Source organism: Humibacter antri, from assembly GCF_054777235.1.
Genome location: NZ_BAAHAW010000006.1, coordinates 1 through 57,671, shown reverse-complemented (window position 1 = coordinate 57,671; position 57,671 = coordinate 1). Strand labels below are relative to the sequence as shown.

Annotated in this window: 45 protein-coding genes, 1 tRNA gene, 1 other RNA gene and 2 pseudogenes (1 of these 49 running past the window's edge); 26 read left to right on the top strand and 23 right to left on the bottom strand. The window is 67.6% G+C overall.

Features of this window, described 5'->3' with window-relative positions; genetic code table 11:
- On the top strand, window positions 1–461 hold the 3' portion of the coding sequence (locus ACYVDK_RS03955; protein ID WP_460518265.1) for a hypothetical protein. Its footprint begins 169 nt before the window's first position; only the last 461 of its 630 coding nucleotides appear in the window; its start codon lies beyond the left edge, outside the window; it ends in the stop codon at window positions 459–461.
- A 132-nt stretch (window positions 462–593) separates the two neighbouring features.
- Here ACYVDK_RS03955 and ACYVDK_RS03950 read toward each other — a convergent pair whose 3' ends face one another.
- The 7 genes and pseudogenes from ACYVDK_RS03950 to ACYVDK_RS03920 all read right to left on the bottom strand — a co-directional run bounded on the left by ACYVDK_RS03950 (window position 594) and on the right by ACYVDK_RS03920 (window position 10,004).
- A complete protein-coding gene (locus ACYVDK_RS03950) occupies window positions 594–3,047 on the bottom strand; it encodes a glycoside hydrolase family 3 N-terminal domain-containing protein (protein ID WP_460518263.1) in 2,454 nt (817 codons plus the stop codon).
- A 151-nt stretch (window positions 3,048–3,198) separates the two neighbouring features.
- Window positions 3,199–3,591: pseudogene (locus tag ACYVDK_RS03945) on the bottom strand (GMC oxidoreductase); the annotation flags it as partial.
- Between the two features lie 288 nt (window positions 3,592–3,879).
- Window positions 3,880–4,893, bottom strand: a pseudogene (locus ACYVDK_RS03940) (GMC family oxidoreductase N-terminal domain-containing protein); the annotation flags it as partial.
- Window positions 4,894–5,413: 520 nt separating this feature from the next.
- Window positions 5,414–6,301, bottom strand: a complete 888-nt coding sequence (locus tag ACYVDK_RS03935; protein ID WP_460518260.1) for a carbohydrate ABC transporter permease — start codon at window positions 6,299–6,301, stop codon at window positions 5,414–5,416.
- Window positions 6,298–7,260, bottom strand: a complete 963-nt coding sequence (locus tag ACYVDK_RS03930) for a carbohydrate ABC transporter permease (protein ID WP_460518257.1) — start codon at window positions 7,258–7,260, stop codon at window positions 6,298–6,300. Before ACYVDK_RS03930 ends, ACYVDK_RS03935 begins: the two co-directional genes overlap by 4 nt.
- 80 nt (window positions 7,261–7,340) lie before the next feature.
- Window positions 7,341–8,663, bottom strand: coding sequence for an ABC transporter substrate-binding protein (locus tag ACYVDK_RS03925; protein ID WP_460518254.1), 1,323 nt, complete (start codon window positions 8,661–8,663; stop codon window positions 7,341–7,343).
- A gap of 252 nt (window positions 8,664–8,915) precedes the next feature.
- On the bottom strand, window positions 8,916–10,004 hold the full coding sequence (locus ACYVDK_RS03920; protein WP_460518251.1) for a LacI family DNA-binding transcriptional regulator: 1,089 nt from the start codon (window positions 10,002–10,004) through the stop codon (window positions 8,916–8,918).
- Window positions 10,005–10,245: 241 nt separating this feature from the next.
- Between ACYVDK_RS03920 and ACYVDK_RS03915 the strand changes: the two genes are divergently transcribed.
- From ACYVDK_RS03915 to ACYVDK_RS03875, 9 genes are all read left to right on the top strand, one after another.
- Window positions 10,246–11,427, top strand: a complete 1,182-nt coding sequence (locus tag ACYVDK_RS03915) for a Gfo/Idh/MocA family protein (protein WP_460518248.1) — start codon at window positions 10,246–10,248, stop codon at window positions 11,425–11,427.
- A gap of 99 nt (window positions 11,428–11,526) precedes the next feature.
- Entirely contained in the window at window positions 11,527–12,534 is a 1,008-nt protein-coding gene (locus tag ACYVDK_RS03910; RefSeq protein ID WP_460518245.1) for a sugar phosphate isomerase/epimerase family protein, read from the top strand.
- Window positions 12,535–12,642: 108 nt separating this feature from the next.
- Window positions 12,643–13,437: a ThuA domain-containing protein gene (locus ACYVDK_RS03905; protein ID WP_460518242.1), complete on the top strand. Its 795-nt coding sequence runs from the start codon at window positions 12,643–12,645 to the stop codon at window positions 13,435–13,437.
- On the top strand, window positions 13,430–14,551 hold the full coding sequence (locus tag ACYVDK_RS03900; protein ID WP_460518239.1) for a Gfo/Idh/MocA family protein: 1,122 nt from the start codon (window positions 13,430–13,432) through the stop codon (window positions 14,549–14,551). Before ACYVDK_RS03905 ends, ACYVDK_RS03900 begins: the two co-directional genes overlap by 8 nt.
- Window positions 14,552–14,802: 251 nt before the next feature.
- Window positions 14,803–16,245, top strand: coding sequence for a glycoside hydrolase family 1 protein (locus tag ACYVDK_RS03895; protein WP_460518236.1), 1,443 nt, complete (start codon window positions 14,803–14,805; stop codon window positions 16,243–16,245).
- A gap of 181 nt (window positions 16,246–16,426) precedes the next feature.
- Window positions 16,427–17,632, top strand: coding sequence for an ROK family protein (locus tag ACYVDK_RS03890; RefSeq protein WP_460518233.1), 1,206 nt, complete (start codon window positions 16,427–16,429; stop codon window positions 17,630–17,632).
- Between the two features lie 171 nt (window positions 17,633–17,803).
- Window positions 17,804–18,700 (top strand): 1-phosphofructokinase family hexose kinase, encoded by an 897-nt coding sequence (locus ACYVDK_RS03885; RefSeq protein WP_460518230.1) that lies wholly within the window; start codon window positions 17,804–17,806, stop codon window positions 18,698–18,700.
- Window positions 18,701–18,937: 237 nt separating this feature from the next.
- Window positions 18,938–20,359 (top strand): multidrug effflux MFS transporter, encoded by a 1,422-nt coding sequence (locus ACYVDK_RS03880; protein WP_460518227.1) that lies wholly within the window; start codon window positions 18,938–18,940, stop codon window positions 20,357–20,359.
- Between the two features lie 48 nt (window positions 20,360–20,407).
- Window positions 20,408–21,010 carry a GNAT family N-acetyltransferase gene (locus ACYVDK_RS03875; protein ID WP_460518224.1) on the top strand — a complete coding sequence of 201 codons (603 nt, stop codon included), beginning with the start codon at window positions 20,408–20,410 and terminating at the stop codon, window positions 21,008–21,010.
- A gap of 43 nt (window positions 21,011–21,053) precedes the next feature.
- Here the strand turns inward: ACYVDK_RS03875 and ACYVDK_RS03870 are convergent, their stop codons facing one another.
- Window positions 21,054–21,611 carry a YdbT family protein gene (locus ACYVDK_RS03870; RefSeq protein WP_460518221.1) on the bottom strand — a complete coding sequence of 186 codons (558 nt, stop codon included), beginning with the start codon at window positions 21,609–21,611 and terminating at the stop codon, window positions 21,054–21,056.
- A gap of 361 nt (window positions 21,612–21,972) precedes the next feature.
- Here ACYVDK_RS03870 and ACYVDK_RS03865 point away from each other — a divergent pair, with 361 nt between their 5' ends.
- Together ACYVDK_RS03865 and ACYVDK_RS03860 are read left to right on the top strand one after the other, a co-directional pair.
- On the top strand, window positions 21,973–22,143 hold the full coding sequence (locus ACYVDK_RS03865) for a hypothetical protein (protein ID WP_460518218.1): 171 nt from the start codon (window positions 21,973–21,975) through the stop codon (window positions 22,141–22,143).
- Window positions 22,144–22,223: 80 nt separating this feature from the next.
- Window positions 22,224–22,577 carry a YciI family protein gene (locus ACYVDK_RS03860; RefSeq protein WP_460518215.1) on the top strand — a complete coding sequence of 118 codons (354 nt, stop codon included), beginning with the start codon at window positions 22,224–22,226 and terminating at the stop codon, window positions 22,575–22,577.
- A 17-nt stretch (window positions 22,578–22,594) separates the two neighbouring features.
- Here ACYVDK_RS03860 and ACYVDK_RS03855 read toward each other — a convergent pair whose 3' ends face one another.
- Complete coding sequence (locus ACYVDK_RS03855) at window positions 22,595–23,953, bottom strand: 6-phospho-beta-glucosidase (protein ID WP_460518212.1); 1,359 nt, start codon at window positions 23,951–23,953, stop codon at window positions 22,595–22,597.
- Window positions 23,950–24,735: a DeoR/GlpR family DNA-binding transcription regulator gene (locus ACYVDK_RS03850; protein ID WP_460518210.1), complete on the bottom strand. Its 786-nt coding sequence runs from the start codon at window positions 24,733–24,735 to the stop codon at window positions 23,950–23,952. Before ACYVDK_RS03850 ends, ACYVDK_RS03855 begins: the two co-directional genes overlap by 4 nt.
- 242 nt (window positions 24,736–24,977) lie before the next feature.
- Between ACYVDK_RS03850 and ACYVDK_RS03845 the strand changes: the two genes are divergently transcribed.
- The 6 genes from ACYVDK_RS03845 to ACYVDK_RS03820 are packed head-to-tail and all read left to right on the top strand — an operon-like array spanning window position 24,978 to window position 31,786.
- Window positions 24,978–25,988 carry a carbohydrate kinase family protein gene (locus tag ACYVDK_RS03845; protein WP_460518207.1) on the top strand — a complete coding sequence of 337 codons (1,011 nt, stop codon included), beginning with the start codon at window positions 24,978–24,980 and terminating at the stop codon, window positions 25,986–25,988.
- Entirely contained in the window at window positions 25,985–27,142 is a 1,158-nt protein-coding gene (locus ACYVDK_RS03840) for an ABC transporter substrate-binding protein (protein ID WP_460518204.1), read from the top strand. Before ACYVDK_RS03845 ends, ACYVDK_RS03840 begins: the two co-directional genes overlap by 4 nt.
- Complete coding sequence (locus tag ACYVDK_RS03835) at window positions 27,139–28,089, top strand: ABC transporter permease (RefSeq protein WP_460518202.1); 951 nt, start codon at window positions 27,139–27,141, stop codon at window positions 28,087–28,089. The genes ACYVDK_RS03840 and ACYVDK_RS03835 overlap by 4 nt, the downstream gene beginning before the upstream one ends.
- The gene (locus tag ACYVDK_RS03830; RefSeq protein ID WP_460518199.1) at window positions 28,089–28,982 is read left to right on the top strand and encodes an ABC transporter permease; all 894 of its coding nucleotides are present in this window, start codon (window positions 28,089–28,091) and stop codon (window positions 28,980–28,982) included. The genes ACYVDK_RS03835 and ACYVDK_RS03830 overlap by 1 nt, the downstream gene beginning before the upstream one ends.
- Window positions 28,983–28,994: 12 nt before the next feature.
- The gene (locus ACYVDK_RS03825; protein WP_460518197.1) at window positions 28,995–30,167 is read left to right on the top strand and encodes an ABC transporter ATP-binding protein; all 1,173 of its coding nucleotides are present in this window, start codon (window positions 28,995–28,997) and stop codon (window positions 30,165–30,167) included.
- A complete protein-coding gene (locus ACYVDK_RS03820; protein WP_460518195.1) occupies window positions 30,164–31,786 on the top strand; it encodes an inositol monophosphatase family protein in 1,623 nt (540 codons plus the stop codon). Before ACYVDK_RS03825 ends, ACYVDK_RS03820 begins: the two co-directional genes overlap by 4 nt.
- A gap of 126 nt (window positions 31,787–31,912) precedes the next feature.
- Here the strand turns inward: ACYVDK_RS03820 and ACYVDK_RS03815 are convergent, their stop codons facing one another.
- Together ACYVDK_RS03815 and ACYVDK_RS03810 are read right to left on the bottom strand one after the other, a co-directional pair.
- Window positions 31,913–34,075 (bottom strand): glycoside hydrolase family 27 protein, encoded by a 2,163-nt coding sequence (locus tag ACYVDK_RS03815; protein WP_460518192.1) that lies wholly within the window; start codon window positions 34,073–34,075, stop codon window positions 31,913–31,915.
- A 135-nt stretch (window positions 34,076–34,210) separates the two neighbouring features.
- Window positions 34,211–34,819 (bottom strand): cadmium resistance transporter, encoded by a 609-nt coding sequence (locus ACYVDK_RS03810; RefSeq protein WP_460518189.1) that lies wholly within the window; start codon window positions 34,817–34,819, stop codon window positions 34,211–34,213.
- 213 nt (window positions 34,820–35,032) lie between these two features.
- On the opposite strand from ACYVDK_RS03810, the gene ACYVDK_RS03805 reads away from it, so the two are divergent.
- The 3 genes from ACYVDK_RS03805 (at window position 35,033) to ACYVDK_RS03795 (ending at window position 40,792) form a co-directional block, all read left to right on the top strand.
- On the top strand, window positions 35,033–35,998 hold the full coding sequence (locus ACYVDK_RS03805; RefSeq protein ID WP_460518186.1) for a DUF4862 family protein: 966 nt from the start codon (window positions 35,033–35,035) through the stop codon (window positions 35,996–35,998).
- Between the two features lie 105 nt (window positions 35,999–36,103).
- Entirely contained in the window at window positions 36,104–37,372 is a 1,269-nt protein-coding gene (locus ACYVDK_RS03800) for a serine/threonine-protein kinase (RefSeq protein ID WP_460518183.1), read from the top strand.
- 264 nt (window positions 37,373–37,636) lie between these two features.
- Window positions 37,637–40,792: a discoidin domain-containing protein gene (locus ACYVDK_RS03795; RefSeq protein ID WP_460518180.1), complete on the top strand. Its 3,156-nt coding sequence runs from the start codon at window positions 37,637–37,639 to the stop codon at window positions 40,790–40,792.
- Window positions 40,793–40,945: 153 nt separating this feature from the next.
- Here the strand turns inward: ACYVDK_RS03795 and ACYVDK_RS03790 are convergent, their stop codons facing one another.
- From ACYVDK_RS03790 to ACYVDK_RS03750, 9 genes are all read right to left on the bottom strand, one after another.
- Window positions 40,946–41,596 (bottom strand): NAD(P)-dependent oxidoreductase, encoded by a 651-nt coding sequence (locus ACYVDK_RS03790; protein WP_460518177.1) that lies wholly within the window; start codon window positions 41,594–41,596, stop codon window positions 40,946–40,948.
- Between the two features lie 46 nt (window positions 41,597–41,642).
- Window positions 41,643–42,233: a TetR/AcrR family transcriptional regulator gene (locus ACYVDK_RS03785; RefSeq protein WP_460518174.1), complete on the bottom strand. Its 591-nt coding sequence runs from the start codon at window positions 42,231–42,233 to the stop codon at window positions 41,643–41,645.
- A 199-nt stretch (window positions 42,234–42,432) separates the two neighbouring features.
- Window positions 42,433–43,461, bottom strand: coding sequence for an ROK family protein (locus ACYVDK_RS03780; RefSeq protein ID WP_460518172.1), 1,029 nt, complete (start codon window positions 43,459–43,461; stop codon window positions 42,433–42,435).
- Window positions 43,458–44,198 carry a copper homeostasis protein CutC gene (locus ACYVDK_RS03775; protein WP_460518169.1) on the bottom strand — a complete coding sequence of 247 codons (741 nt, stop codon included), beginning with the start codon at window positions 44,196–44,198 and terminating at the stop codon, window positions 43,458–43,460. Before ACYVDK_RS03775 ends, ACYVDK_RS03780 begins: the two co-directional genes overlap by 4 nt.
- Window positions 44,195–45,172: an asparaginase gene (locus tag ACYVDK_RS03770; protein ID WP_460518167.1), complete on the bottom strand. Its 978-nt coding sequence runs from the start codon at window positions 45,170–45,172 to the stop codon at window positions 44,195–44,197. Before ACYVDK_RS03770 ends, ACYVDK_RS03775 begins: the two co-directional genes overlap by 4 nt.
- A 17-nt stretch (window positions 45,173–45,189) precedes the next feature.
- Window positions 45,190–46,047 carry an amino acid ABC transporter permease gene (locus tag ACYVDK_RS03765; RefSeq protein ID WP_460518165.1) on the bottom strand — a complete coding sequence of 286 codons (858 nt, stop codon included), beginning with the start codon at window positions 46,045–46,047 and terminating at the stop codon, window positions 45,190–45,192.
- Window positions 46,044–46,676: an amino acid ABC transporter permease gene (locus ACYVDK_RS03760; protein WP_460518163.1), complete on the bottom strand. Its 633-nt coding sequence runs from the start codon at window positions 46,674–46,676 to the stop codon at window positions 46,044–46,046. The genes ACYVDK_RS03765 and ACYVDK_RS03760 overlap by 4 nt, the downstream gene beginning before the upstream one ends.
- Window positions 46,677–46,719: 43 nt before the next feature.
- Window positions 46,720–47,658 (bottom strand): glutamate ABC transporter substrate-binding protein, encoded by a 939-nt coding sequence (locus ACYVDK_RS03755; protein ID WP_460518160.1) that lies wholly within the window; start codon window positions 47,656–47,658, stop codon window positions 46,720–46,722.
- A 13-nt stretch (window positions 47,659–47,671) separates the two neighbouring features.
- On the bottom strand, window positions 47,672–48,400 hold the full coding sequence (locus tag ACYVDK_RS03750; RefSeq protein ID WP_460518485.1) for an amino acid ABC transporter ATP-binding protein: 729 nt from the start codon (window positions 48,398–48,400) through the stop codon (window positions 47,672–47,674).
- 170 nt (window positions 48,401–48,570) lie between these two features.
- Between ACYVDK_RS03750 and ACYVDK_RS03745 the strand changes: the two genes are divergently transcribed.
- Window positions 48,571–49,752 carry an ROK family protein gene (locus ACYVDK_RS03745; protein WP_460518157.1) on the top strand — a complete coding sequence of 394 codons (1,182 nt, stop codon included), beginning with the start codon at window positions 48,571–48,573 and terminating at the stop codon, window positions 49,750–49,752.
- Between the two features lie 64 nt (window positions 49,753–49,816).
- Here ACYVDK_RS03745 and ACYVDK_RS03740 read toward each other — a convergent pair.
- Together ACYVDK_RS03740 and ACYVDK_RS03735 are read right to left on the bottom strand one after the other, a co-directional pair.
- Window positions 49,817–49,904, bottom strand: a tRNA-Ser gene (locus ACYVDK_RS03740).
- Between the two features lie 98 nt (window positions 49,905–50,002).
- Window positions 50,003–50,452 (bottom strand): hotdog family protein, encoded by a 450-nt coding sequence (locus ACYVDK_RS03735; RefSeq protein ID WP_460518155.1) that lies wholly within the window; start codon window positions 50,450–50,452, stop codon window positions 50,003–50,005.
- Window positions 50,453–50,854: 402 nt separating this feature from the next.
- Between ACYVDK_RS03735 and ffs the strand changes: the two genes are divergently transcribed.
- The 4 genes from ffs (at window position 50,855) to ACYVDK_RS03715 (ending at window position 57,521) form a co-directional block, all read left to right on the top strand.
- Window positions 50,855–50,951: signal recognition particle sRNA small type (gene ffs / locus ACYVDK_RS03730), an RNA gene on the top strand.
- Window positions 50,952–51,477: 526 nt separating this feature from the next.
- Window positions 51,478–53,946 (top strand): phosphoketolase family protein, encoded by a 2,469-nt coding sequence (locus tag ACYVDK_RS03725; RefSeq protein WP_460518482.1) that lies wholly within the window; start codon window positions 51,478–51,480, stop codon window positions 53,944–53,946.
- Window positions 53,943–56,303 (top strand): phosphate acetyltransferase, encoded by a 2,361-nt coding sequence (gene pta, locus ACYVDK_RS03720; RefSeq protein WP_460518152.1) that lies wholly within the window; start codon window positions 53,943–53,945, stop codon window positions 56,301–56,303. Before ACYVDK_RS03725 ends, pta begins: the two co-directional genes overlap by 4 nt.
- Before the next feature lie 30 nt (window positions 56,304–56,333).
- Window positions 56,334–57,521 (top strand): acetate/propionate family kinase, encoded by a 1,188-nt coding sequence (locus tag ACYVDK_RS03715; RefSeq protein ID WP_460518149.1) that lies wholly within the window; start codon window positions 56,334–56,336, stop codon window positions 57,519–57,521.
- Window positions 57,522–57,671 lie beyond the last annotated feature (150 nt).

Genomic DNA, 57,671 nt, shown 5'->3' with positions numbered 1-57,671 from the left:
CCGCGCTGAAGGACCTCGGGCACGCGGGTGCCGACATCGGCCTGGCCGTGGCGCACGGCGTCACAGGCAGTCTGACCGACATGGGGCACGCCGTCGAGAACGTGGGTCGCGCGTTCGAGTCTGAAGAGACCCGCGCGCGTCACGACGTGCACCACAACGCGCGGATCGACCGCAAATACGACACCAAGATCGCGCACGACGAGTACGTCGACGAGCGCAAGGCGGAGCGCGAACAGCACCACGTCGACCACAAGGAGGCTCGGCGGGAGCACCACCTGGAGCGCCTCGAGAAGAAGGGCGCGGAGCAGTACCGCATCGCGAAGGCCGAGGCGGAGATCAGCAGAGACAACGCTCGCCTGGAAGAGAAGGCGGCGCACAAGGTCGCGGAGAAGCACTCGAAGGAGACACGCAAAGAGCACCGGGCCGAGGCGAAGAAGGAACGCAAGGAGCGCGACATTTAGCGTTCCGGCGGAGCTCCGGCGGGCGCTTCGGCATGTCGCGCCCGACACGCCGAAGCCCGAACCGAATCTCCGCAGGAGCGTCAGTAGGCAGGAGCGTCAGTGGGCAGGAGCGAAAGTGTCGGCTGCCCGACCTCAGCTGCTGACCCGGCTCACGGTGACCCTGCTTCGCAGCGTGCGGCTGTGGTCGACGGTGCGCACCGGCCCGGTGAGCGTCACCGGCAGTGCGAAGCGCAGGTCGCCACTGGATGCCCCGAGCCGAAGTTCGAGTTCGCCCGGCTCCACGATGCGCGAGTAGTCGCGCCCCGTGAACGCCGACAGATCCGCGTTCACCTCGAACGACACGCGCGCCTGAGACCCGGCCTCCAGTGGCACGGAGGCGTACCCGACGAGCCGGTTCACCGGACGCACCACCGACGCCACCGGATCGTGCAGATAGAGCTGCACGTTCTCGATTCCGTCGCGGTCGCCCGTATTGCTCACAGTGAGCGAGACCGTCACCGTTCCGGACGTCGTGAACTGCTCGACGTCGGTGCCGGCATCCGTCCACTCGAACGTCGTGTACGAGAGGCCGTGTCCGAACGGGAATCGCGGCGTCGGATCGATGTTCGACACCGCCGTCGCGCCGCCGAGGGGCGGTGCCAGATAGGTCGCCGGCTGCGCTCCCTCGTGATCGGGCATGCTCACCGGCAGCCGTCCGCTCGGGTTCACGCGTCCGCTGAGCACCCCCGCGATCGCGGGGCCGCCCTCCTCGCCCGGGAAGAACGCGGTGACGATGGCGGATGCCCGCTCCGCCGCGGATCCCAGCGCGTACGGCCGCCCTTCCACCAGGGCGGCGACGACGGGCGTGCCCGACCCGATCAGCGCATCCAGCAGATCCTGCTGCCTGCCGGGCAGGCGCATGCTGGTGGCGTCGCATCCTTCTCCGGATGTGCCGCGACCGAAGAGTCCGGCACGGTCGCCGAGCACCGCGATCACGAGGTCGGCGTCGCGTGCCGCCGCCACGGCGCGGTCGATGCCCGCGATGTCGGCGCTCGCCGCATCCGGAACGGCACCCGGCGTACCCGCGGCACTCACCGAGGGAGCTCCGGCAGCGTCCTCGCCCGAGGCTTTCCCGTCGACGCTCACGCCCGGCTCCACGGTGAACGTCGCGTCAGGAAACTCCGCCCGCAGGCTCTGCAGCACTGTCGGCAGCTCGATGCCGATCGGCACCTCGGGGTGCAGCGTGCCGACGTGGCTCGGGAACGAGTAGCAGCCGAGCATGGCGAACGGGTCGTCGGCAAGAGGGCCTATGACGGCGATGCGGATGCCCGTGTCTGCCGCAAGAGGCAACGTCCCGTCGTTGCACACCAGCACGATGGCGCGCTCTGCCACCTCCCGAGCGAGCGCGCGGTCCTCGGCGGTGTCAAGCTGCACGCGTCCGCGCGCCGCGTCGATGTCGTCGAGATCCGCATCGGTCCAGCCGTGGGGCAGCGGCGACCAGTCGGCGTCGAGCATGCCGAATTCGGCCTTCTGCAGCAGCACACGCCGCAACGCCCGTTCGACGAACGCCTCGTCGAGGTCGCCGCTCTCCACCGAGGCCACGAGCGGGTCGCCGTACGCCTTCACGGTGGGAAGTTCGATGTCGACGCCCGCCTTGAGGGCGGATGCCGCGGCGTCCTCCCACGTTGCGGCGACGCCGTGCAGGGCTTTCAGGAAGGCGATGCCGAAGTAGTCGGCGACCACGGTGCCGGTGAACCCCCAGGTGTCGCGGAGCAGACCGGTCAGGAGCGACTCGTCGGACGCCGACGGGATGCCGTCGACATCCGTGTACGCGTGCATGACGCTGCGCACTCCGCCGTCGCGCACGACCAGTTCGAACGGCGGCACCATGACGTCGTTGAACTCCCGGCGCCCCATCGACACGGGCGCGAGGTTGCGCGCCGCCTTCGACGCCGAGTATCCGATGAAGTGCTTGACGGTCGCCACGATGCCCGTCGACTCGAGCCCCCGCACGTATCCGAGCGCGATCGTGGCGACCAGGTACGGGTCTTCGCCGATCGTCTCCTCGGTGCGACCCCAGCGCGGGTCGCGGGTGACGTCGAGCACGGGTGCGAGACCCTGGTGCACGCCTACGGAGCGCATCCCGGCGCCGATGCGACGTGCGACCCGCTCGATCAGTGACGGGTCGAATGTGGCGCCCCACGACAACGGCACCGGATAGTTCGTCGCGCCCCACGCGGTGAACCCGGCGAGGCACTCCTCGTGCGCGATCGCCGGGATGCCGAAGCGGTTCGCGGCAGCGATCCGCCTCTGGCTGCGTGCCAGCGAGACCAGACCGATCGCCGGGTCGACCGGCGCCGAACCGAACGGCCGCGTCAGCTGTCCGAGGCCGTGCGGGAGCAGGTCGTCGAGTTCGACACCGCCCTCGCTCATGTCGTGCTGGAAGGGCGCGACGTCGTCACCGACCGGTGACGACGCGACCCAGACCCCGTACAACTGCGCCACTTTCTCGCGCAGCGTCATCTCGCCGATCAGCGCCTCGACGCGCTCTGACTGCGAGAGCCGTGTGTCGCGCCAGCGCCCGCCGGTCTCGTTGGTCTCACTCATCGAGCCCATTCCTCTCCTCACGCTCCCCGAACGTGCATTTCTCCGGACGATCGAGTGCGACCGACTCGCGCGCCGGCGAAATCACGCGCATTCGCGAGCGAACTGCCGGCTTCGGTCCTGAGAAACGAACGCCGCGGGCGCCGCTGCTCCGTCATCGGGGCCACTCAGCCACGAGATGCTCCGCCACTCTGAACGCATTCGCCACGATCGTCAGCGTCGGGTTGACCGAACCGTTCGTCGGGTGCAGCGAGGAGTCGCACGCCAGCACGCGGGCCGTGCCCCAGACGCGGCCGAACGGGTCGGTCGCCGAGTTCTCCGGCGACGTTCCCATGCGTGCTGTGCCGCACGAGTGTTCGCCCGCGGCGGATGCCGTCGCCTGTCCGCCCTGCCGCCTGATGCCCGTGATGCCCGCGGCCTCCAGCCACCTGGCACCCTGTACGGCCATGCCGTCCTCGACCTGCTGGCTCGTCCAGTGCACGTCTTTGCGCAGGGCGGCACCCGGCCGGCCCCAGCGGTCTTTCACCGATGCCAGCGTGACCCGGGATGTCGGCAGCGGCATCTCCTGCCCCATCGCGAACACGCCGAACAGGTTGGCGCGTCCGGTGCGCATCCACTCCTTGTGCGCGGCACCCCAGCCGGGTACACCCGGTGCCGGCTCGCCGGCCGAGGTCAGGGGCAGAAGCCCCATGAGGTCGACGATCACGCCGCCGCCCCAGGGAATGGTGTCGGCGTGCACGTGGTCGAGCGTCGCAACCGAGTGTCCAGGGCCGATGTACGGCTTGACCGGATGCGCCGACTCGCCCAGCACTGTCGCCGTGCGGTGGTCGTGCAGATAGCGCCCGACGTGGTCGTTGCCGAGACCGCTCGCCAGCAGCAGGCGCGCGGTCTCGACCGCGCCGGCGGAGACCACGACGACGTCGGCGCTCACGGTGAGCTCGACGGGCGCGGCGGAGGCATTCGCCATGATCGTCACGCCGGCGCCGCCCGTGCCGTCACGCACCTCGATCACCTCGGCGTCCGGCAGCAGGTCGCAGAGGCCCGTGGCGATCGCCCGCGGAATGAACGTGGACTGCGACCCGTTCTTCGCGTCTACGGGGCACGTGTTGCCGATGCACTGCGCGCAGCGCACGCAGGCGGCGCGGCCGCCCCACGGCACGGAGTTGATCGCCAGCGGAATCGGGCCCCAGCCCCAGCCGAGCCGGTCGGCGGCGGCGGCGCCGAGCAGTTCCCGCGACGGTTCTGTGCCCATCGCCGCCATGGGATAGCCGGCCGAGCGGGGCGTCCGCCGCGTCAGTCCGCCCTCTTCGCCCGCGACGCCGAGCTGCCACTCCGCCTTCGTGTAGTAGGGCTCCATCTCCTTATACGACACCGGCCAGTCCGCGAGGCTCGCACCGTCGGGATTGCCGTAGAGCGTGCGCATGCGGAAGTCCTCCGGCATGAATCGCCACGCCATGCCCTGCCAGATGCGCGTGCCGCCGCCCACGGCGTCGGCGTTGAGACCGTAGACCGATGCGTCGTCGATCCCGTCGAGCACGCGGTCGCCCTCGGGGAGCCGTGCGACCCGTGGATGCCCGGGCCCGGGTCCCACGGTCGGCCAGTACACCGCATTGCGCTTGCCGTGCAGGTGATCCCCGCGGATCTGCTCGTTCCGCAGATACGGTGCGCGCTCCACGAGCAGCACGTGCTTGCCGGCTGCCGTGAGCACCTGGGCGGCGACGCCGCCGCCCGGCCCGGATCCGATGATGATCGCGTCGTAATGCGCCTGCACTGCAGCAGCGGGGATCGTCTTCAGCGGCTCCGGCTCGATCGGTGTCACGCCCTCCGGCACGCCGCGGAACCCCACCATGTCGAGCCCGGCAGGATGTCTGCCGTCCGACGACGCGTAGTACCCCTCCCAGCACACCCGCCGTAGTGCGTCGAACGCGGCTGCACCGGAACCGGCCGCCACCACCGCCAGAATCGCGTCCTGTGCGGCCGGGGCGAGGTCGGCGAAGCCGGCCGTGGTGACCTCTGCCGTGCCGGAAGCTGTCGATGCGGACGCGTCTTCGAGCACGCGACGCGCCTCATCGTCGAGCCGGGCCGCCAACGAGATCAGTTCCGGCCACGCCCACGCGAGGTCGCGGTCGGCCGAGATCGGGTCGGAGGTCAGGTACTCGGCGACGCCGCCGCGCCATCCGGCGGGCCAGGCATCTGCGGGGATGATGCGGTCGACGGCCGCCCGGAGCACGCCGAGCGAGCGAACGGACAGGGCGGCCGCGCGTGTTGCGCGACCGCCCTGTTCAGCTGGAACGACGTCCGTTCCGCGATCGTCGTGTACAGCGGGAACGTCGTCCTTTTCGCGGCCTTTGCCGTTGCCGTTGCTGGGGTCAGCGTCCGGCAAGTGATCCTCCGATTCCGCCGACGGAGAAGAACCGGTTGAGTACGGCGAACACGATGATGGGTGGCAGCATCATGATCACGGCGACGGCCATGACGAGTCCCCAGTTGGTCTGGTTCTGCTGGAAGAACGTGTTCAGGCCGATGGGGAGGGTGTAGTTCTGGTCGCTGCGGAGGAAGACCAGTGCGATGAGGTAGTCGTTCCAGGCCAGCAGGAACGAGAAGATCGCGGTGGAGAGGATGCCGGGCAGCGAGTTGCGCAGCACGACTCGGGTGAAGGATCCGAACACGGATGCCCCGTCGATCCAGGCCGCTTCTTCGAGGGTGATCGGGATGGAGTCGAAGTAGGCGGCCATCATCCAGCACGCGACGCTCATGGTGGAGCCGGTGTAGATGATCATCACGCCGACCAGATTGTCGACCAGCCCGAGTTTGGAGAACAGGAAGAACAGCGGGATCACGGCGGTGACCACGGGCAGGGACTGCACGATGAACAGGATCAGCGCGTAGGAGGAGACCAGCCGATTGCGGCCGCGGGAGAGCACGTATCCGGCGGGCGCGGCGATCACGACCGCGGCGACGACGGTGACGGCGGCGACGAGGAGGCTGTTGCCGAGCCACGTGCCGACCGAGGTCTGGGAGAACACGTCGCCGAAGTTCTCGAGCGTGAGCCCGGTGGCGGTGGATCCCAGTGAGGGGGTGAGGGAGAGGATGACCACCGCGATGATCGGGACGAGCACGATCGCGGTGATCACCACGATGCCCAGCAGGCGCCACCACTTGCCGCGTTCGCCCAACTCGCCCAGGGTGCGGCGTTTGCCGCCGGTGACTCCGACTTGAAGGTGGCCGATGAGGTCGGTGGATGCTTCGGTGCTCATGCGACGTTCGCCTTTCTGATCTGGCGGTACAACAGCACCGAGATGATGACGAGAACGATGGTCATCAGGAACGCGATCGCGACGCCGGGGCCGACCTGGTAGTTCTGGAACACGGTCTGGTAGGCGAGCACGACCAGGGATTGGGTGGCGTTGACCGGGCCGCCACCGGTCAAGAGGAAGATCGTCGGGAAGTCGTTGACGCAGAAGATCGTCATCAGAATCCACGACACGTAGGTGGTGCGAGCGATCATCGGCAACGTGATCTGGGTGAACGTCTGCCAGGGGCCTGCGCCGTCGACCTTGGATGCCTCGTACACGGTGGTGTCCACCGACGCGAGTGCGGAGGACATCATCATCATCATGAACGGGAAGCTGATCCACACCTTGAACACGCAGACCGTGATCTGGGCCAGCAGTGGGTCCGCGAGGAACAGCACGTTCCCGAATCCGAGCGCGTGAGCCAGAAGCGGCAGCGGGGACTGCGGAGTGGCGACCAGCCAGTTCCAGCTGGTGGCGGAGACGACCACCGGGACCACCCACGGCAGAAGAAGAAGCACCTTCCACAAACCGGCCAGCGGTATCCGGGTGCGCAGCAGCATCGCCAACCCCAGCCCTGCCGCCCACGAGCCGAAGACGCCCACGATGGTGAACACCAGTGTGAACAGAGCCGCGTGCCAGAACCCGGGCTGCTGCACCACATTCACATAGTTCGTGAACCCGACGAATGCGCCGGAATCGATCAGGTCCCCGTTCCGCAACGACTGCCAGCCTGCGTAGATCACCGGGTACAGGTTCAACAGCAGCAGGAACAGCAGCGACGGGATCGCGAACAGCAGGAACGTCCACATGTGCGAAATCGCACGTCCCCGTTTGCCCTTGCCCGGGGCACGCCCAGGACCCGCCACACCCACACCGTTACGCGCCTTCTTCAACGCGCCGGCCACGGACTCGGTCGACATGTCAGCCTCTCCTTCGAGCTTCCAGAATGAGAACGGGTGGGCCAGACGCTAGACGCGTGAGGCCCACCCGCAATGCATCCTTACTTCATCAGGCCTTCGATGGCGTTCTGCAGCGTCGTCAGTGCACTCTTGGCATCCGTCTTACCACCGAGGATCGCCTGTGCGAAGGTGATCATCGGCTGGGTGCCGTCGACAGTGTTGGCGATGTTGTAGAACAGGCCCTTTCCGCCCGGCGCGGCCCAGGTGCCGTAGATCGGGTTCCAGTCCTTCAGGATCTTCACCGTCACAGGGTCGGCCTTGAGCACCGAGGTGTTCGCGATCGACGTGAGCGGCGGAAGGCCGATGCCGGTCTTCTCGGTCCACAGCTTCGACATGTTCTTGTAGTAGTACGTGAGGAACGCCTCCGAGCCCTTCTGGCTGGGGGTGTTCTTGTACATCATGATGTTGTTCGGGAAGTAGATGCCGCCCTTCTTGCCCGAGTTGCTGGTCAGCGGGTCGCCCACGAACATGTCGTTCACGACGTCGCCGCCGACGCTCGTCGCGAGGCCCGCGCCATCCCAGCCGTAGCCGAACTTCTTCGCCTTCCACTGCGCCTGCACGTTGGCGCTCGTGTACGTCGCCGCCGCCGGGTCGGAGTAGCCGTTCTGAACGAGCTCCAGCACGTACTCCATCGCCTCGACGTTGACGTCGGTGACGCATGCCGGCTCCTTCTTCGAGTTGAAGAGGCCGCCGCCGTTGTTGATCATGAACGCGGTGAGGATGTGGCTCCCGGTGAAGTTGCCGGCTCCTGAGCCGACGCCGAAGCCGTAGACGCCGTTCTTCTTCAATGCGGCGCACACCTGCTTGTACTCGTCCCAGGTGGTCGGCACATCGACACCGGCCTGCTGAAGCAGTGCCTTGTTGTACCACGAGCAGCGAACATCGAGGTTGTACGGAACAGCGGCGTATCCCTGGTCGGTCTTCATGGTGTCGAGAAGGCCGGGAAGGAAGTCGTCGTAGATGCCGTTGCTCTTCCAGGAGTCGAGCAGGCTGTCCGCGTACGCGATCTTGCCCTGGTGCGCGAACTGGAACGCCTGCGTGCCGCCTCCGGAGCTGACCGCAGGGCCCGTGTTCGAGGCCACCGCCGACGAGAACGTCTGGGTGAAGTTAGCCCACTGGATCTCCTGGTACGTGGCCGAGGGAAGACCGCTGGCCGGCTTGTAGGCCAGCGTGATCTTCTTGTCGAGAGGGTTGAACGCCGTTCCACCCCAGGGCATGTTCCAGAACTTCAGCGGCTTGCCGCTTCCGCTCGTGCCGCCTCCGCCACTGGAACAAGCGGCGAGGAGGGTCGTCGCGGCGACGCCGCCGGCGAGGCCGAGGAAGCCGCGTCGGGTGAAGGCTGCGCCTTTGGATTCCGATGCCATTATCAGATCCTTCCGTCCGCACGGCGCCGGGGCGTCGGGCGGAGATTCGTCGTTGAATGTCAGGTTGGTGCGGCGGTCGCGGCCACGCCTCTCCACGGCCGTCCTGTCATCTTTCAATATTTTGTTGGGCGTGTCAACATTTTCAACGGGCGCCCCACGCGTGTTGTGATGAACCGAAATCAAGATGTGACGAAAGTCGTGGGAGCGCTCTCACGGAGAGGTTATACGACAGATCCTCACGCGGCCAAAACGTTACCGAGCCGTTGTCGTCGACCCGCGAACGACGAGTTCCGTCGCCAGCTCTTCCCGTGCAGAGCCCGCCGCTGCGCCGCCTCGCAGCCGCAGCAGCATGCGCATCGCGGCGGCCGCCATCTCCTCGATCGGCTGACGCACGGCCGTGAGTGCCGGCGTGACCCATGCGGACTCGGGCAGGTCGTCGAAGCCCACGACGCTCAAGTTCCGCGGAATCTCGATCCCGGCCACCGAAGCGGCTCGGTAGACGCCGAGCGCCATCTCGTCAGAGCATGCGAACACGGCAGAGGGCGGTGCACTCGAGCGAAGCATCCGCCGGGCGACGGCCTCGGCGGCGTCGCGATTCCAGTCGGCCTGTTGCACACGGCCGTCCGGCAGCGGGATGCCCGCCTGCTCGAGCCCTGCGCGGAACCCGTCGACCCTGGCGCGGCCGTATCGGTAGTCGCCGGTGCCGGTCAGCACGGCGATGTCGCGATGGCCGAGCTCTGCCAGGTGCATGGCGGCGGCGTAGCCGCCTGCCCAGTCCGTCGTGCCGATGCTCGGAATACCCGAGGCGGAGTCCGACGACGGGTCGAGCAGTACGAGCGGAACGCCCGCCGCGGCGAGCGTCTGCACCTGCGCCCGGTTCGGCGTGAGCAACGCGACAGTGGCTCCTCGAGACCTGCGGGCCAGCAGTCGCGCCACCCAGTCCTCGCCGGCCTGCTGCTGCGGGCGTGCGACCGTGACCACCACGTCGAGCCCTGCCGCTGCCGCGGCGCGTTCGGCGCCGCTCAGCACGAGGTTCGCCCATGAGCCGCTCACCTTGCTGATCACGAGATCGACGAGTCCGCCGGTCTCACGGTCGCGCAAGCCCGCATCGCGTCGCCTTCGCCGGTATCCGGTCGTCTCGACCAGCCGCATGATGCGGTCTCGAGTGGCGACCGAGACATCCGAGCGGCCGTTGAGCACCTTGGACACGGTCGGGACCGTCGTTCCGGCCAGCTGTGCGAGGTCGGCCATGGTGACCGCACGCCCGGAGCCGTCACCGGACGCCGCCGAACGGCCGGATCGCCCGTTCGTCCCGGCAACGTCGAGACCCCGTACGCTCATGGGCCAATGCTAGGCCTGAGTTGCGCAACTTCTAAAGACCTTGGAACGCTTGATTGTTCGAGTGTCTCGGTGCGAAGATCGGACCGGGCGTACTGTTGTGTCGCAAGACTTGCGCAAGTATCGATGCCGAGTCGTGCGACTTGCTCGCACGTTCAGCCGAGCGTTCACCGCACGCATCACGCGGTCGACATCCCACAGTCGTCATCGAACAAAACAGTCCTCATCGAACAAAGGAGTCGCGATGGCAGACGGCACACCCCGGCTGCGCGTCGGCATGGTCGGCTACGCCTTCATGGGCGCGGCTCATTCGCACGCCTGGCGCAACGCCCACCGATTCTTCGACCTCCCGCTGACGCCGGAGCTCACGGCCGTCGCAGGCCGGCACGAGGCCGCGGTGTCGGCCGCTGCCGATCGCCTCGGCTGGCACGGCGTCGAGACGGACTGGCGGCGGCTGCTCGAGCGCGACGACATCGATCTGATCGACATCTGCACGCCGGGCGACACGCATCCTCAGATCGCGATCGCCGCCCTCGAGGCCGGCAAGCATGTGCTGTGCGAGAAGCCTCTGGCGAACTCGGTGGCCGAGGCGGAGCGCATGACGGATGCCGCCCAGGCGGCGGCCGCGAACGGCGTGTTCGCGATGTGCGGCTTCACGTACCGCCGGGTGCCGGCGCTGTCGCTGGCTCGGCGCTTCGTCGAAGAGGGCAGGCTGGGCGAGATCCGTCACGTGCGCGCCCAGTACCTGCAGGACTGGCTGAGCGATGAGAACGCGCCGCTCACGTGGCGACTGGACAAGTCGAAGGCGGGCAGCGGCGCGCTCGGAGACATCGGGGCGCACATCGTCGACCTCGCGCAGTGGGTCACCGGATCCGACATCGTCGGACTCTCCGCCATCGTCAACACGTTCGTCTCGGAGCGGCCGGTCGGCGGCGACATGGTCGGACTCGGCGGCACCGGCTCCAGCGATGCCGAGAAGGGACCTGTCACGGTCGACGACGCCGCGGCGTTCACCGCCCGCTTCGGCAACGGCTCCATCGGAGTGTTCGAGGCGACCAGGTTCGCGCTCGGGCGCAAGAACACGATCCGCCTCGAGGTGAACGGCTCGAGGGGCTCGATCGCTTTCGACTTCGAAGACATGAATGTTCTCAAGTACTACGACGGCACGGACGATGCCGAGGCGCAGGGTTTCCGCAGCATCGTCGTGACCGAGCCGGTGCATCCGTACGCCGCGAACTGGTGGCCGGCAGGTCACGGCCTCGGCTATGAGCACAGCTTCACGCACCAGGTCGTCGACCTCGTGCGCGACATCGCCGCAGGCGTGCAGCCACGGCCGTCGTTCGACGACGCGCTCCAGGTGCAGCGCGTGCTGGCTGCAGTGGAACGATCGGCGGATTCCCGTTCCGCCTGGCAGACGACGCAATAGCCGGTCATCCAGGTCGCAGTTCTCGTCGGCTGGGCCAGGGCTTTGCGACGAAAACTGCGACCTGAACGACGAAAGCAACAAGAAGGAGGAGGACGGACGATGACGCGTCCGATCACACTGTTCACCGGCCAATGGGCCGACCTGCCCTTCGAGGAGGTCGCGCGGCTCGCCGGCGAGTGGGGATACGACGGCCTGGAGATCGCCGGCTGGGGCGACCATCTCGACGTGAACAAGGCGGCGAGCGACCCGGTGTACGTGCGGAACCGGTTGGAGATCCTGGAGCGAAACGGCCTGAAGGTCTTCGCCATCTCGAATCACCTCGTCGGCCAAGCCGTCTGCGACGACCCGATCGACGAGCGCCACCACGACATCGTGCCGCCGCACGTGTGGGGCGACGGCGACCCCGAGGGCGTGCGGCGGCGGGCGGCCGAAGAGCTGAAGACCACGGCCCGAGCCGCGGCGGCGCTCGGCGTGAAGACCGTGACCGGATTCACCGGCTCGAAGATCTGGAAGACGATCGCCGGCTTCCCGCCCGTGCCCGAGTCGATGATCGACGACGGCTACCAGGACTTCGCCGACCGGTGGAATCCCATCCTCGACGTGTTCGACGAGGTAGGCGTGCGCTTCGCGCTGGAGCCGCACCCGAGCGAGATCGCTTTCGACTACTGGTCGAGCAAGCGCACGCTGGAGGCGATCGGTCACCGGGATGCCTTCGGCTTCAACTTCGATCCGTCGCACTTTCTCTGGCAGCAGATCGATCCCGTCACGTTCCTGCAGGACTTCGCCGACCGGATCTACCACGTGCACTGCAAAGAGTCGGTGACGCAGCTCAACGGGCGCAACGGACGCCTTGCATCGCACCTGCCATGGGGCGACCCGCGCCGCGGCTGGGACTTCGTCTCGACGGGGCACGGCGAGGTGCCCTGGGAGCCGATCTTCCGCACTCTGAACTGGATCGGCTACGACGGCCCGACCAGTGTCGAGTGGGAGGACGCCGGCATGGACCGCCTCGTGGGCGGCCCCGAGGCGCTGCAGTTCGTGCGCAGGCTCGCCACCATCACGCCACCTGAGGCCGCCTTCGACGCGGCGTTCTCACAATCGCGCTGACGACACGCATACCGCTGGTTGAGCTTGTCGAAACCAGCACCGGAACCGCCTGATCCTGCTGGTTTCGACAAGCTCGACCAGCGAAATAGAGACAACCGAAAGCAGAACATGACTGACGCAACGCGTCGCGCGCTGATCGTGCGCGGCGGCTGGGACGGGCACGAGCCCGAGCAGACCACCGATTCGTTCATCCCGTTCCTGAAGGGGAACGGCTTCGAGGTGCGCGTGGAGGAGTCCCCGGCGATCTACGCCGACGAGGCCTATATGGACACCGTCGACCTGCTCGTGCAGATCAACACCATGAACTCCATTGAGAAGGAGGAGATGGCCGGCCTCGATCGCGCTGTGAGGAACGGCATGGGCATGGCGGGCTGGCACGGCGGCATCGCGGATTCCTACCGCAACACGGCCGACTACCTGCACATGATCGGCGGTCAGTTCGCGCACCACGCGAACCGGGCGCCGAAGGAGCAACTGGCCGGCGAGCAGTCCGACAACTACATCCCGTACACCGTTCACATGTCCGAGCTCGGAAAGGTGCACCCGATCACGGCGGGCGTCGACGACTTCGACCTCGTCACCGAGCAGTACTGGGTGCTCAGCGACGAGCTGAACGACGTGCTGGCCACCACGACGCAGGCCGCGCGCGAATGGGATGCCTGGCACCGGCCGGTCACCGCGCCCGCGATCTGGACCCGCCTGTGGGGCGATGGCCGCATCTTCGTCTCGGCCCCCGGCCACAAGCTCGAGGTCGTGAACGACCCGAACGTGCGGGGCATCATCGAGCGCGGCCTGCTCTGGGCCGCACGGGGGTCCGCTCAGCCCGCCCCGAGCGCAGCCGACGTCGAGTCCGGCGCGTTCACCGCAGCAGGCGGTCAGGGAACGGGCGCCGGCGATGAGTGAGGCATCCGGAGTCCTGCGGTTGGGCGTGATCGGGGTCGGCAACATCAGCGCTCAGTACTTCGCGCACATCCCCGATCTGCCGAATCTCGAGCTGGTCGCCGTCGCGGACGTGAACGAGGAGCGCGCCCGAGAGGTGGCCGGGCAGCAGAGCGATCACGGGTCGACGGTGCGTGCGCTCACGGTCGATGAGCTCCTCGCGGATGCCGGTATCGACGCCGTGCTCAACCTGACCATTCCGCAGGCGCACGCGGCTATCGGCATCCGTGCGCTCGAGTCCGGCAAGCACGTGTACGGCGAGAAGCCCCTCGCCCTGACGCCCGCGGAGGCCGAGCCGCTGCTCGCGCTCGCCGCGGAGAAGGGTCTCCGGGTGGGAAGCGCACCCGACACGGTGCTGGGCACCGGCATCCAGACCGCACGCAAGACACTGGACGACGGTGCGATCGGGGAGCCGATCGCAGCGGCGATCCACTGGAGCGCGCCAGGTCACGAGCTGTGGCACCCGGCGCCCGCGTTCTACTACCAGCCAGGCGGCGGTCCGCTGTTCGACATGGGTCCCTATTACCTGACGAGCATCGTGACGCTGTTCGGTCCGATCGCGCGGATCTCCGGCGTGGCAACCACGTCGTCACGGCAACGCTCGGTCGCCACCGGTCCGCTCGCCGGCACCGTGATCCCGGTGGATGTCGCCACGCACGTGAGCGCGCTGCTCGAGCACGAGAACGGCCTCACCACGACCGTCACGGTGAGCTTCGACGTGTGGAAGTCCCGTGCGCCGCTCTTCGAGGTGTTCGGAACGGAGGGAACCATGGCGGTACCGGACCCCAACCGATTCGACGGCGATGTGGAGATCGCACCTGCCGCGACACGCGAGTGGGGGGCGGTGCCGGTTTCCGCCGGCTGGGCCGATTCCGGCCGGGGCTTCGGACTGGCGGAGATGGCCCGAGCGATCGACACCGACCGACCGCACCGGGCGAGCGGGGAGCTTGCCTTCCACGTGCTCGAGGTGATGGACGGCATCCTGCGGGCCGCAGCCGATCACAGCGTCGTCGAGATCGGCAGCAGCGTCGAGCGCCCGGCGCCTGTGCCTCTGGCGTCCACGCCGGCCACCTGGTAGCACGAATCGCTTCGACCCGCATGGCGGGTGGCATCGGAGGCCGCGCTATCGCGGCTTCGCCGCTCATCGGCTCAATCGGGTCGGTTATGCGAGCGAGCTCGCATGACGCTCCCCTCAATCGCCTATATCGTGTCGAGGAAGAGCGCTCTCTCTGAGCGCTTGACCCCGACATCCGTTCAGCGTGGCATCCGCACGGAAGCGGCATTTGTGCTGCGGCATCCGTGCGGATCGCGCCGACAGGCAGGAAAGACATGACTCAAGGCAGTGACGACTTCCGCGACAGCGGTCTGCAGTTCCCCGGCTCGTTCGTGTTCGGTTCTGCGACGGCGTCGTACCAGGTCGAGGGTGCGGTCGAGGACGACGGCCGGTTGCCGTCCATCTGGGACACTTTCAGCCACACGCCGGGCAAGGTGTGGAACGGCGACAACGGCGACGTGGCCGACGACCACTACCACCGCCTGGATGCGGATCTCGACTTGATGAAGCGTCTCGGCCTGCATGCCTACCGTTTCTCGATCGCGTGGCCGAGAGTCATCCCGAGCGGCCGCGGCCCGGTGAACCGCAAGGGCGTCGACTTCTACTCGCGACTGGTGGACGGGCTGCTGGAGCGCGACATCACGCCCGTCGCCACGCTCTACCACTGGGACCTGCCGCAGGTGCTCGAAGACGAGGGCGGCTGGCCGAATCGCGAGACGGCCTACGTGTTCGCGGACTACGCGGCAGCGGTCGGCGAGCGCCTCGGCGACCGCGTCGCGGTCTGGACGACGCTGAACGAACCGTGGTGCTCCGCCTACCTGGGCTACGCTTCCGGCGCCCACGCACCCGGTCGCACGAACGGAGCGGCCGCCCTGCGCGCCGTGCACCACCTCAACCTCGGCCACGGGCTTGCGTTGCAGGCTTTGCGAGCGACCGTCTCCAACGACGACGCGCAGTACTCGGTGACACTGAACCTGCACGTGATCCGGCCGGAAGGCGACACGGGCGTCGAGGCGGCGCGACAGATCGACGCGCTGGGCAACCGCGCGTTCACGCATCCGATGTTGAAGGGCGAGTATCCGGCCGACCTCCTCGAAGACACGAAGTCGCTGACCGACTGGTCATTCGTGCAGTCGGGTGACCTCGACACGATCAACCAGAGCATCGACATCCTCGGCGTCAACTACTACTCCACGAATCGGGTGCGGCTGTGGGACGGCAGGAGTGAGCGACAGAACGCCGACGGGCACAAAGACGTCGGCGCTTCGCCGTGGCCCGGCGCCGACCGAGTCGAGTTCCTCGATCAGCCCGGCCCGCACACCGAGATGGGCTGGAACATCGAGCCGGCCGGCCTCTACGACCTGCTCGTCGCACTGCACGAAGAGTTTCCGCAGCAGCCGCTGATGGTCACCGAGAACGGTGCTGCCTTCGCGGATGTCGTCGCGCACGAAGAAGGCGGAGCCGCGGTGCACGACGCGGACCGCATCGACTACTTGCGTCGTCACCTCACCGCGGCGCACCGCGCGCTGCAGGACGGCGTCGACCTGCGCGGCTACTTCGTGTGGTCGCTGATGGACAACTTCGAGTGGGGCTTCGGCTTCTCCAAACGGTTCGGCATCGTGCGCGTGGACTACGACACCTTGGAGCGCCTGCCGAAGGACAGCTCCGCCTGGTACGCGGAGCTCGCCGCGACCCGCAGCATTCCCTCAGCCGGTTGAGCTGGCAGGCCGGCTCACGCTGGTGTCTGCGCCACTTTGCGGCGATTGCGCCTCGTTGTCTGGCGCAATTATCGACAGAGTGGCGCAGACACGCGTGCGCCGAGCGGTCGCGCCCGGGTTGAGGTGAATGCGTCCGCAATAAGTTCGGTCACCGAACGTGAATGCCACTAGGCTGCCTCAGGTGACCGAAGCCTTGGCGCTGCCGCCGGATGCCGTGCCTGTACGCTCCGCGCTCGGAAGCAATCTCGACGGCGTTCGGCAGCACAATCTCGGCGCGGTGCTGCGGCTCGTGCACGGCATCGCGGGGCGCTCCCGCTCGGAGCTCACCAGGGCGACAGGTCTCAGCCGCTCCACGATCGGAGCGCTGGTCGCCGAGCTCACCGCGCTCGACCTCGTCTCGGAACAGGAGCCGCGGGAGTCGACGGGCGTCGGTCGGCCGAGCCCGGTCGTCGTCGCCAACCCGAAGGTGGTCGTCGTCACGGTCAACCCGGAGGTCGACGGCGTGAATGTCGGGCTTGTCGGGCTGGACGGCACGGTGCATCGCCGCGTGCGCCACGCAACGGCTGAGCCGCCGACTGCAGAAGAGGCCGCCCGCATAGTGGCCAATGTGCTGGAGGGCTTCAAGGCACTGTTCGATTCCGGGTTGCTGGTCACCGGCATCGGTGCCGCGGTGCCCGGCAGCGTGCGCGAGGCGGACGGCGTCGTGCGCATGGCCCCGCACCTGGAATGGGTCGACGAGCCGTTCGCCGCGCTGCTCGAGAACGCCACAGGTCTCCCCGCACTGGTGGCCAACGACGCCAGCCTGGGCGCGAACGCCGAGCACCTGTTCGGAGCGGGGCGCGGCATCGGCGACCTCATCTACCTGAACGGCGGCTCCGGCGGCATCGGCGGCGGCGTCATCACGCGTGCGCTGCCGCTGGCCGGAAGCTCCGGCTATGCCGGCGAGCTCGGCCACACCCTGGTGAACTCCGGCGGTTCGCGCTGCCACTGCGGTGCGATCGGATGCCTGGAGACGGAGGTCTCGCAGGCCCGCCTGCTCGACGCACTCGGACTCGACGACGCCGACGGAATCGACGAGGCGATGCACAGCCTCGACGGCGAAGGACGCGACGAGGTGGAGCGCCAGTTGCGCTATCTCGCGGTGGCGATCCGCAACGCGGTGAACATCCTCAACCCGCGGCGGGTGGTGCTCGGTGGATTCCTCGGCGTGTTGCTGGATGCCGCGCCGCAGGTGCTGGACGGCGCGGTGCGCGAGCAGTCGCTGACGGCATCCGCGGAGCAGGTCGACATCGTGCGCGCCGAACTCGGCTCCGAGGTGCTGACCGTCGGTGCCGCAGAGCTCGCGTTCACCAGGCTCATCGCCGACCCGACTCTGGTGCGGCGCTGAGGCCACCGCCGGTTGAGCAGCGGGCGTAGACCGCGTGTCGAACCGAACCTCAGGTTCTACACGACCACCTTCGGCGGCGTGCTCGGCGGGATGGTCGCCCTTCGCTCACCACCGTGATCGAACCCGGCCAGGAGTGGTGGCGCCCAGGCGGCCCACCTTAGGCTGCCGCACATGATCATCACGCTCGCGCTCTCCGCCAGTCTCGACGTGACCTACGAGGTCGATGAGCTGAACGTCGGCGACATCACCCGGCCGTTCGCCGTGACCCGCGTCGCCGGGGGAAAGGCGTTGAACGTGGCGAGGGCCGCGTCTGCGCTCGGTGCCGAAGTGAGCACGCTGGCCGCGCTGGGCGGTGCGACGGGGGAGTGGGTCGCAGACATGCTCGCGCACGACGGTGTGGCGGCCACCGTCGTTCCGCTGCGCCGCGTGACGCGCACCTGCATCGCGGTGGTCGAGCGAGCGGAGTCGGCGACGAGCACAGATCTGTACGAACCGGCCACCGAGCTCGACGACGACGAGTGGGATGCCTACGCCGCCGCCACCCGCAGCGCCGTCATTCAGGCGAGCACCGGGCGAGGCATGCCGTGGGTCGCACTGAGCGGATCCGTTCCACCAGGCGTTCCGCTCGACGAGCTCGGATCGCTGCTGTCCGAACTGAGGAGAAACGGCGCCCGCATCGTGGTCGACGGCTCGGGAGACGGGCTGCGCGCCACTGCGCAGGCCGCCGAGCTGGTCAAGGTGAACCGACGCGAGGCGTCCGAACTGCTCGGCACCGAGCTGGAGACCGCGTCGGATGCCTGCCACCTGCTGCGAGCACGCTACGGCTGCGACGCCGTGGTCACCGACGGTGTCGCGGGGTCGGCCGCCCTGCTCGGCGACACCCACACGTCGGTGCCCGCGTCGGCCCGACGTGGCCGATTCCCCGCGGGCAGCGGCGACGCGTTTCTGGGCGGTCTGCTCGCGGCGTTCGAGCGCGGCGACTCGGCAGCGGATGCGCTCGCTGCGGCGGCGAGCGCGGGGGAGCGCAATGCGCTCGTCGCGGGCCAGGGTCGCCTCGCAGCGGAGTAGGACGCTAGGCGGGCATCCTCGTCCGAGGCACGCGTACACCTTCTCGGCCTCCGCTCTGAGTCCCATCCTGAGTCGCATCCTGAGGCACATCGCACTCTGGCGTTCCCCAGTCGGCATCCGGTAGAGTTTTCTCGAATCGATTCGACGCTGCTCGTCCGACTGTTATCCGACTCAGAGCGGCGTCGATTCGCGTCTCGTCTCCTTCAAGCACCTCGCCGCGAATCCTGCAGAAGATCTATGTCTACCGCCACGAAACCCTTACCCGTCGTCCCCGGGCCCCGCTCGTCCGATCAGAACGACGCCGACATCGTCGAGACGCACACTTCGGGCATCCCGGTCGTGGGCATCACGGCGGGGATGCCGACCGGCGGCATCCCGACGATCGACCGGGGCACGCGCGCACCCGGCCATCGATCGGCGGAGACACAGTCATCCATCGTGCACCCCGGCGACGCCCTGCCGACGCGCAAGAGGGTCTCGTACATCCTGATCCTCGGTGCGCTCACCGCGCTCGGTCCGTTCACGATGGACACCTACCTGCCGTCGATGCCCAAGCTCGAGAGCGACTTCCACGTCTCGACCGCGATCATCCAGCTCACGCTCACCGCGACCACCGTCGGGTTCGGGCTCGGGCAGCTCATCGTCGGCCCGTGGAGCGACAAAGTGGGGCGGCGCATGCCGCTCATCCTCGCGACGGCCGTGCACATCCTGGCATCGCTCGGGGTGGCACTCGCGCCGAACATCGAGCTGCTCAGCCTGTTCCGCCTGCTGCAGGGCCTCGGGGCCGCCGCGAGCGGCGTCGTCGCGATGGCGATGGTGCGCGACCTGTTCAGCGGGCACCGCCTCGTGACGATGCTCTCGCGTCTCGCCCTGGTCAACGGCCTCGCCCCGGTGATAGCGCCGGTGCTCGGCTCCCAGCTGCTGCTGATCATGCCGTGGCGCGGCATATTCTGGGTGATCGCGGCCTACAGTGCCGTGATGCTCACGTGCCTCGTCTTGTGGATCAGGGAGACCAGGCCGCTGGAGGCGCGCGTCGCGTCAGGGCATTCCAGTGTCGGCCAACGGTTCAAGTCGGTGCTCGGTGACCGCATCTACGTGGGCATCGTCATCGTCAGCGCGATGAACTTCTCCGGACTGTTCGCCTACCTGTCCTCGAGCTCGTTCGTGTTCCAGATGGTCTACTCGTTCGACGCCCAGCAGTACGGCGCGCTGTTCGCGGCGAACTCGGTCGGCATCATCATCGGGGTGCAGACAGCCGCCCGCCTGGCCAAACGGTTCGGCCCGCAGTGGGTGCTCTCGGTGTCGACGGCGACGATGACCATTGCCGCCGCGCTCATCGTCATCCTCGGCAGCACGGGCGCCGGCGGCATCTGGGGTGTCATCGTTCCTCTGTGGTTCTTCATCGCATCGTGCGGCTTCGGGTTTCCGTGTGTACAGGTGCTCGCTCTCAACGGACACGGCGCCGAGGCCGGCACGGCGGCGTCGCTTCAGGGCGCATCCAATTTCGCGATCGCAGGACTCATCTCCCCGCTCGTCGGCCTGCTCGGCGTGGCCAGCGCCGCGCCGATGGGTATCGTGATGCTCGCCTGCTCGCTCGTGTCGGTCTGCTCGCTGTGGTTCGTGGTGCGGCCGCGCACCGTGCCGGCCCTTGCGCACTGACGAAGCAGAGCACGCCGTCGACAGTCAGGCGAGACGAAAGAGAGAGCCGTGGCAGACATCCGCCCGTACCGTTCCAGCGACCGCGACGCGGTCTACGAGATCTGCCTGAAGACGGGAAGGTCGGGAGAGGATGCCACCGGCTGGCTCGAGAACGACGACGTTCTTCCCGACATCTACGCACTGCCGTATGTGGATCTGGCGCCCGAGACGGCGTTCGTGGTCGACGTGGACGGCCGCGCGCACGGGTACATCCTCGGGGTCGCCGACACTGCAGCGTTCGTCGACCGGCTGCGCACGGACTGGCTGCCCGGGTTCGAGTCCAAGTACCCGCTGACCGGTGACGACACCCCGACTCAGCGCTTCGTGCGCGACGCTCGTCGCCCGGAACGGATGCTCATCCCCGAACTCGACGACTACCCTGCACACCTGCACATCGACCTGCTGCCAGACCTTCAAGGGCAGGGGCTGGGGCGCATGCTCGTGCACACGCTCACGGCTGAGCTGCGGTCACGAGGTGTGCCAGGGGTGTGGCTGGAGTACGGGGTCGACAACGTGAACGCCGGCGCGTTCTATCGTCGCTTGGGCTTCACGCCGCTGCCGTCCAGCGCCACGGGCACCCGTGTCGCCCTCCGCATCAGCGCCGAGGTCTGATCGGTCGAACTCGCCGAGCGAGCGCTATCGGATCGACAACGGTTCAAAGCCAGGTGAGCAGCGGGATCCGCTCGAACCAGTACAGCCATCCCGGCTGTGTCGACCGCATCTCGGACAGCGTCACCGATTCTTGCGGACTGACGAGCGGGCGGTCGAGCACGTCGGCGAGGTCCTCCATGTCGGCACGAGACCAGTACTGCCCTCGCAGACGGATGCGCGGCACACCGGCCGTATCGAGTATGAAGAGGTTCGGCTGGGTGTCCAGCGCATTGTCGCGGTAGATCTCGACGAGGCAGAGCATGCCGATCTCGCGCTCCGGTATCTCGGAGACGCGCCCGAGGAATCCGCGTTCCCGTACCCCCTCGGGCGAGACGACGACGTTCGTGCGGCGGTATTGCAGCACGGCGAGAATCGCGATGACGGCCACGAGCACGTGCACGGCCAGCGTGATCTGCCAGCCGCCGTTGCCGATCGTGAGCCAGTACGCCACGGCGAACAGCGGAGTGGTCAGGGCGAGCGCGGCGATCACTCCGCTGGCGAGCAGGTGTCGATGCGGACGCAACACGTGTGTCTCGGTCGTCATCACCTGCTCGGAAAGCACAGCGCTCCTCCGCCTCGATGGGGATTTGCATTCAGATTGGGCCGTTGTCGAAACGGCGTTGTCGCGGACTCTCGGGGTCTGCGGCGATGGGTACAGCTTCGGTGCCCGATCGCGTGTCGCCGCCGCTCAAGCCGACGTTGTCGGTTCGAAATGCGCGGTGCTCAGGGCCACACTAGCGAGAATCGCTCAGAGATAGAACCCCCATTCCGCCCCGACGTTCGTATAGGTGTCGCCGTGCCCGCACGCACACGATCGAGCTCCAGAGACGGACGCCCCGCCTGACACCGGGCGACCCGACCGGGTAGGTTGGAAAGGCGAGGCACCGATGGCTTGAGGTGCCGCAAGACTGGGAGAGTTCCGCATGAATGTGGTCGCGTTGATCGTGTCGGGAGTGCTGTTCCTGGGCGGCTTGGCACTGATGGGTTATGCACCCGAAGTCACCGACTGGGAGAGCCTCACGTTCCTCGGAGGGATCATCGCCATGGCGCTCTCGTTCTGGATCCCGATGACGGTGCTGCCGAAGCTGGACTGACCGTCGAAATCGAGACCTGCCGTTCGACGTCTCGGTGACGACGCAGAATGCTCGTCATCCAAGGCAGAGGGGAACGGACCATGGCCGAGTATCTGATCGCGATCAGCGGGGACGAGCAGCGCTGGGATGCGATGACCGCCGACGAAGGCGCCGCCATCGACGAGGGACACCGGCGCTTCCGAGAGCAGGCCGGCACGGCCGTCCTGGCCGCCGGACAGCTCGAGGGCCGTCGTGTCTGGACGACGCTGCGCGCCGCCGAAACGGGCGAGCCCACGGCGGTCGACGGCCCGTTCGCCGAGACCAAGGAGATGCTCGGCGGCTTCTACCTCGTCGATGTGCCCGAGAAGGCGGATGCCGTCGCTCTCGCGAGCCTGCTGGCGGAGGCCCGCGCCGACCACAGCGGCGTCGAGGTCATTCCGCTCGTCGTGCACTGAGCGAGGCTGAGCGAGAGTCAGTCGCCGAAGACCGCAGCGACCTCGGGAATGGCGGCGATGTACCCGTCGAGCAGGCGCTCGGCGATCGTCACCGAGTCGACGAGCGGATGCAGCGCGAACGCGAGCAGCGCCTCTCGCCGATCTCCCGTGGTCGCCGCGCGGATGATGTGACGCTCCACATCTTTGAGCTGCAGCATGAGCCCGAGCTGGTATGCGCTCGGGGCGGTGGTCGCCAGCGGGTGCGTGCCACCGGCATCCACCAGCGCCGGCACCTCGACGACGGCGTCGTCGGGCATGCCGGGGATCGCTCCGCGGTTGCGCACGTTGAGGATCATCGTGGAACGCTCGTTGCGGCTGATGGCGTGCATCACTTCGAGCGCGACGCCGGCGTAGCCCTGCATGACCGGGTCGAGGTCGGAAAGCGGCGCGCGGGCCGGAGCGTCTTGCGTGCCACCTTTGGCCTCCGCCATGTAGCTGGCATCACGCCGCGCAACGGCGGCACGCCAGCGCTCGACGGCCGACCCGCCCTCGGTGGCCAGCCCGTGGAAGAACTCGTCCTGGGTCTGAGCGAGGAAGTCGCCCCGCGTGATGCCGGAGGAGAGCACGTTCCGCACGGCGTCGCGATTGAAGTAGTAGTAGTACAGGTATTCGTTGGGAATCGCGCCGAGGGCCCTTATCCATTCGGTGCCGAACACCTCGCCCTCTTCGAGCGATCCCAGCCGCTCGTCGTCGGCGAGCAGCGCGGGCAGCATGTCGACTCCGTCGTAGAGCAGCCGGCGCATCCAGCCGAGGTGATTGAGCCCGACGTAGTCCGGCTGCAGGCGGTCGAAGTCGAGCCCGAGCAGGGTCGCCGCCCGACGCACGAGGCCGGAGGGGGTGTCGCAGATGCCGAGCACCCGGTCGCCGAGAACCGATTGCAGAGACTCGGTGATGATGCCGGCCGGATTCGTGAAGTTCAGCAGGTACGCGCCCGGTGCGTGCTCGTGGATCACTTCGGCGTAGTGCCGCATGACCGGGATCGTGCGCAACGCGTATGACAGGCCGCCAGGACCGGTCGTCTCCTGTCCGAGCACGCCGAGGTCGAGCGCCACGTGCTCGTCGTGGCGGCGACCGGCGATGCCGCCGACGCGGATGGCTGCGAACACGAAGTCCGCGTTCTCGATCGCCTCGCGCTCGTGTGTCGTCGTGACGACGCGTGGAGCATCCGTGTGTCCTCCCGCGAGCTCGTCGAGGATGCGGCGGATGCCGTCGAGCTTGCCCTGGTCGCTGTCGAGGAGGGCCACCTCGGTGACCCGCTGCGGACCGGTGTCGCCCAGAAGCGCCTGATAGACGAACGGGGTGCGGAATCCTCCTCCGCCGAGGATGGCGAGCTTCATGCGATGATCACCGTTCCGCCTGCTTCCGTGCAGAGCCTTGTCGTGTTCGGGTTCGCTCCGTCGGTGGTCACGAGCGTGTCCACATCGGCCAGCGAGCACAACCGCAGCGAACCCGTGCCGGGGAACTTGCGATCGGAAGCCACGAGCACGCTGCGATCGGCGACGGCGAGCATCCGCTGCTTGATCGGTGCCTCGACGGCCATGTCGTCGACCACCGAGCCGTTCTCGCGCACGCCCGTGCAGCTGAGGAACGCGATGTCGGCGCTCACCTGGTCGAGCGCGCTCTGGGCCAGTGACCCGACCAGGCTGCGGTAGTTGCGGCGGAAGACGCCGCCGAGCAGAACGAGCCGAACGGCCGCGTCGTCGCGCAGTTCGTCGAACGCGGCGACGTTCCCGGTGATGACGGTGACCGGGCGCCCGCGCAGCGCCCGGGCGATGAACGATGTCGTGGTGCCGATATCGAGCAGCACGACCTGGTCGTCGGCGACCAGGTCGGCCGCCGCCTTGCCTATCGCTGCCTTGAGAGATGCCTCGGCGTCGTCGCCGACCGTCCACGGATCTTCGAGGCGCTCGGGGTCGCCAGGCCGGCCCGACGTGGCCCGCGGCGGCACGACCGCGCCGCCGTAGGTGCGCACGAGTTCGCCGTTCTCGTCGAGCTGCTGCAGGTCGCGGCGGATCGTGGACTCGCTCACATCGAGGCGTTCGGCCAGCTCGCGCACCGAAGCCGACCCGTCGACGGCGAGCGCGTCGAGGATCCGGGTGCGCCGGGCCTTCGAAATCATGGGCACGAGTTTATCCGTCAGATGACGGAGTTTGCGTGAATCGCGCAAGAAGGAAGCGGGAAGGAAGCAGAGCACCGAGCTGAACTGGCGGTAACAGTTTGAGAAAATGTCCTGACAACCCTTGACCGAGGGGCACATCGCGCGCCTATGCTCAAAAGCCAGTCAAACAATGTCACATTCCGCGCGATCAACGGCGACGCGCCGTAGTCACGCAACCCGCACCCGAGTGGAGAAGCACGCAGGTGGAAGAGCAGAGGTTCGCACCGAGCGCAGGCATCGACGCCTCGTCGGCGGGAATGGCCGCGGTCTTCGGCGGCCGGCTCTACTGCGACCTGGTGTTCGCCGACGTGCCCGTGCCCGGCCCGGGGCAAGAGGTGCACGCCTCCGACTTCGTTCTCACAGTGGGCGGAGTGGCGACCCGCGCGATCGCGGCGGCCCGCCTGGGAATGGATGCCGGCATCGTCGCGGTGCTCGGCACGGATCCGGCCGGCCGGCTGGTGCGCTCGCTGCTCGAGGAGGAGCCGCGGCTGCGCACCGACTGGATCCAGGAGCATCCGTCCGCCCGCGTCGCGGTGACGGCCGCCATGACCGAGGGCAGCGACAGGAGCTTCGTCACGTACGAGGACGACGCGTCCGCCATGCCGACAGTGCTGCCCGACGGCGCGTCGCCCGTCGCCCGCTGCTGCCAGGTCGACCTGGCCGATGCGGAGGCCGAATGGGTCGTGCGCATGCGCGAGGGCGGCGCCCGCGTCTACGGCGGAGTCGGCTGGGATGTGACCGGTGCCTGGGACGGCAGCGACCTGGAGCGACTGCAGAACGTGGATGCGTTCATCCTGAACGAGGACGAGGCGCTCGCCTACACGCGCTGCGACGACGTCGAGGTGGCGGCACGAGTGCTCGCGCAGCGGGTCGGCCTCGTCGTCGTGACATTGGGAGACGCCGGCGCGCTCGCCGTCGACTCCCGCGCCGGCCGGGTGCAGCACGTCTTGGCACCGCGCGTCACGGCCGTCGACCCCACGGGCGCCGGTGACGTCTTCACCGCGGCCTTCATGGCCGCCGAGCACCAGGGCTGGCCGCTTGCGACCGCTCTGCGGTTCGCCACGATGGCGGCCTCGGAGTCGGTTCGGGGGCTCGGTGGGGCATCCAGTGCACCGACATGGCAGCAACTGGCGAGCGCTCTGCCGCAGGAACTTGACGCGTACTGGGAACCGATCGCCGAATGGGCGATGCATCGAACAGGAGGACAGCGATGAAAACAACACGACGGAGAGTGATGGCGGTCGCCTTGGCGACCACCGTTGCGCTCGCGCTCGCAGGTTGCGTGCAGAGCGCGAACCAGGCTTCGGGCGGAAGCACGTCGGGAGGCAAGCACACGCTCACGGTCTTCGTCAGCGCGGACACCAACATTCAAGACCTGTGGCAGAAGACGCTGATCCCCGCGTTCACCAAGGCGAACCCGTCGTACTCCGTCAAGGTCGACTTCGATCTGCACGGCGTGCACGACCAGCAGACGGTGGCGAAGATCACCGCAGCCACCGTGCAGAAGCGCGACCCGGGGTATGACATCGTCGATGCCGGATTCGTGCAGCAGCTCTCCACGAGCGGGCTGCTGGCGACCGCGACGCCGAAGCAGATCCCGAACCTCGCGAAGGTGCCGCAGTCGATCCGCCAGCCGGGCGGGGCGAACTCGGTGCCCTACCGGGCGTCGTCCGTGCTGCTGGCATACAACAGCGACAAGGTCACCTCGCCGCCGAAGACGGTCGACGACCTGCTCGCGTGGATCAAGGCGAACCCCGGCAAGTTCACGTACTGCTCGCCTGCCTCCGGAGGCAGCGGTGGCGCGTTTGTGACCACCGTTCTCGACAAGACGATCCCCGCTGCCGATCGCGCCAAGATGGTCACCGAGTACGAGCCCACCCTCGAGACCGATTGGAACGCGGGCTGGGCCACGCTGCGCAGCCTCAACCCCTACGTGTACCAGCAGGGCGTCTACCCGAACGGCAACAACCAGGTGCTCGACCTGCTCTCCAGCGGTCAGATCCTGATGGCGCCGGTCTGGTCCGATCAGTTCACCTCTGGCGTGCAGAGCGGTCAGATCCCGAAGAACATCAAGGCGACGCAGACCACGCCGTCGCTCACCGGCGGGGCCTCCTACCTGGGTGTTCTCAAGGCGTCGCCGCGGGCGAAGGATGCCTACAAGCTGCTGAACTGGTTGCTGACCCCGGCCGCGCAGGCATCCATCTCCCAGTCGGTCGCCGGCTATCCGGTGATCCCGCTGACGGAGCTGCCGCAGTCGATCCAGACCGAGTTCGCGACCGCGCAGATCGACAAGCTGCGCCCGACCTACCAGGCGCAGATGAACAACGACATGAACCAGCAGTGGTCGCAGCAGGTGCCGGGCAAGTGACGGTCTCCACCGCGCGGCGATCGGCGCGTGGCACGAAGAGCCTCGGGGTGCGGCGCACCCCGAGGCTCTCGGTGGCCGGGTTCCTGATGGCCCTGCCGCCGATCGTGCTGGTGCTGCTCTTCGTCGGACTGCCGGTCATCCTTGCGCTCGGCTTCAGCCTCGGCTTCACGGGCGGGCTGAACACCGTGGTCTCCCTGGTCGGGCAGCAGGTGCACAAGGCGACGAACTGGTGGGGAACGCTGGCGGCCTGGGCCGATGTCTTCGGCGACAGCCAGTTCCTCGCGAACCTCGCGGTCACCGTCATCGTGACGGTCGTGAGTGCCGCGCTGGTGCTCGGAATGTCGATAGGCATCGGCCTGTACCTGCGCATGCGGGGAGGATGGTTCGCCACTCTGCTGTCCGGGCTCGCTGTCGTTCCGCTGTTCATCCCGGTCGTGATCGCGTCGTGGGCTATCCTCACGTTCTACGCCGGCGACGGGTTCATCCGCAGCGTGTTCGCATCCGTGGGCCTCGTCGGCCCTACCTGGGGTTACACGGTGGTCGCGATCATCATCGGCTCGGTGTGGACGTCGCTGCCCTTCGCCGTGCTGATGATCTCCTCCGGGTTCCAGTCGATCCCGGATGCCATGATCGAGGCCGCCCAGGATGCCGGCGCCTCCCGCTCGCGCATCGCGATCAGCATCCTGATCCCGATGTCGTCCGTGCCGATCGTGATCGCCTCCACGTTCACCGGGATCGGTGTGATCGGATCGTTCACGGTGCCTTACTTCACCGGCCCGAACGCGCCGACCATGCTGGGCGTGATGCTGACGAACTACTTCACCGCGTACAACCGGCCGCAGCAGTCGATCGTGATGGCGTTCACCATCTTCATCGTTGCGGCCGCGATCGGCGCGTTCTACGTGTGGGCGAACTTCCGGAGCGCCAAGGAACAGGGGAGGGCGTGATGAGCGCAGTCACCGATCGCACGTCGCCGCCGGTAGTGGAACAGGAACGGCCGTTGCAGCAGTTTCAGGAGCGCAGCCCGCTCGTGAACAGGATCGGGAGCCGAACGCTCATCGTGCTGTTCTCGGCGTTCATGATCCTGTTCATCCTGGGGCCGCTCGCCTGGCTGGCCGTGCATGCGTTCGCCACCAGCTGGACGTTCCCGAACCTCTGGCCGGACGGCTGGACGATGCACTGGTTCGGCACCGTCTTCAGCGACCCCGGTCTTGGCGCGGCAGTGCAGAACTCGCTCGTGATCTCGCCGATCGTTGTGGTGTGCTCAGCGGTGATCTGTCTGCCCGCCGCATACGCGTTCGCGCGCCACGATTTCTTCGCCAGGCGCACGTTCCTGGTGGGGCTCTTCGCGACGAACGCGTTCCCGAAGATGGGGCTCTTCGCCACCCTCGCGTCGCTCTTCTACGCGCTGAACCTGATGAACACGGTGGTGGGCATCGTGATCGTGCAACTGCTGGGCACGATCGTGTTCATGACGTGGATTCCGGCCGCGGCGTTCTCGGCCGTGCCGCGCAGCCTCGAGGAGGCGGCGCGCGACGCGGGTGCGTCGAAGCTGCTGGTCTTCTTCCGCATCACGCTGCCGATGGCGATGCCGGGCATCCTGGTCGCCGTCGTCATGTCGTTCCTGGCCTCGTTCGACGAGGCGCAGGGCACGTACCTCGTCGGGGCGCCCGACTACTTCACGATGCCGACCGAGATGTACACGCTCGTGCTGAACTACCCGAAGCAGGTCGCTGCAGTGTTCTCGATCCTGCTGTCCATTCCATCCGTCGTCCTCATGCTCGCCGCCCGAAAGCACATCATGGGCGGACAGCTGGCCGAGGGCTTCCAAATCCGATAGAAGGGGTGCACCATGGGCGAGCCTGACCACGGCGACACCGCAGAACCGAACAACGAGACGACGAGTCGGAACGGAGGCGGCCCCGGCAGTTCCGGTGCTGGCAGCGTCGGCGCGAGCCGGACGATCCGTGACGAGCAGGGCCTGACCATCGAGGGCTTGAACAAGGTGCTCGGCGGACGCACGATCATCGACGACCTCAGCCTGTCGGTGCGGCAGGGAGAGCTGGTGTCGCTGCTCGGGCCCTCCGGATGCGGCAAGACCACGACCCTGCGCATGATCGCCGGATTCCTGAGCCCCGACAGCGGCTCCATCCGTGTGGCGGGTCGCGACGTGACCCGGCTGGGGCCGGAGCGCCGGCCGAGCGCGATGGTGTTCCAGAACTACGCGCTCTGGCCGCACATGACGGTGTTCAAGAACGTCGCATTCCCGTTGCGGCTGCGCAAGATGCCGCGCGCCGACGTCACGAGCCGTGTCGAGCACGCGCTGGAGCTCGTGAACCTGCTGCATCACAGGGATTCCCGGCCCGGCCGCATCTCCGGCGGCGAGCAGCAGCGGGTGGCGCTGGCCAGGGCGCTGGTGCAGGAGCCGCAGCTGCTCCTGCTGGACGAACCCCTCAGCAACCTCGACGCCAAGCTTCGGGTCAAGGTGCGGGAAGACATCCGTGAGCTGCAGCAGCGACTCGGTATCACGACGGTGATCGTGACCCACGACCAGGACGAGGCGATGTCGGTCTCGGACCGGATCGCGGTGATGAACAACGGGCGCATCGAGCAGTACAGCACTCCGGCCGACCTCTACGCGCATCCGCGCACCACGTTCGTCGCCACCTTCATCGGCGCGATCAACATGGTGGCGGGCGTTCTGCGTGACGGGATGATCGTGCCAGGCGAGGAGACCACTGCAGTGCGGCCCGAGGATGTCGCCTTCCACCGCGAGCCGACGCCCGGCGCGGTGGAGGCCGTGGTCGAGCGGGTCATCCCGCGCGGGCATTTCAACGAGCTCGTGCTGCGCCGGACGGATGCCACGCTGCGCGCGTACGTCTCCGGCGAGGCGCCGGCCATCGGCGAGAGCGGATACGCACGCATCGTGCGCGCGCTCCGCTACGAGGACGGCGTGCTGCAGGACGCCGCGGTCGATGCGCCGCGCGAGCGCGTGACAGTGAACGACAGGGCATCCGCCCGATGACGGCGACCGGGCTCCGGGTGCGGGCGTGCGCGCACCGCGGCGACTCCGGCCGGCACCGGGAGAACACGCTGCCGGCGATCCGGTCGGCGATCGCATCCGGCGCGGGTTTCGTGGAGATCGACGTGCGCGTCACCCGCGACGGACAGGTGGTCGTCGTGCACGACCCGACGTTCGAACGGCTCTGGAACCTCCGGCAGCCGGTCGCCGAGACGACGTGGGACGAGATCCTCGCGCTCGGTGACCCGGACCATCGTCCGCCGTTGCTCAGCGAGGTGCTGGGACTCTTCGACGGTGTCGGCTCGACGCTGCTCATCGACATGGACGACGCATCCTTCGCCGCTCCCGCCCACGCGGTGGCGGCCTCGGACACGACCCCCGTCGGCGCATCCATCGCCTGGTGCGGCGACCTCGGCGGCATGCGCACGATCAGGGCGCTCGACCCCGAGGCCCGCATCTGGATGCCGTGGAGCAGCACGACGCCGCCTACCGATGACGACCTCGGCGATCTGCGGCCCGAATGCATCAACACGCCCTTCGCCGTGATGTCTCCGGGACTGGTCGACGACATCCACCGGCTCGGACTCGACGTGACGGTGTGGACCGTCGACGACGACGCGGTCATGCGCTGGGCGATCAGAACAGGAGTGGATACCGTGACGACCAACCGGCTGGGCCGATTCCAGAGCATCGCGGCGAACGCCGAGGGCGGGTCGGCGTTCGACGACGAGGACGGCGCGCCCGCCACGACTGCCGTGCGGCCCGGAGCGCTGGATGCCGAGCAGGAGCTCGAGCGTGCCCACGCGGTCGCTCGTTCCCTCGCGGAGTGGGCGGTCGAGTTCACGAGTGCTGCGGACCCGGGCACGATCTCTGCGAAGCGCGACGCCGCCGACCTCGTCACCGAGGTGGACACCGCCGTCGAACGGCAGGTGCGCGAGGTCATCGGCGCACAGTTCCCGGAACACGACTTCGTCGGCGAGGAGTTCGGCGGCCAGGAGCGCCCCGGCGTCCCGTGCTGGTATCTCGACCCGGTCGACGGCACGGCGAACCTCGCCAACGGCGTGCCGTGGAACGCGTTCTCGCTCGCTCTTGTGGTGGATCACGAGCCGGTGGTCGCGGTGGTCGCCGACCCGTGGCGCGGCGACGTGTTCGATGCGCGGCGGGGTGCCGGGTCGCGGCTGAACGGGCATCCGCTGCAGCTGCCGAATGCCGCCCTGCCGGATGCCGCACTGCCGGATGCCGCATCGCAAGGCGACCCTCTACGCGGCCGCATCGTGAGCACGGAGCTGGCGAACCAGCATCCGTGGCCCGGCATGCTCGCCCTGCTCCGCCGGCTCGGCGATCGCTTCTGCACGATGCGCGTCATGGGGTCGGGCACGCTCACCCTGACCGGTGTTGCGGCCGGCCGCGGTGTCGGTGCGGTGATCGGCTCCTTCGGTGCGGTCGATCATCTCGCGGCGATCCTCATCGTGCAGGAGGCCGGCGGCGTGGTTCTCGACGAGCGCGGGGCGCCGACGTCGTTCCCGGCATCCGGTGGCGTTCTCGCGGCCGCGCCGATCGCCGCCGGTGCGCTCTACGACGAGTGGAAGGCGTCGATCGCGGAGGAGCAGCCCGCCGGGTGAGCTGCCACTGAGGCCGCGTGCCGAAAGCGAGGGGCATCCCTGGCAGAAGCTCATCGAGCACACGTGCGCAAACACGTCCGCGGCACCCCGATCGGGATGCCGCGGACGCGCCCGTCTCGTCTGCGGCTACTGGGCCGCGAAGGCGAACACGTGGATCGATGCGTTGCTCGGCAACGTCACAGACGCGATGGTCTTGCCTGTGGTCAACGGGATCGAGTTGTAGAACACCCGATAGGCGTAGGCGGCATCCGCGTAGCCGCTCGGCGTGTTCCTGCCCTGGGTGGAGACAGCCACCTGGGAGCCGAATTCGTTCGCGGGCGAGAACGACCAGTTCGGGAATCCGAGCTGACCGGTCGACGTCGTGCCGTCGGTGTAGGTGACGGTGACCGTGTCCTGAACGTCACCGGCCTCCGAGCCGAGGAACGCGAGCTTGGAACCCGAGCCGTTCGCCACGATGGTCTGACCGTTCGCCTGCACGTTGTCGTTGGTGCCCGCCGCCGCCGTCGGCCACGTGAAGGTCGCACCGCCGAAGTCGATCGTGCTGCCGGGCGTGACGCCGGCCGCCTTCAACTGCTCGGCCGAGAAGCTGTTCTGGTAGCCGTCGAAGTTGCCGGCGGCGTAGTTCGACAGATCGGTCACGCCGACGTTGTTGAATGCTGCCGCGAGATTCGGATACGGCACGTTGCTGAACAGGTCGTCGACCCCCGTCACGGTCGCCGTCGTGCTCCGTGACCGGTAGGAGACCGTCGCGGTGAGCTCATCCGTGTGCGGTCCGGGCGGGGGAGTCGGGCCGGTCGCGGCGAACGACTCGGTGACCGAACCGCCCGATCGAATGACGTGGGTCCGCTTCGACGACGGCGTCACGGTCCAGCCGGAAGGAGCGGTGAGCGTGACATCCGCTTTGTTGATCATCGTCGGGCCGTTGTTCGTCATGGTGACGTCGATCGTGCGGGGTGCACCTTCCTTCTCGGCGCCGTTCGTGAACGAAAGCGAGACGGCGGGCGCGATCTTCTTGCCGGCACCGGGGGCCACGCGATACATCACAGTGCCGTGCGCAGGCACGTCGGCCGAGATGACACCGTTGGTCACCGACCGTTCTCCGCTGACCAGCTCGGTGAGCGTGAACGGCCCGGATCCTTTGAGGCCGGCCGTGGCCGCGGTCGTGCTGATCGTCTGCGACGAGGTGCCCTTGTTGAAGAGCACGACCGACACGTCCCCGTTGGAGAGCGGCTTGGTCAGCACGTCGTATCCGGTGCCCTGCTGCACGACGTGGCCCTGTGCGCCGAGCGCATCCTGATCGACCGCGATGATGCGGTCGTTGCCGAGCACAGCCAGCGCGGCAGGCGACAGCTTCGTCAGGTCGGTGCTGCTGATCAACGGTGCCGCCATCTCAGCCCAGAGCGACATCTGACTCTGCATCTCGGTCGTGGTCAGTCCCGAATCACCGGCGAGAAGGAAGTCGGGGTCGTTCCAGTGGCCGGGACCGGCATACTGCCCGAGCGGCTCGTTGTACGAGTAGTTGTAGGCGATCGCACTCCACTTCGCGGCGGCGCTCTGCTGGCCGAGAGCCGTGTCGGCTCCCTCCCGCCAGAGGTTGGCCACCTTGCTCGAGGCCGCGATCACCGTCTGCCAGTCGGAGGTGCCTTGGAAGTAGGCGGGCGCCGAGTCGGAGAACACGATGGGCCTGCCGGAGTCGACGAGTGCCTTGCTGAACTGGTTGTACGCGTTGATGTACGTCTGCGCCGCGGACTGTCCCGCAACGGAGGGCACGTTGCAGCCGTCGAGCTTGACGTAGTCGACACCCCACGACGCGAACGTGTCGGCGTCCTGCTTGTAATGGCCCCAGCTGCCGGGGTAGCCGCCGCATGTGTACGTGCCGGAGTCCTCGTAGATGCCGAACTTCAGGCCCATCGCGTGCAGCTTGTCGCCGATGTACTTCATGCCGTCAGGGAAGGTCGTCGGGTTGGCGACGAGAGTCCCGCTCGCGTCACGCGACTGCATCCAGCAGTCATCGATCGTGACGGTGTCGTAGCCCTTCTTCGCCAAGCCGCTCGAGACCAGCGCAGCGCCTTGATCGAGGATCAGCTTCTCGTTGATGTTGCACTGGTAGTACGACCAGTCGTTCCACCCCATGGGCGGGGTGAGCGCCAGACCGTTGTATGACGACGCGGTTGTGGCTGCGGTGCTCGAACTCGGCACCGTCGTGGCCATCGCCGCGCTCGGGGCTGCCAGCAGTGCGGCAGCTACTGCCGCTGCGCTTGCTAGCGCGGCGGCACGACCCTTTCCCATGCGATCTCCATTGTTCGTGTGGCCCCCGAAAGGAGGATGCTTCACACATTAGGCCGCAATGTCCTGACGATAAATGGGTAATTACGGTCACTATCAATCAATTTGGTGATCGAAGCGTCAAGATGGGTCAGAGGGTCAGTACTTCAAACCGGAGAACAGCCCGCCTTTGTACATCACGTAGAGGCCGATCAGCATGTAGACCACCGGGATGATCCAGACGCCCCATCGCCTGATCGCCCTCGGCACCGGCCGTGGGCGTACCAGCAACGCGCCGAGTGCGCACCAGACGGCGACCCCGATCGCGAAGACGAGCAGTGTGAGCGTCAACGCCGGGAGGCCGAGGGTGCGGAAGTAGGGCGGGTAGGCGGCGAGGTTGTCGCCGCCGTTGGCGAGGGTGAGGCCGATGACGCCCCAGGTGCCGCCGGCGGCAACGATCCGCTGAGGAGCGCCGTTCGCGCGTGCCCGGATGGCGTGGATCAGGCGGTAGACCCCGAGCGAGAGCGGGAGGAACCCCAGCACGCCGGTCCAGCCGGTGGGAATGAGAGTGAGCCCGAGCGCGGCGAGCAAGGAGACGAGCACCAGGATGGCCACTCCGGAGTACTGGCCGACCCAGATCTGCCATTTCTTCGGGCGCCCGCCTGCGCTCGCGGCCGCGTTCAGAACGGCGAGCACGACGAAGTCGTCGAGGTTCGTGCCCGCGAAAATGACGACACCGGCACCTACCACGGCTGCGACCGACTCCACGGCACCACGGTACGGGACCACGGTTGTCCGGCCGCGCCCTGCCGCGTCTCACAGCGGTGCGACCGAGCGGTGACCGACCGATAGGCTACCGAGGCGGTGCCGCGACGGCGGAGCTCCATTCACAGCCGAAGCCCATGATGCGACACGGATGGTGCGCGATGCCGGCGAGCGGAGACCGGCCAGACCATCGAGAGCTTCATCCGAAAGGCCACTGTGACACCCTCCGCCATCGACGGTTATGTGGTGGGCGCTTATGCCGCCTCCCCCGCGCATCAGCGCTGGGACCCGCAGCGAGAAGACGCGTATCTGACATTGCTCGAGCAGGAGCCGCGCGTCGGCGCCCTCGAGCTGCCCTGGTCGGGACGGCTGCACCCGCACGACTCCGAGTGGCTGCTCGCCCACTGGCCGGAACGATTCCGCGCCGTGATGACGGATGTTCCGTGGGCCGCGCGACAGGTGACAGATGATCCGGCATACGGTCTCGCGTCGACGGATGAGGAAGGCCGTCGTCGCGCCATCTCCTCTGCGCTCGCGTTGCGCGACGATGTCGAACGGCTTGCGGACGCGGTGGGTCGGCCGGTCGTGCAGGTCGTCGAACTGCACTCGTCGCCTCGTGCGTCAAGCGGATGCGCGGAGCGCCTCGCACTCTCGCTGGACGAACTCAGCGCCACGGACTGGCACGGCGCGCAACTCGTCATCGAGCACTGCGACGCGCTTGTCGCCGACCACGAACCCGAGAAGGGCTTTCTGAGTCTCGACGACGAGATTCGTGCCATCCGGCTCTCTGAGACCGATGTCGGGCTCTCGTTGAACTGGGGCCGGTCGGCGATCGAGCTTCGCGATGCTCATGCGGTGGCCGACCAGGTCGAACGGGCCGCGAGCACCGGCTTGCTGCAGGGCCTCATGATCTCCGGCGCCTCTGACCGCGACGGGGTGATGGGCTCGGCGTGGGTCGATGCCCATCATCCGTTCCTGCGGTCGCCGCAGCATCCCGACGGCGACCCGGCCTCGCTCCTCACCGAGGAACTCGTTGCCGCTAGCTTCGCGGCCGCGGGCCGCCTTCGATGGCGCGGCGTCAAGGTCGGCTGGCCGCCGAACGCGACCGGGACCGTCGAGCGAAGGGTCGCGATGATCGCTCGCGCGCTCGACGCACTCGACCGCGTCTCCGGAGGGAAGTGACGTAGACGTAAGGGGAGCGGGCGCGATGAGCAGCGTCGCGTCGTCAACCCATGGGAATCTCGGTCGTCGCGTCGTATCGTCGGCTTCCGAGCATGGAGGTGACGCATGACCGAGCGCGGTGACAATGAGCCGACCGCGCTGCTGGCGGCACGGTACCGCCTCGGCGAGGTTCTGGGACGAGGCGGCATGTCGACCGTCTACCGAGCCTGGGACGAGAAGCTCGAGCGCGCCGTCGCCGTCAAGATGTTCGCCTCCGACGAGCCCATCGCCGCCGACCGGGAGCGCAGGCTGCGCGAGGCGCACGTGCTGGCCTCGGTCAGTCATCCGCACCTGGTCACCCTGTTCGACGCGGAATGGCCTTCCTCGCAGGATGCCCGCCAGCCGGCATTCCTCGTCATGGAACTCGTCGAGGGCGAGTCCTTGCGACGGAGGATCGATCGTGACGGTCCGGATTCCGACCTCGCAGCGCAGATCTGCGTCGAGCTCGCCGCAGCACTGGCCCACCTGCATGGCCGCGGCATCGTGCACCGCGATCTCAAGCCGGAGAACATCCTGATCGAAGATGCCGGCGGCTCGGTCAAGCTCGTGGACTTCGGCATCGCACGGATGGGCGGATCCGAGCGGATCACGGTGGCCGGCATTGTTCTCGGCACCGCCGCATACCTCAGTCCCGAGCAGGTGTCCGGCGGCGACGTCGGACCGCCCAGCGACATCTACTCGCTCGGACTCGTGGTTCTCGAGTGCCTGACGGGGCACCGCGAGTACCCGGGATCTGCCCCGGAGGCAGCCGTTGCGCGCCTGGCGCGCAGCCCCGCAATACCCGCCGAGATGTCGGAAGGATGGCGGGCACTGCTTCTCGCCATGACCGAGCGGGATGCCTCTGCGCGTCCTTCCGCGACGATGCTCGCGGACTCCGTCGACTCGCTCCGCAAGCGTGGCGACATGGGCGCCATCGGGGACCGGGCCACGGCCGTGCTGGACACGCTGCCCACCGTGCCCATGCTTGCCGGCCCGGAGCGCGCCGAAGACGACGGCACGAGTGGCAGCGACTCGGGAAGCCCGATGCCTCCCGCGTCGCTCGGGCCGAACGGATCATCCTCGGCTCGCACGACGACGTCACGGAAGCGACGCCTCGTGGTGGTGCTCGCCGCCGGGGTCGCCGCGCTCTGCATCGTAGGGGCGGCGGTGGCGTGGACGTCCTTGAACGGACAATCCCGTCCCGATGTGCGCACTCCCGTTCCGACAGTGGTCGTCACGGCGCCCGCGCAGCCGAGCGGTACTGACGGATCCGGGTCGGTGAGCAATCACCCGGGGAACGGCAAGGGGCATGGCAACGGGCACGGGAACGGCGGCAAGCAGGGCAACGGCGGTTGAGGGTGGCGGCCGCCCCGGCTTCCGAACGCGGCAGCAACGCCGTCGGGATCGAGCGCCGGGCACGATTCGCCCGTGCGCTCTGCCGGTCGTGAAGTGGTCCGAGAGTGGAGTTGGTCGTGCCGGCATGCTGACGTCGAATGAGTTATCGATAACAGGAATGTGCGCAAACAGCTATTCGGCACTGGTGAGAGCGATAACGTGTGATGTACGCTGACCCTCGTTTTCCGTGTCCGAGAAGCCCAATGATGTAGCTAGGTGGTCCCCATGGCGCCCCATCCGTCGTTCCGTTGCAGCCCGAGGCGTACGGCTCTGGCCGGATTTATGGCGCTGGCCACTGTCGCAGCGACAGTGGCGCTCGGCGCGGCAGCGCCCGCGAGCGCGGCGCCGGCGACCGCTGTGGCACAGGCCGCTCCGGCCGGGCACGCGATCCCCGATGGCCAGTACTCGGTGATGGGCTTCGATTCTCAGTCCGCCCCATACCCTGCGCCGCCATCGCTTGATGGGACGGCTGCGGGTGCGTTCGACGGCGACTACTCGACGCAGTGGGCTTCCGGCTACACCACGAGCCCCGACCCGATGCCGCACTGGCTGACATTCGACACCGGGTCGGAATACAGCCTCACCGGGATCGGGTATTCGGTGAAGGTGCAAGGCAATGGGCCGGCCGCGAATGTCGAGGTGTTCGCGACCAATGACCCGGATGTTGCGAAAGACGGCGCGAGTTCGTCATGGGGCAGCCCCGTCGGCACAGCGACCTTCACGCAGCCGACCAGCAACTCGGAGATCCAGTATGTGGATTTCACCCGGCCGGTCGAGGCGCGCTATCTCAAGTTCGAGGTGCTCTCCGCGGTCAACGGCAGCGCCAACGCATCCGCGTCGGAGATCGTCGCGTACACCACAGACCCCGTCGTTGCGCCACCCGCAGGCCACGTGATCCCGAACTCGCAATACAAGATCGTGGGTGAGGACTCCGAGGCCACGACCAGCGGGGATGGCTCGGCGGCCTCCGCGCTCGACGGCGACTACACCACCCAGTGGACCAGCCAGTTGTCACCCAGCCTCGAGCCCTTTCCGCACTGGCTGACGTTCGACGTGGGCGGCTCCTTCACCCTGACGGGGCTGGGCTATTCGGTGAAGGACCAGTACAACGGCCCGATCAGGGACGCCAAGGTCTATGTCACAGACGACCCGGTCGCGGCCAAAGACCCGAATTCCTCGAGCTGGCAGCCGGCCGGAAGCGCGACCTTCACCCAGCCCGCACCACAGCAGCAGCAAGGCGCGGCGAGTACCGAGGTGCAGTACGTGACGTTCTCGACGCCCATCAAGGCCGAGTTCGTCAAGTTCGAAGGGCTGGATGCGATCAACGGCAGTGCGATCGCGTCCGCATCCGACCTCGTCGTGTACTCGACGGATAAGGTCACGACGCCGCCGGTCACGACGCCGCCTGTCACACCGCCGACTCAGTCTTCGCCGTACACGGTGACGACGGATTCCGTCGACGCGAACGGCTGGAAGTACCCGGATGACACTCCGGCGAGCCTCTACACCGACAAGGACGGCACGTTCTACTTCGGCGAGTCCCACGCCGACTACGGTTCCGAGCCCGACGGTAGCGATGGCAACCTTCGGCAGTGGGGGTTCTATACCGGCACGAACATGGACACGGCAGCTCCGGATGCCGCGCTGAACCAGACGGGCACCAACCCCGACACCTCGCAGCTGTGCAGCACCGGTCCCACGGGTAAGAGCGCGACGAGCATGCCACAGCCCTCGGGCAACAAGTACCCCGACTACTGCGACCTGACGCAGATCTGGGTCGATCCCGATACCGGCGATTGGTACGGGTTGGTGCACAACGAGTTCACCCTTCAGCCGTTCGGCGATGGCATCCACTATGACGCGATCGACTATGCGCGTTCGAGCGATCAGGGCAAGACGTGGACGATCGTGGACCACGCGATCACGTCGCCGTATTCGACGACGCGTGGTGACACGGCGGCGTTCCCGGAGCAGACGTACTACTACGGTGACGGCGATCCGCGCCTGTACGTGGATTACGCTTCCGGCTACTTCTACGCGTTCTACGGCTCCCGAGTCGTGAACAAGGGCGGCATCTGGGCTGCGTTCTATGAGCATGTGGCGCGTGCGCCGATCTCGGAGAAGATGGCGGCCGGTTCGTGGGAGAAGTGGTACGACGGCGCGTGGGATCAGCCGGGTATCGGTGGCAAGGAGAGCAATATGACTCCGGTGACCACGGCCGATCCGACGGGGTATACGGCCCCTGGTAAGGAGTACAACCCGAAGACGCCGGGTACGGCGCAGCAGCAGATCGCGAATGGGCAGATGCCGGCGACGTCGCCGTTGTTCGTGATGGATGTCACCTACGACGCGTACCTGGGGCTCTATATCGGTGAGCCGCAGAACCCGGATCAGAGCGGTAAAGCACCGCAGGAGTTCTACGCCACGAAGTCGTTGGCGACGCAGAAGTGGTTCAAGCTCGGCGACACCGGGTCCGCGTACACGACGGCATCCTGGTACCGGTGGTTCCTCGACCCCGCGAACAAGACCAGTGACGCGATCGTCGGCAAATCCTTCCGCTCATACTGCACGGGTGTCTGCGTGAAAGGCGCCTACGCGGAGTACGCCAACGTGACCATCAGTACGCAAGCCCCGGCGAAGCCGGCGGTGGATACCGGCAAGCAGTACACGATCGCCAGTGGCGGCAGGCAGGTACTCAGCACGAGTGCCGACGGCGCATCCGTGATCTCGACTGCCCAGACGGACCCGACCAGCGCGTGGACATTCGCTCCGACCGGGGACGGGGCGTACACGATCGCCGACAGCCACGGGGCGCTGCTCGGCGTGGACTCGAGCACGACCGCGAGTCGTGCCTGGGGTGCCGGGCTGACCCTCACCCCGGCCGATGCGGCCACGGTTGGTCAGCAGTGGTTCGTGGTGCCGAACACGAACCCGGACACCGGTGAGGCCACCGGCAGTGTGCGACTGGTGAACAGGTACAGCGGGCTGGTGCTGGGCATGACCGGCGGCGCGGATGCGAAGGCGGGCACCACACCGGGCCGCACCTGGGACGCCTCAGGCGCCACCACGAACACCCGCTCCACACGGGCCCTGGCCGCCACCTCGGTCGACGCGTTCTCCACCCCGGCGGATCAGACCATCACCCTTGCCGTGTACAACGCGTCGGGAACCAACCCCGGCGGCACCGGCACCACCCCCGGCGGCACCGGCACCGGCGGTACACCCACCACCTCAGGCAACAGTGCATCCGGGCAGCAGAACACCGCCAGCACCCTGGCCACCACCGGGTCCGACCTGCTCGCCCCCGGCATCGCCGCCACCATCCTGCTCCTCCTCGGCGCAGCCCTCGTCGTGCTCCGCAGGCGCCGCCGGCACGGATGACGCCCGGCCGGCGTGTTCTGTCGGATGACGATCGCCGCAGACGATCGGGGACGGCTTGAGGTCGCCCACCCCTACGGGATGTCGCTCGGTCTCGAAGGCCCGGTCGGAGTCAACTTCGGGTCGTCGATCCGTGGCCCTGTTCGGATTGCCGCTCTATTGGGCAGGCTTCCACCCGTTCGGCGTGGTGATGAGTAGTCGCCGGCCGATCGTCGAGGGGTCGCCGACGATCCGCACGAGTGCTTCGGCGACATCGTCGAATGGGAGCGTCGGAAGGCCGGGGACCTTGCTCACCTGTTCGAGCGGTTGCACGGCTGCATCGCGAAGCGGTGGGCCGGCTTTGAGGTTGACGGGGTAGACGATCGTCCAGTCGAGCCCGGAGGATCGGAGCAGAGCATCTCCCGCCGCCTTGTCGGCGAAGAACTTGCCGAGCACTGTGCGGTAGAGCACGCGTGCGAAGCCCGAGGCCTTGTTCGACGTGTCGCCCGCGCCGAACGCTGAGACCAGGACGACTCGACCCACGCCGGCGCGATGGGCGGCGTCGATCACGTTCGGCAGCGTCCGCTGCATGAACGTGGTGTCTTTCATCGGGCCGGTGATGGAGATCACCAATGCATCCGAGCCCGTCAATGCGGCGGTCAGTGCGACGGTGTCTTCCGCTGTGCCGGGGAGCACGTCGACGCCGGGACGCGCGGTGACGGCGTGGGGGTTCCGGGCGTAGGCGACGATCTGGTGATCGGCGGCGACGGCCTGCTCGACGAAGCGAGCGCCGACATTGCCGGTGGCTCCGAGAACGACGATCTTCATGAGCTGATTCCTATCGAGGGGGTGGTGGGGAGCGGTGGTTGCTGCGTCATTCTTCGGGCAGCGGCCGATCGAGGGCGGCCTCGAGTACACGGGTGCACATCTCGATGAGTTGAGGGCGGGGGACAAGCGAGCTGTCTCCCGTCGCGCGCGCGGTGTTTTCCACGAACGCCAGCCAGCCGCCGACGGCAACCTGTGCCGGAACGGTGGGCTCGGCCTGCGAGACGGCGAGAATGCGGTCGACCTGGATCGCGTGATTCGCGGCGGCGAGATTCGACGCGGTGGAGCCGGCCGCAGGGGTGGACGCATAGAGTTCGCGGACGGGCCCGGCGCTGGCGGCGTGGTGGTCGAAGAATGCGACCAGCGCGTTGGCGAGATTCCGCCGCGGAGTCAGCGCCGGATCGGGCGCCGTGGCGGCAAGCAGGCGATCAGCCTCCCTGCGCAGCACCGCGTCGAGCAGCGCACCCTTGCCTGGAAAATAGTGGTACACGAGAGCACGGGTAACGCTCGCCTCGCGGGCTATCGCACTCATCGACGAACCGGTGACACCGTCACGTGCGAAATGCTTCGCTGCGACCTCGACGATCTGCGCCTGCCGCCGCTCCGGTGGCATCCGTACCATGCCATCCGTATTTGTCATGTGTCTAATATAGCGTGTTCGCGCAGATCACCCGAACGACCCGACCAGGCCGGATGCCGGCGATACCAAGACGTCTGGTGCGGGCTCCGACGCCGTTCGCCACCCCGGGCCGTACGCCCAGGCCACGGTCGGCCAAGGACCGCCCATCTGCTGACTGTCTTCGAGGTATCGAACGGTAGACCGGCGCCCACGCCGTGGTTCACGAGTCCGCTGCGCTCCCCGCGGACGAGTTCACCGGCGCAGATGGCAGCGCACCCGAATCGACCGGCAGGGCTGGCACGACTACCTCTCGCCGCCAACCGTCCACGACTTCGGGCATCCCGGCCGCACGGAACGCGAGCGCCGATGCGCCCACGCGGCCGGCGTCGCTGCCGAGCGCTGACACCGCGATCCGGGGTGCGTCGCGCCAGGCCAGAAGCTCGTCGATGGTGGTTCGGACGGGGCCCGTGAGTGCCGCCCCCGCTCGTGAGACACCGCCGCCGAGAACGACGAGCTCCGGATCAAGCAACAACGTGATGGTCGCGAGCCCGAGGGACAGTGCGCGGGTAGCGTCTGCCCACACCGCGTCGGCCACCGTGTCGAAGCCGAGCTTCCCGACGATCTGTTCGGCGTTGAGGGGGACACCTGCTCGTGCAAGGTAGCGTCGCGCGAGGCCTGCGCCCGACATGTAGACCTCGAGGCAGCCACGTTGTCCGCAGGTGCAGAGCTCACCGTCTGGAATGACCGGAATGTGGCCGATCTCACCCGTCGAACGTGTCGCGCCGAGCACGGCCGAGCCGGCGTCGTAGATTCCGGCCGCGACGCCGGTGCCGATCGCGACGTGCACGAAGTCCCGCACGCCGACTGCACCGCCCAGGAGCTGTTCTGCGAGGGCCGCGGCGGCGACGTCGTGGCCGACAGCGACGGGTATCCCGACGCGCTCGTGCAGGAGCCGCGCGAGCGGAACGTTGCGCCAGCGAAGGTTGGAGGCGTATTCGATTGAGCCGGTCGCCTCCTCGATGATCCCCGGTGAGGCGACGCCGGCCGCGACCGGACGGAGTCCGAACCCGCGAGTCCGCCCGGCGAGCAGGACGAGCAGATCGCCCAGCGCTGCGATCACACTGTTGCCACCCTCGGGCGGCGTCGCGACCGACTCGCGGTGTACCGCGCGACCGTCCATGGCGACAACGGCGCCCTTCATGCTCGTTCCGCCGAGGTCGATAGCGAGGACCGCGACGTCAGCGGTCATGCGCGCGCTCCCGCGACCGCGGTGACGACCGCACGCACGATCCGACCGTCGGTTGCACTCACCCGCGCCGAGCCGTAGTCCTGCTCCGGGTTCGACCAGTTCTCCTGCGGCGTTCGCTGAAATGCTGCACGCAGGTGGATTTCGGTCGCACCGGTCTCGGAGACGATACGGGCGGCATTCTCGGGTCGCACTGACCCGCCGACCACGACGGTGAGCCGGCCCGCCGTGCGCTCGATGAGTGAGCGCAGCGTCCTGACGCCGTCAAGGGCCGTGCGACGTCCGCCGGAGCTGAGCACACGATGCACGCCCATCTCGGCAACGAGGTCTACCGATGCAATGAGGTCGCGCGTCGAGTCGATCGCACGATGGAAGGTGACGGGTGCCCCCTCCGCGGCGGCGAGCAGCTCGAGAAGTGCGGGCGAGTCGACGGCGCCGTCAGGGGTGAGGGCCCCGACCACGAAGCCGATCCCGGCGTCGAGGTCGCGGAGTGCCGCCAGGTCGCGCACCATGACCCGGAGTTCGTCTGGCGAGTACACGAAGTCGCCACCGCGGGGCCGCACGAGCACCACGAGCGGGATGTCGTCGACCTGCTCGACAACCTCCCGCACAAAGCCGAGGCTCGGCGTCGTGCCTCCGTTCTCGGCCAAGCTCCCGCAAAGCTCCACACGCCCCGCGCCGGCCAGCTCGGCAATCCTGGCCCCAACGATGTCGTCAAGAGCGATCTCGACGAGCGTCACGCGCTGAGCCCTGCGATCGCTGTGCGGAGATCCGCGCCTGGCCCGATCTCGCCTACTGGTTTTCCTCCGCCGAGCACGGGCGGCACGCGTAGCGTCGTTGCGGCGGAGATGTCGACGCCGAGCGCGCCGAGTGCTTCGAGCGCGATCATCGTGGTCGCGCGCGGGCTGCCGTCGACGACTTTCACGGCCACCGACTGTCCCGTCGCCGCGGCCATCCCGATGACTCCCTCGGCGCCGCCCTTCGCAAGAAGGCCGGGTACGAGTTCCATCGCGAGCGAGTTCGTGTGGCCAGTGCCGCCGACGTAGAAGGGGAACCTCCGCATGGCGTCCGCGACTGTCCGTTCGGGCGTCCCCTCATCGGCGATCACGAGTGTGCGGAAGAGGTTCGCCAGTCCGTGCACAGTGGTGCCGAACAACGGGGCGCCGCAACCGTCGACCGCGTCAGCACCTACGTCGACACCGGTCAGCCTGGCGAGCTCGGAACGCACATGTCGCTGGAACGGGTGCTGCAGATCCAGGTACCCGGAGGTGTTCCACCCGTTGAGCGTGCTCGCCAGCAGCATCGCGGCGTGCTTGCCGGAGCAGTTCATGCGGATCGGAGTGGGGTCTTCGAATGCGCGAATCATCCGTTCACGCGTCGGGGTGTCCTCTGGCCAGTCAGGCGGGTTTCCGAGCGCGGTGTCATCGAGCCCGGCATCCGCCAGGATCTCCCGCACGGCGCGCACGTGTGCGTCCTCACCGGTGTGGCTGCCGGCCGAGATCGCCAGTCGCGGTCCTGCGAGCGGCGCTCCGGCGGTCAGCGCGGCGAGTGCCTGGGCCGGTTTGACCGTGGAGCGCGGCAGAACGAGCGCATCCGGGTCGCCGAGTGCGAAAGCCACCGCACCGCCTGAGTCGAGTGCGAGCAGTGAGCCGAAGTGGCGGCTTTCGATGACGCCCGATCGGCGGACGGCGGCTAGCTCGGCGAGGGCCGGCATGGTGGTGCTCCTTGGTTCTAGTGGTCGGTGACGACGGGGGCGAGCGGCCGGTCGGCGGCGACGGCGGTGATGCCGCGCCGGTCGACCCAGCCGCGCAGGCGATAGGCGAGATAGCTCAGGATGCCGTTGGTGACGAGGTAGATGAAGGCGACCACCAGGTAGTCCTGGATCAGGAGATGGTTGAACGAGGCGAGCACTGATCCGGACTGCAGCAGTTCGAAGAACGCGAGTACGTAGCCCAGTGAAGTGTCCTTGAGCAGGCTGACGAGTTGTGTCACCAGCGACGGCGTGACACTGCGGAGCGCTTGCGGCAGCACGACGTAGGTGAAGGCCTGTCGGCGCAGCATGCCGAGGGCGAGGGCTGCCTCGGTCTGCCCGCGCGGCAGGGCGAGGATGCCGGCGCGCACGATCTCCGCGAGCGCTGCCGAGTTGGCGATCGTGAGTGGGATGGCGAGCTTCCACACGATCGGCGGATTGATGCCGTAGTGGGGGAGGGCGAAGAGCATGACGAAGACGAGCAGCAGCACCGGGAAGGTGCGGGCGATCTCGATCCAGACCGTGGCGATCCAGCGCACGGTGGCGACGGGGCTGAGCCGCAGTACGGCGAGCAGCACGCCTAGAGGCGCCGACATGACCGCTGTGAGGCCGGCGGCCAGCAATGTGCCTTCGACGTAGGCGCTGAGCATGTAGCTCCAGATCGGCCACTGGGCGAAGGGCTCCCACTTGGCTGCATCGAGTTGACCGTGGGCGCCGAACTGCCACAATGCGGCGACGACGACGGCTAGCACGATGATGGCTGAGACGATCGAGCCGAGCAGGATACGCCGGCGACCCTTCGGGCCAGGGGAGTCGTACAGGTGACCCAAGGCGCTCATCGCTTGATCACCACCTTCCGCTCGACGACTCCGGCCGCGATCCCGATGCCGAGCGCGATGAGCATGTAGACCAGGCCCGACGCGGAATACACGAGGATCGGCTGCGCGAGTTGCTGGTTCAGCTTGTTCGTCATGTCGGTGATCTCGGACACCCCGACCGCGGCGACGAGCGCGGTGTTCATGAGTAGCGCGATCATGACGTTGCCGATCGGCTGCACGACAGCGCGAAGTGCCTGCGGCACGACGACGATGCGCAGCGTCTGGCCTTGCGTGAAGCCCAGAGCGCGGGAGGCTTCCAACTGCCCGACGGCGATGGTGTTGACGCCGCTGCGGACTGCTTCTGCGACGTAGGCGCCCTCGTACACGATGAGCGTCAGGATCGCGGTGGGCAGCAGTGGCAGGAGGAACCCCGCGTACGGCAGGGCGAAGACGGCGATGATCAGCAGCGCCAGGAGGGGAACGTTGAGGAAGAACTGCACGTAGGCCAATGCGGCTCCCCGTAGCAGCGGGATGGGGCTGACCCGGGCCACCGTCACGAGTGTGCCGAGCACGATCGATCCGGCTCCGGCTGCGAAGAAGATCAGGAGGGTCGTGCCGACCGCTCCGAGAACGTCTCCTGGTCCGAGCATGGGTGTCTCCGCGTTTCCTCTCTTGGCGCTGCCGATGCTCCGATCAGGAGCCGGGCACCGAACCGATCGCCGGCGGGGTCGGGATGTCGGCATGCACGACGGTGCCGAGGGTGGCCTTCCACGCCTTGCCCCAGGTGCCGTTCTTCTCGGTCTTAACAAGCCAGTCGTTGATGAACTTCTTGAACTGCGAGTCGCCGTGCTTGAGGCCGATGCCGTATGCCTCCGACGTGAAGGGTTGGCCCACAACCTTGATCTGGCTGTTGTTCGCCGCGTCGGATGCCAGCAGGGTCTCGTCCTGCACGTATGCGTCTCCACGCCCCTGCACGAGCGCTTGCACGGCCTCGGGGTCGGTGCCGAACGTGAGCAGCTTCGCTGTCGGCTGTTTGGCGGGCACCTCGGTCACGGCCGGGGTGTCGGCACCGACGATGACGGTCTTGCCGCCGAGGTCATTGATGCCCTTGATGGTCTTGTTGTCGGACTTCACGGCGACAGCGAGGCCGTCGGCGAAGTATGGGCCGGCGAAGTCGACCTGTGCGGCGCGGGCGGGAGTGATCGTGTACGTGTTGAACACGACGTCGACCGTGCCGTTCTGCAGCATCGCCTCGCGCGTTTGCGTGCTCGGCGGCACGATCTCCACACTCGGTTTGCCGAGGATGTAGATCGCCAGGAGTTTCGCGAGGTCGGCATCGAAGCCCGAAACCACCTTGGTGGTCGGATCCTGCTGCGAGAGCAGGGGTGCGTCGAGCGCTTCGGCGACGATGAGCTTGCCGCGCTTCTTGATGGTCTCCATCGTGGAGCTGGGCAGGATGTCTGCCGCGCTGGCGACGATCGCGTTCTTGTACAGGTCGTTGGACGCCGACGTGCTGCTGGGATTCGTGGTCGGGACTCCGGAGTTTCCACCGGAGCAGGCGGTGAGCAGTGCGACGCTGGCGACGGCTGCTGTGACCGCGAGGGCACGCCATCGTGTGGGAGTGCGGAACATGGGGCTTTCCTTTCTAGTGATTCAGGACGGATGCAAGGAACGATCGGGCGCGCTCCGACTGCGGGGAGTCGAAGAAGACTGCCGGCTGCTGCTGCTCGACGATGGCTCCTTGGTCCATGAAGACCACGCGGTCGGCGACGCGGCGGGCGAAGCCCATCTCGTGGGTGACGACGAGCATCGTCATGCCCTCCTTGGCGAGCGATGCCATGACGTCCAGTACCTCGCCGACCATCTCGGGGTCGAGGGCTGAGGTGGGCTCGTCGAAGAGCATGACTTTGGGGCGCATCGCGAGGGCGCGCGCGATGGCGGCGCGCTGCTGCTGACCGCCGGAGAGCTGCGCGGGGAACTGGCGAGCCTTCTCCGCGATCCCGACCCGTTCGAGCAGCGTCATCGCCTCGGTCTCCGCCGCAGCCTTCCCGACGTGGCGCACCTTCCGCGGTGCCAGGGCGACGTTGTCGAGAACCGTGCGATGGGCGAAGAGATTGAAGGACTGGAAGACCATCCCGACCTCGGCACGATGCCGGGCGAGGGCGGCGCCCTCCTCCGGCAGGGCGACCCCGTCGACCCTGATGATGCCTGAGTCGATGGTCTCCAACCGGTTGATCGTGCGGCAAAGCGTCGACTTGCCGGAGCCGGAAGGCCCGACTATCACAACGACTTCGCGCGGCGCGATCTGAAGGTTGATGTCCTTGAGCACGTGCAACTCGCCGAAGTGCTTGTCGACGTGTTCGAGGCGCACCATGGGCTGTTGATCGGTGTCGCTCACGTCTACCTTCCTCGGTACAATGGGCGGCCGACTGAAGCCTCGACCGAATGGCATCCGGATTCATACTAAGTATGTATTGCATTCATCGCACTACATCTAATAAAATCCAATATTGTACTAAGTGTTTACCCTGCGAGAGGCGGCTCATGGCATCCGTTCCCCGGTCGACAGCAACGACGAGCACGATCCTGCGCCTCGTGCACACCGGCGCCGCCACGTCCCGCGCCGAGATCGCCCGCGCCATGGCCATCTCACCGTCGACCGCGGCAGCGCGCATCGACGAGCTCATAGCCCTGGGAGTGCTGCGTGCCGCAGGGCCCGGCGAATCACAGGGTGGACGGCCGCCGCAACGAGTGGAGATCGCATCCGGCTCCGGCGTCGTCGGCACCGCCGATCTCGGTACGGACAACATGACGCTTGCCGTATTCGATATGTCGGGGGCGCTCATCGCCGAGCGGCACAACGAAATCGTCATCGCCGACGGGCCAGACGCGATCCTCCCTCGAGTGCTCGCGCAGCTGCACGAGCTCACCGGCGGGCAGGAGCTCCGCGGCATCGGCATCGCGCTGCCCGGCCCCGTCTCGACCGCAGGACGGCTGGTGTCCCCCTCACGTATGCCGGGCTGGAACGGCGTCGACGTCGCCGCGCGGATGAACGAGCTCGCCGGGGTACCGGTACTGGCTGACAACGATGCCAACCTCATGGCCATCGGGGAGCACAGCACGGTTCCTGCGACCAAGGAGCTCGTCTTCGTCAAGGCGGGTTCCGGCATCGGCTGCGGCATCATCGCCGACGGACATATCTACCGCGGCAGCGGTGGTATGGCCGGAGACATCAGTCACGCCTCCGTGTCCGTGCCGGATGCCGGGCATGTGCTGTGCTCGTGCGGTCGCTACGACTGCCTCGACGCCATCGCATCGGAGGCTGCGATCGTGACCGGGCTGCGCGCCGCCGGCGTCCCGGTGGAGGACCCGGCCGATGTCATCCGGCTCGCACGAGATGCCCATCCGCTGGCAACCCGCACGCTACGCGAAGCCGGCACACGCACCGGCAACGTTCTCGCGACGATCGTCAACTTCTTCAACCCCGAACTCCTTGTGCTCGGCGGCAACCTGAGCCAAGCGGAGGCTTTCGTCGCGGGCGTGCGTTCGGCCATCTACACGCAGTGCCTCCCCATGGCGACGGACCACCTCGAGATTGCGGTGAGCCGTGCCGGCACGATCGCCGGCGTGCGCGGGGCGGCCCAACTCATCCTCGACCACCTACTGTTCGACAGCGATGTCACCGTGAACCGGCCGTCTGGACGCGGCGTGCCAGCGGCCGAATAGGGGGAGATGCATCCACTCGTGCCGCCCCGCCTGACGCGACAGTTCCCGATCAGGATGCTCTTCGTGGCGGAGGATGGGGGATTCGAACCCCCGAGGGCTTGCACCCAACACGCTTTCCAAGCGTGCGCCATAGGCCACTAGGCGAATCCTCCGGGTGGCCGCCGAAACGACCTCAGAGAATCCTACCCGACGCCTGGAGGCGCTCCGTCACGCCGAAAGCACCGACAGAATCGGCACGCGGAGCATGCGCTCAAGCCACCGGCGCGGTCGCCACCATCACGTCCATGCGCCCGCTCTGCACGACCTCGCCGCGCTGGTTGCGGAGGGTGAGCATCCGCTCGACGATGCCGTACCGGCCTGAGCTGGTGGCACGCGTCGAGAGGATCTCGACCGTGCAGGTCACCGTGTCGCCGATGAAGATCGGGGCGGCGAACGTCCATCCGTCGATGCCGAGCAGAGCGACGGCGCTGCCCTCGAACACCCCGGTTCGCGCGATGAGTCCGAGACAGAGGGATGCGCCGAGCATGCCGTGCACGATCCGCTGGCCGAAGCGGGTGTGCTTGGCGAACTCAGCGTCGGTATGCACCTGATTGTTGTCGTTGGTCCACGAGGCGAACGACATGACATCCGCCTCGGTGATCGTGCGTCCCGGTGTGACGAACACCTGGCCGGCGTGCAGATCGTCCAGGTACAGCGTCATGCGCATTCCCTTCGGTCGGCGGATGCCTCACGAGCGTATCCCCCCGTACACAGGGTCCATGACCGCGACGAGCGAGCATGGTATTGACGAGCGAGCACGGTATTGACGAGCGAGCACGGTATTGACCAGCGACCATCGAATAGACGCCCGTAGCGTGGTGGCTCGTCAACTTCGTGCTTGCTGGGCCGCCCCGTGCTCGCTGGGCCGCCCCGTTCAGGTGGATGACTTCGCGCGCGTTGCTGGATACGTACGGCGATGCGCGCAACGTCCGCACAACGAGTGCGAGCGTGCTGCGTGCACGTCGAGCTGGCACCCAACGGCGCCCGGCGGCGGAGGAAAGCGCGCTCCGCCTAGCACCCGGGGGCGGCGGCGGAACGCGCATCCGACAGCCGGTACACTGGATGAGGCTCCTCGCGTGGCGCCATCCAGGCCAACTCCCCCAGGGCGGAAACGCAGCAAGGGTAACCGGGCTCTGGCGGGTGCGCGGGGGGTCCCTTTGTTTTGTGCACTGCGCGAGCGGCGGTGCACCGCTGTTGGCTGGGAGCGTGGTTGCGGTCGATGCGGCGTACACGCCGCCGCATCGGTGAGCGTGTCGCGTCCCCTGAGGTCGCGGGCTTGACTCCGCATCCTCCGCATCCTCCGCATCCTCCGCATCCTCGGCAACCTCCGCATTCTCGGCAACCTGTGCAGCGAACGCCGCTTCTGCGGCTCCGCGTTGCCCCGGATCACGTCAGAGGGGGTGGCGCGTCGCGTGGGTGCCTGACAAGGATGGAACAGACGGCCGCGATCGCGACCGGTCTGGAGGAATCCTCGTGGCATCCGGTTCGGCATCGACGACAAGCGACGAGAAGCGCTCCGCGAAAGGAGCCGCAAAGACCACGGCAAAGACCACCGACAAGGCGCGCGCCGGCCGGGGCGGTCGAGCGCAACCGCCTCAGGTCGTGGCATCCGCGACCGCCGCCCGGGTCGCCCACGAGGGCAGACGCACGGCGGCCGGCGACGACCCCGCGTTCCCGTACCGCGCCGTGCGCGAGCTCGCCCCGGAGACGCTCGCTGCTCTGGATGCCTGGTGGCGCGCCGCCAACTATCTCAGCGTCGGGCAGATCTACCTGCTCGACAACCCGCTGCTGCGCCGACCGCTCACGCGCGACGACATCAAGCCGCGGCTGCTCGGCCACTTCGGCACGGTGCCCGGCCTCAACCTCGTGTACGCGCACCTGAACCGGGCCATCCGGGAGCGTGACCTCGACGCGATCTACGTGACAGGCCCCGGCCACGGCGGCCCGGGCATGGTGGCGAACGCGTACCTCGACGGCACGTACTCCGAGGTGTACGCGCACATCAAGAAAGACGAAGAGGGACTGCGCAGACTGTTCAGGCAGTTCTCGTTCCCCGGTGGCATCCCGAGCCACGTCGCTCCCGAGACGCCCGGCTCGATCAACGAGGGTGGCGAGCTCGGCTACTCGCTGAGCCACGCGTACGGCGCGGCGTTCGACAACCCGGACCTCCTCGTCGCGTGCGTCGTCGGCGACGGTGAGGCGGAGACGGGACCGCTGGCCACGAGCTGGCACTCGAACAAGTTCCTCGACCCGAAGCAAGACGGCGTGGTGCTGCCGATCCTGCACCTCAACGGCTACAAGATCGCCAACCCGACAGTGCTCGCCCGCATCCCCGAAGACGAGCTTTTCGAGCTGTTCCGCGGCTACGGGTACAAGCCGTACCTGGTCAGCGGCGGTTTCGACGACGAAGACCCGCTCGAGGTGCACAAGCGATTCGCCGCCGCGCTCGATACGGTGCTCAACGACATCGCGACGATCAAGGCGGATGCCCGTGCCGGCCGCTACGACCCCTCGCCCGGTGACGAACAGGGCGGCGCCGTTCCCGCCTGGCCGATGATCATCCTGCGAACACCCAAGGGCTGGACCTGCCCGCACACGGTCGACGGTGTACAGATCGAGGGCACCTACCGGGCGCATCAGGTGCCGCTCGCGAACGCGCGCGACAGCGAAGAGCACACGAAGATCCTCGAGGACTGGCTGAAGAAGTACCGTCCCGACGAGCTGTTCGATGAGGTGGGCGCGCCGGCTTCGCTGGCCACCGAGCTGGCGCCGGAAGGCGACCGACGGATGAGCGCGAACCCGATCGCGAACGGCGGGCTGTTGCGCAAGGAGCTGACGTTGCGCGACTTCCGCGACTTCGCCGTCGACGTGCCCGAGCCGGGGGCCACGACCGACGAGGCCACCAAGGTGCTGGGGCGGTGGCTGGCGACCGTGATCGAGGACAACCCGAGAACGTTCCGCATCTTCGGGCCGGATGAGACGGCATCCAACCGCCTCGCCCCCGCCGTGTACTCGCACACCGGCAAGCAGTGGAACGCCGAGATCTGGGCGACCGTCGACCACCTCGCTCGGGCCGGGCGCGTAATGGAGATGCTCAGCGAGCACCAGTGCGAGGGCTGGCTGGAGGGCTATCTGCTCACCGGCCGGCACGGGCTGTTGAACTGCTACGAGGCGTTCATCCACATCATCGACTCGATGTTCAATCAGCACGCGAAGTGGCTGAAGGTGTCGCGGCAGATCCCGTGGCGCAGGCCCATCTCGAGTCTGAACTACCTGCTCTCCAGCCACGTCTGGCGGCAGGACCACAACGGATTCAGCCATCAGGATCCCGGGTTCATCGACCACGTCGTCAACAAGAGCGCCGACGTCGTGCGGGTGTACCTGCCGTTCGACGCGAACACGCTGCTGTCCACCTACGACCACTGCCTGCGCTCGGTCGACTATGTGAACGTCGTCGTCGCGGGCAAGCAGCCGGCCGCGAACTGGCTCAGCATGGACCGCGCCATCGCGCACTGCACCAGGGGCCTGGGCATCTTCGAGTGGGCGGGCACCGAGATCGAGGGGGAGGGTCCGGATGTCGTGCTCGCCGCGGCAGGCGACGTGCCGACCCTGGAGGTGCTCGCGGCGGCGCAGCTCCTGCGCGAGGAGATCCCCGACCTGAAGGTGCGCGTCGTCAATGTCGTCGACCTGATGCGTCTGCAGTCGGAGACGGAGCATCCGCACGGACTGCCGGACCGCGAGTTCGACGCGATCTTCACGGTCGACCGGCCGATCATCTTCGCCTACCACGGGTATCCGTGGCTCATCCACCGGCTCACATATCGCAGGCACGGGCACGACAACATCCACGCCAGGGGGTACAAGGAGAACGGCACCACCACGACCCCCTTCGACATGGTGATGCTGAACGACCTCGACAGGTACCACCTCGTGATCGATGTGATCGACCGGGTGCCGGGGCTGGCCGAGCGGTACGGTCAGCTGCGGCAGCGCATGCAGGATGCCCGTCTCGCCGCCCGCCAATACACTCGCGAACATGGTGAGGACATTCCCGAAGTCGCGAACTGGGCGTGGGGAGAATCGACGGCAGGAGCCCGAAGCAGGGTGGATGCAGCGATGAATCTCTCCACCGACACCGGCGGGGACAACGCGTGAGCTCCGTCTACATCACGTCGGCGGAAGGGACGAGCGGCAAGTCCACCGTCGCGCTCGGAGTCGTCGACCTGCTGCTGCGGCAGGGGCGCCGAGTGGGTGTCTTCCGCCCGATCGCGAGGTCGACGACCGAACGTGACTACGTGCTCGACCTGCTGCTGAAGCTCGACGGGGTGCAGACCGGCTATGAGCAGGCGCTCGGGGTCACGTACGACGATGTGCACGCCGACGCCGACGCGGCGCTGACCCGCATCATCGACCGTTACAAGGCGGTGGAGGCATCCAGCGACGTCGTCGTCATCGTCGGCAGCGATTACACCGACGTCGGTACGCCGACCGAGCTGGGATACAACGCGCGCATCGCCGCGAACCTCGGCTCGCCCGTGCTGCTCGTGCTCGGCGGGCGTGTGGCCAGGGGCGCCGACGAGCGGCTCGGGCAGGCGGATGCCCGCACCCCCTCCGACGTACGCCAGATCACCGAGGTGGCCGTCGCGTCGCTCCATGCGGAGCACGCCGAGTTGATCGCGGTCGTGGTGAACCGCGCCGACCCCGAACGGCTCGACGACATCGTGGCGGCCGTTACGTCGGTCACGCCGCTGGTCGAGCCCATACCGCCGGTCGAGCCTGTACCGCCGGTCGAGTCCGTACCGCCGGTCGAGCCGGTCCCGCCGGTCGAGCCGGTCCCGCCGGTTGAGCCGGTACCGCCGGTCGAGCCGGTCCCGCCGGTCGATCCCATACCGCTGGTTGAGCCCGTCGAAACCAGTACCCGCGGAGAGCAGTTTCGACGGGCTCAACCAGCGGTGGGACGGGCTCAACCAGCGGTGGGGGCGGCAGGGGCGGCAGCATCGCATCCGCCGGTCTGGACCATCCCCGAAGATCCGGTGCTCGTGGCGCCGTCCGTCGCCTCGATCATGGCCTCCGTCGACGGCGAGCTGGTCTCGGGTGACCCCGAGCTGCTGGAGCGTGAGGCGCTCGGCGTCGTGGTCGCGGCGATGTCGATGGAGAACGTGCTCACTCGGCTGATCGAGGGGTCCGTCGTGGTTCTGCCTGCCGACCGCACCGAGGTGCTCCTGGCGGTGCTGATGGCGAACGCGTCGGGCACGTTCCCGTCGGTCGCCGGCATCGTGCTGAACGGAGGGTTCGAGCTCAGCGAGCCGATCCAGCGTCTGCTGGAGGGCATCCACACGAACCTGCCGCTCATCGCCACCGCGTACGGCAGCTACGAGACGACGGTGCGCATCACGCACACCAGGGGGCGACTCGCAGCGGACTCCGAACGCAAACGCGAGCGTGCGCTGGCGCTGTTCGACCGCAGCATCGACCCCGACGTCATGCTGCGCATGCTCGACGTCGAGCGCGCTCCGGTCGTCACGCCGCTCGCGTTCGCGTACCGGCTGGTCGAGCGCGCCCGCGCCGTTCGCAAGCGCATAGTGCTCCCGGAGGGCGACGACGACCGCATTCTGAAGGCGGCGAGCGTGGTGCTGGCTCGGGGGATCGCCGACGTGACGATTCTCGGCGACGAGCCGGCGGTGCTCGGGAGGGCACGGGAGCTCGGGCTTCAGCTGGGCGAGGCGAGCATTCTGTCGCCCTTCGATCTTCAGCTGCATGAGAGCTTCACCGACGAATACGCCCGGCTGCGGGCGCATAAGGGCATCACCCGGGTGCAGGCGGCGGATGTCGTCACCGACGTCTCGTACTTCGGCACGCTGATGGTGCAGCTCGGCCTCGCCGACGGCATGGTCTCCGGCGCGAAGCACACCACCGCTCACACGATTCGCCCTGCGTTCGAGATCATCAAGACCGAGCCGGGTGTCTCGGTGGTCTCCAGCGTGTTCCTGATGGCGCTCGCCGACCGGGTGCTCGTCTACGGGGATTGCGCGGTCATCCCCGATCCGACGGCCGACCAGCTGGCCGACATCGCGATCTCGTCGTCTGCGACGGCGCAGCAGTTCGACATCGAACCGCGAGTGGCGATGCTGTCCTATTCGACGGGCGAGTCGGGCAGCGGCGCCGACGTCGAGAAGGTGCGCGAGGCCACATCCCTCGTGCGCTCTCGTGAACCCGGGCTGCTCGTCGAGGGTCCGATCCAGTACGACGCGGCAGCGGATGCCGCCGTCGCCGCCGCGAAGCTGCCCGGTTCCAGCGTGGCAGGCCGGGCAACCGTGTTCATCTTCCCCGACCTGAACACGGGCAACAACACGTACAAGGCGGTGCAGCGCTCGGCGGGCGCTGTCGCGATCGGACCGGTGCTGCAGGGCCTGCGCAAGCCGATCAACGACCTCTCGCGCGGCGCGCTCGTCGACGACATCGTGAACACGATCGCGATCACCGCGATCCAGGCACAGTCCACAGCACCCTGAGCCTGTCGAAGGGTTCGCAGAGGAGAGCACATGTCATCCGTCCTGGTCATCAACAGCGGGTCGTCGTCGTTCAAGTACCAGCTGATCGACGCGGATTCCGAGGAGCGGCTGGCGTCCGGCCTCGTGGAGCGGATCGGCGAGGCCACCGGTCACGCGAGCCACGACACGCCGGACGGGCACTGGGAGCGCTCGCTGGAGATCCCCGACCACACCGCGGGGTTCGACGTGATGCTCGCGGGCTTCACCGAGCACGGCCCGAGCCTCGAGACGCATCCACCGGTCGCCGTCGGCCATCGCGTCGTGCACGGCGGAGCGAGGTTCTTCGAGCCCACGTTGATCACGCCACTCGTCGTGATCAACGTCGAGGACCTCTCCGACCTTGCGCCGCTGCACAACCCGGCGAACGTCGAGGGCATCAAAGCGGCGCAGCACGCGTTCCCCGACCTGCCGCAGGTGGCCGTCTTCGACACCGCCTTCCACCAGACCATGCCGCCGGATGCCTACACCTACGCGCTCGAGGCATCTCTCGCCGAGCGCCTGCGCATCCGTCGGTACGGCTTTCACGGCACGAGCCACAAGTTCGTGTCGGAGGCCGCCGCGATGTTTCTGCAGCGGCCGCTCACCGAGCTGAAGCAGATCGTGCTGCATCTGGGGAACGGTGCATCGGCGTGCGCCGTCGATCGCGGACGTTCGGTCGACACGAGTATGGGCTTCACGCCGCTCGAGGGGCTCGTGATGGGTACCCGCACGGGCGACATGGACCCGGCCGTGCTGCTCTACCTGCAACGCAAGGCGCGCATCGGGGTCGAGGAGCTCGACGAACTCGTCAACAAGCAGTCCGGCGTGCTGGGATTGGCGGGCCACCAAGACATGCGCGACCTGACGAGGGCTGCCGATGCCGGCGACGCGAAGGCACGGCTCGCCCTCGGCGTCTACGTGCACCGCATCAAGAGCTACGTGGGTGCATACCTGGCCGAACTCGGGGGAGTCGACGTCATCTCCTTCACCGCCGGCGTGGGGGAGAACTCCGCGATCGTCCGCTCGCGTTCGTTGTCGGGTCTGGAAGGACTCGGCATCGAGATCGACTCGGACCGCAATGACGCACCGAACACGGGTCCGCGAGTGATCTCCACGGATGCCTCGCAGGTCACGGTGCTCGTGGTGCCGACGAACGAGGAGCTCGAGATCGCGCGGCAGACGCTCCAGGCGGCACTGTGAGGCGGTGCGGCATCTCTAAACGTACGTCTTAGATGACGAATCCTCAATTATAGCTGTTCTCGAGCACCCCTCTCGCCCCGTCTTAGCCTGGATCCACCGATTGAGCGTGGGGTGGTGTCGGCGCGTTAAGCGGAGAATGCCTGTCTGATC

Bases quoted from the DNA above. Each gene is read 5' to 3' on its own strand.
- ACYVDK_RS03930 (WP_460518257.1), bottom strand. From the start codon at position 7,260: ATGTCGACCGAGTCCGTGGCCGGCGCGTTGAAGAAGGCGCGTAACGGT.
- ACYVDK_RS03865 (WP_460518218.1), top strand. From the start codon at position 21,973: ATGAATGTGGTCGCGTTGATCGTGTCGGGAGTGCTGTTCCTGGGCGGC.
- ACYVDK_RS03770 (WP_460518167.1), bottom strand. From the start codon at position 45,172: ATGCCGGCCCTCGCCGAGCTAGCCGCCGTCCGCCGATCGGGCGTCATC.
- ACYVDK_RS03915 (WP_460518248.1), top strand. From the start codon at position 10,246: ATGGCAGACGGCACACCCCGGCTGCGCGTCGGCATGGTCGGCTACGCC.
- ACYVDK_RS03760 (WP_460518163.1), bottom strand. From the start codon at position 46,676: ATGCTCGGACCAGGAGACGTTCTCGGAGCGGTCGGCACGACCCTCCTG.
- ACYVDK_RS03885 (WP_460518230.1), top strand. From the start codon at position 17,804: ATGATCATCACGCTCGCGCTCTCCGCCAGTCTCGACGTGACCTACGAG.
- ACYVDK_RS03880 (WP_460518227.1), top strand. From the start codon at position 18,938: ATGTCTACCGCCACGAAACCCTTACCCGTCGTCCCCGGGCCCCGCTCG.
- ACYVDK_RS03920 (WP_460518251.1), bottom strand. From the start codon at position 10,004: ATGAGCGTACGGGGTCTCGACGTTGCCGGGACGAACGGGCGATCCGGC.
- ACYVDK_RS03825 (WP_460518197.1), top strand. From the start codon at position 28,995: ATGGGCGAGCCTGACCACGGCGACACCGCAGAACCGAACAACGAGACG.
- ACYVDK_RS03795 (WP_460518180.1), top strand. From the start codon at position 37,637: ATGGCGCCCCATCCGTCGTTCCGTTGCAGCCCGAGGCGTACGGCTCTG.
- ACYVDK_RS03745 (WP_460518157.1), top strand. From the start codon at position 48,571: ATGGCATCCGTTCCCCGGTCGACAGCAACGACGAGCACGATCCTGCGC.
- ACYVDK_RS03895 (WP_460518236.1), top strand. From the start codon at position 14,803: ATGACTCAAGGCAGTGACGACTTCCGCGACAGCGGTCTGCAGTTCCCC.
- ACYVDK_RS03755 (WP_460518160.1), bottom strand. From the start codon at position 47,658: ATGTTCCGCACTCCCACACGATGGCGTGCCCTCGCGGTCACAGCAGCC.
- ACYVDK_RS03800 (WP_460518183.1), top strand. From the start codon at position 36,104: ATGACCGAGCGCGGTGACAATGAGCCGACCGCGCTGCTGGCGGCACGG.
- ACYVDK_RS03840 (WP_460518204.1), top strand. From the start codon at position 25,985: ATGAAAACAACACGACGGAGAGTGATGGCGGTCGCCTTGGCGACCACC.
- ACYVDK_RS03830 (WP_460518199.1), top strand. From the start codon at position 28,089: ATGAGCGCAGTCACCGATCGCACGTCGCCGCCGGTAGTGGAACAGGAA.
- ACYVDK_RS03855 (WP_460518212.1), bottom strand. From the start codon at position 23,953: ATGAAGCTCGCCATCCTCGGCGGAGGAGGATTCCGCACCCCGTTCGTC.
- ACYVDK_RS03925 (WP_460518254.1), bottom strand. From the start codon at position 8,663: ATGGCATCGGAATCCAAAGGCGCAGCCTTCACCCGACGCGGCTTCCTC.
- ACYVDK_RS03905 (WP_460518242.1), top strand. From the start codon at position 12,643: ATGACTGACGCAACGCGTCGCGCGCTGATCGTGCGCGGCGGCTGGGAC.
- ACYVDK_RS03910 (WP_460518245.1), top strand. From the start codon at position 11,527: ATGACGCGTCCGATCACACTGTTCACCGGCCAATGGGCCGACCTGCCC.
- ACYVDK_RS03790 (WP_460518177.1), bottom strand. From the start codon at position 41,596: ATGAAGATCGTCGTTCTCGGAGCCACCGGCAATGTCGGCGCTCGCTTC.
- ACYVDK_RS03735 (WP_460518155.1), bottom strand. From the start codon at position 50,452: ATGACGCTGTACCTGGACGATCTGCACGCCGGCCAGGTGTTCGTCACA.
- ACYVDK_RS03900 (WP_460518239.1), top strand. From the start codon at position 13,430: ATGAGTGAGGCATCCGGAGTCCTGCGGTTGGGCGTGATCGGGGTCGGC.
- ACYVDK_RS03765 (WP_460518165.1), bottom strand. From the start codon at position 46,047: ATGAGCGCCTTGGGTCACCTGTACGACTCCCCTGGCCCGAAGGGTCGC.
- ACYVDK_RS03950 (WP_460518263.1), bottom strand. From the start codon at position 3,047: ATGAGTGAGACCAACGAGACCGGCGGGCGCTGGCGCGACACACGGCTC.
- ACYVDK_RS03780 (WP_460518172.1), bottom strand. From the start codon at position 43,461: ATGACCGCTGACGTCGCGGTCCTCGCTATCGACCTCGGCGGAACGAGC.
- ACYVDK_RS03815 (WP_460518192.1), bottom strand. From the start codon at position 34,075: ATGGGAAAGGGTCGTGCCGCCGCGCTAGCAAGCGCAGCGGCAGTAGCT.
- ACYVDK_RS03850 (WP_460518210.1), bottom strand. From the start codon at position 24,735: ATGATTTCGAAGGCCCGGCGCACCCGGATCCTCGACGCGCTCGCCGTC.
- ACYVDK_RS03750 (WP_460518485.1), bottom strand. From the start codon at position 48,400: ATGGTGCGCCTCGAACACGTCGACAAGCACTTCGGCGAGTTGCACGTG.
- ACYVDK_RS03715 (WP_460518149.1), top strand. From the start codon at position 56,334: ATGTCATCCGTCCTGGTCATCAACAGCGGGTCGTCGTCGTTCAAGTAC.
- ACYVDK_RS03820 (WP_460518195.1), top strand. From the start codon at position 30,164: ATGACGGCGACCGGGCTCCGGGTGCGGGCGTGCGCGCACCGCGGCGAC.
- ACYVDK_RS03935 (WP_460518260.1), bottom strand. From the start codon at position 6,301: ATGAGCACCGAAGCATCCACCGACCTCATCGGCCACCTTCAAGTCGGA.
- ACYVDK_RS03785 (WP_460518174.1), bottom strand. From the start codon at position 42,233: ATGACAAATACGGATGGCATGGTACGGATGCCACCGGAGCGGCGGCAG.
- ACYVDK_RS03860 (WP_460518215.1), top strand. From the start codon at position 22,224: ATGGCCGAGTATCTGATCGCGATCAGCGGGGACGAGCAGCGCTGGGAT.